Here is a 56,254-nt window from a genome sequence, read left to right as displayed (position 1 = left end):
GTCGGCCTCGACACCAGCGAGCGGCGGCTGACCGCCATCCGCGCCGGGACCGTCGACCTGCTGCCCGCCCAGCACGCCACCCTCGCCTGCGCCGAGGAAACCGGCGACTTCCGCCTCACCTCCGACGCGGACCGGCTGCGCGACGCCGACGCGGTGATCATCTGCGTGCCCACCCCGGTCACCCCGGACCACACGCCCGACCTCACCGCGCTGCGCACCGCGTGCGCGGCCGTCGTCGCACGGGCGGTACCCGGCCAGCTGATCGTGCTGACCTCCACCAGCCATGTCGGCACCACCCGCGAACTCCTCCTGGAACCGCTCGCCGCCCGCGGACTCACGCCCGAGACCGATGTCCTCGTGGCCTTCTCCCCGGAGCGCATCGACCCGGGCAACGAACGGCACCTGCCCGAGCACACCCCCCGGATCGTCGGCGGCGCCGGACCGCTCAGCACGCACGCCGCCGCCTCCCTGCTGCGGCCGACCGCCTCCCGCGTCCACGAGGTCGCCGCCCCCGAGACCGCCGAGATGGCCAAGCTCTGGGAGAACGTCTTCCGGGCCGTGAACATCGCCCTGGCCAACGAGCTGTCCGACGCCTGCCTCGACCTCGGCCTGGCCCCGCTCCCGGTCATCGAGGCGGCGGCGACCAAACCGTACGGCTTCCTGCCCTTCTATCCGGGACCGGGCGCCGGCGGCCACTGCATCCCCTGCGACCCCTACTACCTCCTCGCGCAACTGCCCTCCCGCCGCGGCGCGCCGCTGGTGAGCACCGCCATGGCCGCCCTGAGCGAACGGCCCGCGCGGATCGCCGCACAGGCGGCCCGCCTGCTCGACGCCGACGGCCTCACCCTCACCGGCGCCCGCGTGCTGGTGCTGGGCGTGGCCTACAAGTCCGGCGTGTCGGACGTCCGCGAGAGCCCGGCCCTGCGGCTGATCACCCTGCTCACCGAACAAGGCGCCGACGTCTCCTACAGCGACTGCCAGGTGCCCGCCCTCACCGTCGCCGGCCGGGCCCTGACCTCCGTGCCGCGACCCGAGGACGGCGACTGGGACCTCGTCGTCGTACACACCGCGCACCCCGGCACCCCCCTCGGCTGGCTCGACACCGCGCCACGGGTGCTCGACACCCGGCTGCGCCTGCGCGCACGGGCCGGTGCCCGGTGACCGCGCCCGCCCCCTGCGCGCCGCTCACCGGCACCGCCCCGGCCGGATCCGCCGCCCGCCGGCTGCTCCTCGCCGTGCTGCGCCGGGCACAGCGGCACATCGGCACCGGCGAGCGCGCCGCACTGCTGCGGCTGCTCGGGCTCACCGCCCTGCTGCCCGTGCTGTGCCTGATCGCCGCGCGCGCGGCACAACTGCCCTACCAGACCGGCCTGGTCACGCTGTACGGCATGGCCGTGCTCACCGGCACCGCCTGCCTGCTCCACCTCGCCTACACGCGCTACGACGACCCGGCGGTCCGCACCCTGCGCCGGCGCGCCCGCGGTCACGAGGAGTTCCCGGCGCTAGCCGAACGGCCGAGGGTCAGCTTCCTCCTCGCGGTCAAGGACGAGGCCGCGAACGTCGAAGCATGCGTCCGCTCGATGGCCGCCTCCGACTGGCCCGACCTCCAGATCGTCGTGGCCGACGACGGCTCACGGGACGGCACGGGGGCGATCCTCGACGCCCTGGCGGCCGAACTCGGCATCACCGTCGTGCGGCTGGAGACCAACGCCGGCAAGAAGGCGGCCCTCGTACGGGCCTGCGCGCTCGCCGACGGCGACATCCTGGTCTTCACCGACTCCGACTGCGTCATCGCCCCGGACGCGGTCGGCCGCTGCGTCCGGGCCATGGTCCGCCACCCCGAACTGGGCGCGGTCAGTGGCCACTGCCGGGCGCTCAACGCGCACACCGGACTGCTCACCCGGATCCAGGACGTCTGGTACGAGGGACAGTTCCGCATCGCCAAGGCGGCCGAGTCCGCGTTCGGCGCGGTGGCCTGCGTCTCGGGGCCGCTCGCCGCCTTCCGGCGCGAGGCCGTCTGGAACTATCTGCCCGCCTGGGCGGACGACCGGTTCGCCGGCGCGCCCTTCCGATTCGCCACCGACCGCCAGCTCACCGGTTACGTCCTCGGCCAGGCCTGGCGCGGCAAGGCGCTCAAACGCCGGTACGCCCACTCGCCGTTCGTCGCCGGCCACGACCATCCGGAGCGGCGCTGGCTGGTCGGCTACAGCCGCTCCGCGCGGGTGTGGACGAACGTGCCCGACCGCTGGCGGCCCTTCCTGCACCAGCAGGTGCGCTGGAAGAAGAGCTTCATCCGCAACCTGTTCTTCACCGGCGGCTTCATGTGGCGGCGCGGCCCGGTGCCCGCCCTCCTCTACTACGGGCACGCCCTGTGGGTGCTGGCCGCCCCGGCCCTGGTGTTCTGGCACCTGGTGTGGGCGCCGCTGCACCTCGCGGCCGGACTCACCGTGCTCTACCTGTGCGGTGTGCTGCTCAAGGGATCCCTGTGGGGTCTCGCCTACCGCCTCGACAACCCGGGCGACCGCCGCTGGCGCTACCGCCCGCTGATGAGCCTGCTCTCCTGCTGCGTCCTGGCCTGGCTGCTGCCGTACGCCGCCCTGACCCTGCGCCGCGCGATCTGGACGAGGACCCCCGCATGACCCTGACGACACATCACCGTCCCTGGCCCCTCCCGGAGCGGGCCCGGCGCACCCTGCGCCGGGCCGCCCGGACGGCGGCCTCCCTGCTCTCCGCGCTCGCCGTCGCGGCCCTCTACTGGGTCGTCCTCACCCGCGGCGGCTCCCGATGACGGCCCCGGAGGCGGCCCCGCCGCGCACCGACCGGCCCGGATCGCCGCGCCGGTGGCTGGTGCGCGGCCTCCTCCTCGCGCTCGCCGCCGCCGTGGCGGCCACCCCGTTCGCCGCCGCGTGGCAGTACGAGACCGAGCGGCGCGCGGTCTCCGCCCAGGCGCCCGCCCCCGGCTCCCGCGCGGACGCCCGGCCCCCGGCCACCGCCGCCCGCCACGCGAGCGCGCCGGTCGTCCTCGCCTACCACGACATCCACCCGGAAGCGGCCGGCTCCTACACCCTCACCCCCGAACAGCTGGACGAGCAGCTGGCCGCGCTGGCCGCCGCGGGCTACCGCAGCCTGTCCGCCGAGGAGTTCACCCGCTACCTGGCCACCGGACGGCCCCCGGCCCCGCGCAGCGTCTACCTCACCTTCGACGACGGCACCCGCGGCCTGTGGGCGTACGCCGACCGGATCCTCGCCAAGCACCACATGCGCGCCTCGGCCTACCTGATCACCGGCAGGGTGGGCACCCACCGCCCGTACTACCTGTCCTGGGCCGAGATCGACCGGATGTCCGGCTCCGGGCGCTGGGACTTCCAGGCGCACAGCCACCTCGGTCACTCCAGGGCACCCGTCGAGGCCGGCGGCCGCCAGGGCGCGGTGCTCGCCAACCGGCTGTGGCTGCCCGAGCGCGAACGCCTGGAGACGGAGGCGGAATACCGCGCGCGGGTCACCGACGACCTCGACCGGAACGTGCGGTCCTTCGCCGTCCACGGCCTGCCCGCCCCCGTGCTGTTCGCCTATCCGTTCTCGGAGGCGTCCGCGCCGACGAACCTCACCGGCCGCACCACCTCGATCCTGGAGGGACTGCTGCGGGAACGGTTCGCCGCGACGCTCACCAACACCTCCTCGCGCCCGCTGCCCGCGGGCCCGCGCGCCGCGTCCGCCGGGCTGGTGCAGCGTCTGGAGGTGATGCGGGGGACCACCACCGCCGCGCTGCTGGAGCAGGTGCGGGCCTGGACCTCGCGCTCGCCCGCCGAGGTGCCCGAGCCGCTGCGCCACCCGGGGCAGTGGCGGCTGCGCGACGCCCCGCCGGGAACCGGCCTGACCGCGCTGACCGGCCGCGGCCCGGCGCGGGGCACATATGTGTCGGCCGTCCATCTGCCCATGGCCACCGCCGACTGGACCACCTACCGGGTGGAGGCGACCGCCGGCCGGCTGAGCGGACCGCGCACCGGTGTGTCGGTCGAGGTCGGGCACGGCAGCCTGCACCCGTGCGTGGTGACGGTCTCCGCGGCCGGGCTGCGGGTGACCGAGCGCCCGGCGGGCCGGACACCCCGCGTCACCGTCCGCGCGCTGGACCCGGCCGCCGGGCACCGGATCCTGATCGAGGTGTCCCCGCGGTCCGTCCTGATCACCGTCGACGGCACCACGCTGACGGTACGCGCCGCACAGCGGCCCGAACCGGCCCGCACCAGCGGCGGCATCGCCCTCGCCGTCCGCAACGAGTCCGGGGACGTGGAAACGGCGTGGCCGCGCTTCACCTCGCTGCGCCTCGGCGCGTGAGAAACGCCCGAGGGCGGCACCCCCAGCGAACTGGGGGTGCCGCCCTCGGCGTAGGACGGGTCCGATCCGGGAGGGATCAGAAGTCCATGTCACCGCCCGGCATGCCGCCGCCGGCCGGCGCGGCGGCCTTCTCCGGCTTGTCGGCGATGACGGCCTCGGTGGTGAGGAACAGCGCGGCGATCGACGCGGCGTTCTGGAGCGCGGAGCGCGTCACCTTGGCCGGGTCGATGATGCCTTCCTTGACCAGGTCGACGTACTCGCCGGTCGCGGCGTTCAGGCCGTGGCCCGGGGTCAGGTTGCGCACCTTCTCCACCACGACACCGCCCTCGAGGCCGGCGTTGACGGCGATCTGCTTCAGCGGGGCCTCCAGGGCCAGCTTCACAGCGGCGGCACCGGTGGCCTCGTCGCCCTCGAGCTCCAGCTTCTCGAAGACCTGGGAGGCCTGGAGCAGGGCCACGCCACCACCGGCGACGATGCCCTCCTCGACGGCCGCCTTCGCGTTGCGGACGGCGTCCTCGATGCGGTGCTTGCGCTCCTTGAGCTCGACCTCGGTGGCGGCACCGGCCTTGATGACGGCCACGCCGCCGGCCAGCTTCGCCAGACGCTCCTGGAGCTTCTCGCGGTCGTAGTCCGAGTCGCTGTTCTCGATCTCGGCGCGGATCTGGTTCACGCGGCCCGCGACCTGGTCGGCGGAGCCGGCGCCGTCGACGATGGTGGTCTCGTCCTTGGTGATGACGACCTTGCGGGCGCGGCCCAGGAGGTCCAGGGTCGCGTTCTCCAGCTTGAGGCCGACCTCCTCGGAGATGACCTCGCCGCCCGTGAGGATGGCGATGTCGCCGAGCATGGCCTTGCGGCGGTCACCGAAGCCCGGGGCCTTGACGGCGACGGACTTGAAGGTGCCGCGGATCTTGTTGACGACCAGGGTCGACAGGGCCTCGCCCTCGACGTCCTCGGCGATGATCAGCAGCGGCTTGCCCGACTGCATGACCTTCTCCAGGAGCGGGAGCAGGTCCTTGACGTTGGAGATCTTGGAGTTGGCGATGAGGATGTACGGGTCCTCGAGCACCGCCTCCATGCGCTCCATGTCGGTGGCGAAGTAGGCGGAGATGTAGCCCTTGTCGAAGCGCATGCCCTCGGTGAGCTCGAGCTCCAGACCGAAGGTCTGCGACTCCTCGACGGTGATGACGCCTTCCTTGCCGACCTTGTCCATGGCCTCGGCGATCAGCTCGCCGATCTGGGTGTCGGCGGCGGAGATGGAGGCCGTGGAGGCGATCTGCTCCTTGGTCTCGACCTCCTTGGCCTGGTCGAGCAGCGCACCGGAGACGGCCTCGACGGCCTTCTCGATACCGCGCTTGAGGGCCATCGGGTTGGCGCCGGCGGCTACGTTGCGCAGACCCTCGCGGACGAGCGCCTGGGCGAGAACGGTGGCCGTGGTCGTACCGTCACCGGCGACGTCGTCCGTCTTCTTGGCGACTTCCTTGACCAGCTCGGCGCCGATCTTCTCGTACGGGTCCTCGAGCTCGATCTCCTTGGCGATGGAGACACCATCGTTGGTGATCGTGGGGGCGCCCCACTTCTTCTCGAGGACGACGTTGCGGCCCTTGGGGCCGAGCGTCACCTTCACGGCGTCCGCGAGCTGGTTCATGCCGCGCTCGAGGCCGCGCCGCGCCTCCTCGTCGAACGCGATGATCTTGGCCATGTGAAGTGGTCCCTCCAGGACTGGGGGTGATTCCTTCGGACCGCGCCCGCGCCCGCGACGGACGGCCTGCCTGCCTCGTGGTTCCTTGCCCCACACGGCCTGCGGCCTCACCGACCCGGTCCTTCGTTGTCACTCTCACCTTCAGAGTGCTAACGCAATGATTAGCACTCGCCCCCTTCGAGTGCAAGCGCCTCTCGGGGTACGGAGGCCAGTCAGCGGTGGGCGAACAGCCGCCGGGGGGCCGGCCCGGGACACGCCGAAGGGCTCGCACCGGCGTGCGGTGCGAGCCCTTCGGGCGAAACGAACTGACTGTTCAGGCGGTGACGCGAACCATGTCGGCCTGCGGGCCCTTCTGGCCCTGCGAGATCTCGAACTCGACCCGCTGGCCCTCTTCCAGGGTGCGGTACCCGTCCATCTGGATCGCGCTGTAGTGGACGAAGACGTCCGCACCACCGTCGACCGCGATGAAGCCGTACCCCTTCTCCGCGTTGAACCACTTGACGGTGCCCTGAGCCATGCCTAACTCCCCTATTACTGGCCCTTGCACAGATCCGCACTTCGCGGATCCGGGTCAGACCTCACCCCCCAGTCATTGGGGGCGTGCGCCGGAACGCGTCGACCGCGGCTGAATGTATCTGTCCAACTGCCGTCTGCAACAGGTCAATCGGACGAGAAATCCGGGCAGCATCGATCGCGCATTTACGGAGAATTCACCCGAGCTCTGGGCAATTCGGGCCCGGCAAAAGGAGCGAAAGGCGCAAAAAGGCCGCTGATTTTGGCTGCTTCTCATCGCAGTCACATCGCGGAAAGCAGACCGGGTTCCCCAACTGTACCGCGCTCAATCACACTGAATTGCCCCCTCCGTTTCTCTCACGGAGGGGGCAATCCGAAGAACGGTGTGTGACGTCAGCACCCGCCGGCCACGGCCGGGATGATCGACACGCCCGCGCCGTCCGGCGTGGCGGTCTCCAGGCCCTGCTCGAACCGGACGTCGTCGTCGTTGACGTACACGTTGACGAACCGGCGCAGCTTGCCCTGGTCGTCCAGCACCCGCGCGGCGATGCCGGTGTGGTTCTTCTCCAGGTCCGAGATGACCTCGGCGAGGTTCGCGCCCTCGGCGGAGACCTCGGCGCGGCCACCGGTGTAGGTGCGCAGGATGGTGGGGATGCGGACGGTGACGCTCACGAGAAAACCTCCGGTGGGATGACGTGCCTGGGCGCGGCGGAGCTAGACGAGACCAGCCTCGCGGAAGGACTCGAGGTTCGGGCGGATCGTCGCGGTGAGCCCCGTACCGGCCACCGCGTCGAGGGTCTTGAGCCCGTCGCCGGTGTTGAGCACGACGGTCGTGAGCGAGGGGTCCAGCGCACCGCTCTCGATCAGCTTGCGCGTCACGCCCACCGTCACACCGCCGGCGGTCTCCGCGAAGATGCCCTCCGTGCGCGCCAGCAGTTTGATGGCGTCGACGATCTGCTCGTCGGTGACGTCCTCCACCGCGCCGCCGGTGCGCCGCGCGATGTCCAGCACGTACGGCCCGTCCGCCGGGTTGCCGATGGCCAGCGACTTGGCGATGGTGTCCGGCTTCTGCGGGCGGACGACGTCGTGGCCCGCCTTGAAGGCGGTGGACACCGGGGAGCAGCCCTCGGCCTGGGCGCCGAAGATCTTGTACGGCTTGTCCTCGACGAGCCCGAGCTTGATCAGCTCCTGCAGGCCCTTGTCGATCTTGGTGAGCTGGGAGCCGGAGGCGATCGGCACCACGAGCTGGTCGGGCAGCTTCCAGCCGAGCTGCTCGCAGATCTCGTACGCCAGCGTCTTGGAGCCCTCGGCGTAGTACGGCCGCAGGTTGACGTTGACGAAGCCCCAGCCCTCGCCGGCCGGGTCGCCGATCAGCTCGGAGCAGAAGCGGTTCACATCGTCGTAGTTGCCCTCGATGCCGACCAGCTCGCCGCCGTAGACCGCAGCCATGACGACCTTGCCCTGCTCCAGGTCGTGCGGGATGAACACGCAGGAGCGGAAGCCGGCGCGGGCGGCGGCGGCGCCGACGGCGCCGGCCAGGTTGCCGGTGGAGGAGCAGGAGAGGGTGGTGAAGCCGAAGGCGCGGGCGGCCTCCAGGGCCTGGGCGACCACGCGGTCCTTGAAGGAGTGCGTCGGGTTGCCGGAGTCGTCCTTCACGAACAGCTTGCCGGGCTCGACGCCCAGCTCGCGGGCGAGGTTGTCGGCCTCGACGAGCTTGGTCCAGCCGGGGTTGATGTTCGGCTTGTCGGCCACGTCCGCCGGGACGGGCAGCAGCGGCGCGTACCGCCAGATGTTCGCGGGTCCCGCCTCGATGCGCTTACGCAGTTCCTCGGCGTCGTGGGCCGAGAAGTCGTAGGCGATCTCCAGCGGGCCGAAACACTCCTCGCAGGCGAAGACCGGGCCGAGCGGGACGCGGTGGCCGCACTCGCGGCAGGAGAGCGCCGAGGCCGGGCCGAGGTCTACCGTGGAAGTGGAATTCGTGGTGCTTGCAACAGTCTGCACAGCCATGTGAGGCGAGGCCCTTTCTCCTCATCTTCCTCACGACGCACTTCGCCGTGAGACGGATTTGGCACCTTCCCTAGCCGGGAGCCTCGCGTGATGATCAGCGGTGATCTACGAGACCGGCTGGAGGGTTGCCGGGGCTTCATCGGGCCGTGTCCCTCTGCCCCTCTGGATGAGCTGTATGTGGTTGTGGAACGCGAGCGGCCCCCGACATGCGATGGTCACCAGCGTTGTTCAAGACTGTAACCGAAGGCCAGGACAGTTGAGATAGTCGTCCGAACCGCGAGATGGATCACACGACAGTCCGATCACCACTCGCCGACAGAACGCAGAGGAGCCGCGCACTGTGCTGGAAGAAGTCGAGCGCTGGCTGAGCACCCGCTCCTGGTCCGTGACCGATCGACCGCTGCACAAGATCCTGGCCGCCAGACGCGCCACGGGCCAGACCGTGAGTGTCGTGCTGCCCGCGCTCAACGAGGAGGAGACGGTCGGTGACATCGTCGCCGTGATCCGTCACGACCTCATGCAGCAGGTCCCGCTCGTCGACGAGATCGTCGTCGTCGACTCGGGATCCACCGACCGCACCTCCGAGGTGGCCGCCGCCGCGGGCGCCCGGGTCGTCCACCGCGACGCGATACTGCCGCACCTGCCCGCCGTGCCCGGCAAGGGCGAGGTGCTGTGGCGCTCGCTGCTCGTGACCCGCGGCGACATCGTCTGCTTCATCGACGCGGACCTCAAGGAGTTCTCGTCGGACTTCGTCTCCGGGATCGTCGGCCCGCTGCTGACCGACCCCGACGTGGACCTGGTGAAGGCGATGTACGACCGCCCGCTGGGCGGCGCCGCCGGGCAGGGCGGCCGGGTCACCGAACTGATGGCCCGCCCGCTGCTGAACATGCACTGGCCGCAGCTGGCCGGGTTCGTGCAGCCGCTGGGCGGCGAGTACGCGGCCCGCCGCTCGCTCCTGGAGCAGCTGCCCTTCCCGGTCGGCTACGGCGTGGAGCTGGGCATGCTGGTGGACTCCCTGCACCTGGTCGGCCTGGACGCGCTCGCCCAGGTCGACGTGGGGGTGCGCAAGCATCGGCACCAGGACGGGCAGGCGCTCGGCCGGATGGCCGCGGCGATCTACCGCACCGCCCAGCTGCGGCTGGCCCGCGGCCATCTGATCCGGCCGTCGCTGACCCAGTTCGAGCGGATGGAGGACGGCTTCGAGCCGCGGACGTACTCCGTGGACACCGAGGAGCGTCCGCCGATGGTGGAGATCGCCGAGTACGCGGCACGCAAGGTGGCGTGACGCGCCAGGCCGCCTGTATACGGCCGAACCGTACGTTTGAGCGGTTGGGGGTCGGGCTAGGTTGAGGACCATGGCTTCAACGTTCGGTGCTGCTCAGGTACTGGTGGCCTCCAACCGTGGCCCGGTCTCCTACGAGGTGCGCGACGACGGCTCGCTGCACGCCCGGCGGGGCGGCGGCGGGCTGGTGTCGGGACTCTCGGCGATCGGGCCGGACGCGGACGCGCTGTGGGTGTGCTCCGCGCTCGGCGACGGCGACCGCGAGGCGGTCCGCCGCGGGGTCGGCGAGGACGGCGTGCGGATGCTGGACATCCCGGCGGACGTCCACGCGGACGCGTACAACGGGATCGCGAACTCGGCGCTGTGGTTCGTCCACCACATGCTGTACCAGACGCCGCTGGAGCCGGTCTTCGACGCGGAGTTCCGGCGGCAGTGGGCGTCGTACGAGACGTACAACCGGGCGTTCGCCGAGGCGCTGGCGGCCGAGGCGGCCGAGGGCGCGGCCGTGATCGTGCAGGACTACCACCTGGTGCTGGTCCCCGGCATGCTCCGCGAACTCCGCCCCGACCTCAGGATCGGCCACTTCTCCCACACCCCGTGGGCGCCCCCGGAGTACTTCCGGATGCTGCCCGACGACATCGCGCGGGCGGTGCTGCGGGGCATGCTCGGCGCGGACCGGCTCGGCTTCCTCACCCGGCGCTGGGCGGACGCGTTCGAGGCCTGCTGCGACGCCTTCGCCGGCGGCCTCGGCGGCACCCGGATCGGGGTGCACGGGCTCGGCGCGGACGCGGACTTCCTGCGGCGGCGCTCCCACGAGGCGGACGTCGAGGAACGGATGACCGCGCTGCGGGCGGAGATCGGCGAGGGCCGGCGGACCGTCGTGCGGGTCGACCGCACCGAGCTGTCCAAGAACATCGTGCGCGGACTGCTCGCCTACCGGCAGCTGCTGGCCGACCGCCCCGAGTGGCACGAGCGGGTCGTGCACGTCGCCTTCGCCTACCCCTCCCGGCAGGACCTCGCCGTCTACCGCGACTACACGGCCGAGGTGCAGCGGCTCGCGGCGGAGATCAACGAGCAGTACGGGACGCCGGGCTGGACCCCGGTCGTGCTGCATGTGAAGGACGACTTCGCGCGCTCCCTGGCCGCCTACCGGCTGGCCGACGTGGCCCTGGTCAACCCCATCCGCGACGGCATGAACCTGGTCGCGAAGGAGGTGCCGGTCGTCTCCGACCAGGGCTGCGCGCTGGTGCTGTCGAGGGAGGCCGGGGCGTACGAGGAGCTCGGCGAGGACGCGATCACCGTGAACCCGTACGACATCGTGGGCACGGCGGACGCCCTGCACCGGGCGCTCACCCTGCCGCCCGAGGAGCGGGCGGCGCGGTCCAAGCGGCTCGCCGCCGCGGCCACCGCGCTGCCGCCCGCCCAGTGGTTCCTGGACCAGCTGACCGCGCTGACCGGTCAGGCCAGCTGAGCCGCAAGCGCCGTCAGCAGTCCCACCACGCCCCGCGGTCCGTCCACCACCAGGTCCGCGCGCTCGCGCAGCTCGGTCACCTCGTCACTGCCGCTGCACACGAGGAGACCGGGCACGCCGTCGGCGCGCAGCATGTCGACGGCGGCGTAGGCGGGCAGGTCACCGAGGTCGTCGCCGGCGTAGAGGACCGCGCCGGCGCCGACCTCGCGCAGATACGTGCGCAGCGCCACGCCCTTGTCCATGCCCGGCGGGCGCAGCTCCAGGACCAGACGGCCGGGCTCGACGATCAGTCCGCTGCGGGTGGCGAGGTCGGCGAGCGGGGCGCGCAGCGCGTCGAAGGCGGCCTGCGGGTCGGCGGCGCGGCGGGTGTGCACGGCGACGGCGTGCCCCTTGTCCTCGATCCAGGCGCCCTCGAACCCCTCCAGCAGCCGCGGCAGCGCGGCGCGGACCACGGCGACGCCGGGGTGCGGGTCGGGGGCGGTGATCCTGCCGCTGGCGGCGTCCCAGCGTTCGGCGCCGTAGTGGCCGAGGACGACCAGGCGCTCCAGGCCGGGCACGCCCGCGAAGCCGCCGTAGCGTACGGCGACCTCGGCCGGGCGTCCGGTGACCACCGCGACGGCGGCCACCTTCGGCGCGAGCGCGGTCAGCGCGGCCACCGCGCCGGGGTGCGCGCGGGCCTGCTCGGGGTCGGCGACGATCGGGGCGAGCGTGCCGTCGAAGTCGAGCGCGACCACGGCTCGGCCGGGTTGCGCGAGCAGGGACCGCAGGCCGTCGCGCCCCTGCGGGGTCACGGGTTCGGGAAGGTCCGTCGCAGAGATGTCAGGGCTGCCCATACGGCGAACCTATCCCCACCGGCCCGCGTCGAACCTCCCACCTCACCGCTCGGCCCGCCGCGCCTGGCGCACCCGGCGCAGCCGGTTCACCGTCACCGGGTCGTGCTCCAGTGCTCTCGGGTCGTCGAGCAGGGCGTTGAGCAGCTGGTAGTAGCGCACCGGCGCCAGCCCCAGCTCCTCGCGGATCGCCCGCTCCTTCGCACCGGGCCCCGCGAAACCCCGGCGCTCCAGCGCGAGGATGTCCCGCTCCCGACGTTCCAGCGATCGACGCTCCATACCGGAAACGCTAGCCGCCGGCACCGACAGCGCCTACTGCGAGGCCGCCGCGCTCTCCGCCGTGAGCGCGGTGGCCTCCAGCTTGCCGAGGACGGCGGACGGGCTGCCGCCGGGTGCGACGGCCTGGCCGATGCGCTTCTTCACCTCGGCGCTGACCTGGGCCCAAGAGGTGCGGCCCACCGGGTACAGCTCGGCGAGCGGGAGTTCCTTCAGGAAGGGCTGGAGCTCGCTGTCCTCGGCGGCGGCGGACATGGTCTCGGAGGCGGACGTGGTGACCGGCAGCAGGTCGTACTCGCGGGAGAAGTCGAGGACGTTCTGCTCCCTGTAGACGAAGTCGAGGAACTCGCCGACCTGCTCGTCGTGCCCGTTCTGCCGGAAGGCCAGCATCCAGTCGGCGACGCCCATGGTCGCGTTGGTCTCGCCGTCGACGCCGGGCATCGGCACCATGCCGTACTTCACGCCCTTCTTCGCGGCCATCTTCATCAGCGAGGGGTGGCCGTTGAGCATGCCCACCTGTCCGTCGGCGAACGCGGCGAAGGCGTCGGCGCGGTTCAGTTCGCCCGGTGCGACCGGACCGGTCAGGTCCTTGCCGACGAGTTCGTCGCGCAGCCAGGTGAAGGTCTCGACGTTCTCCGGGGAGTCGATGCCGTAGGTGCCGCTGCTGTCGGTGTAGCCGCCGCCTCCGCTGAGCAGCCACTGCATGGTCTCGGCCTGCGCCTCCTCCTGGCCGAGCGGCAGCGCGTAGGGGTACTTCACGCCCTCGGCCTTGAGCGCCGCGGCGTCGGCGGCCAGCTCGTCCCAGGTGGTGGGCGGGGTGAGGCCGGCCTTCTGGAAGAGGGTCTTGTTGTAGAAGAGCAGGCGGGTGGAGGCGGCGAACGGCATGCCGTACTGCACTCCGTCGATCTGGCCGGCGGTGGCGAGCTGGGAGGCGAAGTCGGCCTGCACGGGGATCGAGAGCAGGTCGTCGGCCGGGTAGAGCAGGCCGTCGGCCGCGTAGTCGGCGTAGGCGCCGATCTGCGCCATGTCGGGGGCGTCGCCGGCCTCGACCATCTCCTTGACCTTGCGGTCGACGTCGTTCCAGGAGTAGACGCTGACCTCGATCCGCACGTCCGGGTGGTCGGCCTCGTACTCCTCGACCAGGTTCGCCCAGTACTTCTTCGAGCTGTTGGCCGCGCTGTCGCCGTAGTCGGCGGCGACCAGCCGCAGGGTGACGTCGTCGGAGCCGCCGGTGATCCCGCAGCCGCCGAGAGCCGCCGTCATGCCCAGTGCGGACATCACCGCGATCATTCCTGCCTTGCGCCGCTGCACCGCTACCCCAACCCCTGTTCCGCTGTCTGCCCAGCCGTCCGTATTCCGGAATAAGGTCTACACCACGCGAGTGGACTAGACCTCTTCCGGGTCCTCGGGCCACACTGTCCCCCGTGAGACACGTCATCGCCCTCGATGTGGGCGGCACCGGGATGAAGGCCGCGCTGGTCGGGGCGGACGGGACACTCCTGCACCAGGCACGCCGGGCGACCGGGCGCGAGCGCGGCCCCGAGGCCGTCGTGGAGTCCGTCCTCGGCTTCGCCGCCGAGCTGCGCGCCCACGGCGCCCGGCACCTCGGCGCCCCCGCGCTCGCCGCCGGCGTCGCCGTCCCCGGCATCGTCGACGACCGGCGCGGCATCGCCGCCTACGCCGCCAACCTCGGCTGGCGCGACGTCCCGCTGCGCGACCTGCTCACCGAGCGGCTGTCCGGCATCCCCGTCGCCCTCGGCCACGACGTCCGCACCGGCGGCCTCGCCGAGGGCCGGATCGGCGCGGGACAAGGCGCCGACCGGTTCCTGTTCGTGCCGCTCGGCACCGGCATCGCCGGCGCCATCGGCATCGACGGCCGGGTGGAGGCGGGCGCGCACGGCACCGCCGGCGAGATCGGCCACATCGTCGTCCGCCCCGGCGGCGCCCCCTGCCCCTGCGGCCAGCGCGGCTGCCTGGAGCGGTACGCCTCGGCGACCGCGGTCGGCCAGGCCTGGGCCGAGGCGAGCGGCGATCCCGGCGCGGACGCCGCCGACTGCGCCAAGGCCGTCGCGTCCGGCGACCCGGACGCCGTCCGGGTGTGGCAGGAGGCCGTCGACGCGCTCGCCGACGGCCTGGTCACCGCCCTCACCCTGCTGGACCCCCGCACGATCGTCATCGGTGGCGGGCTCGCCGAGGCGGGGGAAACCTTGTTCACACCGCTGCGGGACGCCGTCCGGCAGCGCGTGACCTTCCAGAAACTGCCGCCGATCGTCCCGGCGGCCCTGGGCGACACGGCCGGCTGCCTCGGTGCCGGGCTCCTGGCCTGGGATCTCCTCGACCACACCGACCGTACGGAGGTAACGCCCTGATGGCAGCCGACCCAGGGGCGCGATCAGCCTCGGCCATCCCGCAGCCCGCGCCGGACAGCGCCCCGCTGATCCTCGCCGGGGCGAACGTCGTCCTTCCGGGCGGCACGGTGAAGGACGGCCAGGTGATCGTCGACGGCACCCGGATCGCCCCCACCGCACCGGAGAACGCCAAGGTCCTCGACGTCACCGGCCACTGGCTCGTCCCCGGCTTCGTCGACCTCCACAACCACGGCGGCGGCGGCGCCTCCTTCACCTCCGGCACGGTCGACGAGGTCCTGACGGGCATCCACACCCACCGGCTGCACGGCACCACCACCCTGGTCGCCTCCACCGTCACCGGCGACATGCACTTCCTCGCCCAGCGCGCCGGACTCCTCAGCGAACTGGCCGAGCAGGGCGACATCGCCGGCATCCACTTCGAGGGCCCGTTCATCAGCCCGTGCCGCAAGGGCGCCCACTCCGAGGCGCTGCTGCGCGACCCGGAACCGGCGGAGGTCCGCAAACTGATCGACGCGGCCCGCGGCCACGCCAAGATGGTCACCCTCGCCACCGAGCTGCCGGGCGGCCTGGACTCCGTACGGCTGCTCGCCGAGCACGGGGTGATCGCGGCGGTCGGCCACACCGACGCCAGCTACGAGCAGACCGTCGAGGCCATCGACGCCGGTGCCACCGTGGCCACCCACCTCTTCAACGCGATGCCCGCCCTCGGCCACCGCGCCCCCGGCCCGATCGCGGCCCTGCTGGAGGACGAGCGGGTCACCGTCGAGCTGATCAACGACGGCACCCATCTGCACCCGGCCGCCCTGGAACTGGCGTTCCGTCACGCGGGCGCCGACCGGGTCGCCTTCATCACCGACGCGATGGACGCGGCCGGCTTCGGCGACGGCCGCTACATGCTCGGCCCGCTGGAGGTCGAGGTCGCCGACGGCGTCGCCCGGCTGGTGGAGGGCGGCTCCATCGCGGGCTCCACGCTCACTCTTGACCGCGCTTTCAAGCGGGCGGTGACCGTCGACCGGCTGCCGGTCGAGGACGCGGTGGCCGCGCTCTCCGCCAACCCGGCCCGGCTGCTCGGCCTGTCCGACCGCGTCGGCTCCCTGGAGCCCGGCAAGGACGCCGACCTGGTCCTGCTGGACGCGGACTTCGACCTCAAGGGCGTGATGCGCCGGGGTGAATGGGTGGTCGATCCCCAACTGGGGTGATCCGTCCCCGAGTCGAAGGAACGGCGGCCGGTCCCGGGACTGGGCCGACCGCCGTCTCTTTGGCATGATCGAGCCTCCGGAAAACGTCTCGACAAGCGCATTCACTCGGGGGAGGTCGGCCCAGGTGATCCTCACGGTCACACTGAACACCGCTCTCGACCTCACGTATCGCGTCCGGTCCCTGCGGCCCCACACCACCCACCGGGTCACCGACGTCACCGAGCGGCCCGGCGGCAAGGGCGTCAACGTGGCCCGGGTGCTGGCGGCCCTCGGCCACCAGGTGGCCGTCGCCGGCTTCGTGGGCGGCGGCACCGGACGCACCGTGCGGGACCTGCTCACCACCGCACCGGGCGTGACCGACGCGCTCGTCCCGACCGGCGGCGCCACCCGGCGCACCGTCGCCGTCGTCGACGAGCAGACCGGCGACACCACCCAGCTCAACGAACCCGGCCCGGTCATCACCCCGGCCGAGTGGACCGCCTTCCAGGAGGTCTACGAGGATCTGCTGGCGTCCGCCGCCGCGGTGGCCCTGTGCGGCAGCCTCCCGCCGGGCGTCCCCGTGGGCGCCTACGCCGGACTGATCCGCACCGCCCGCGCGGCCGGCGTCCCGGTCCTCCTCGACACCAGCGGCGAGCCCCTGCGCCGCGCGATCGCCGCCCGCCCCGACATCGTCAAGCCGAACGCCGACGAACTGGCCGAACTGACCGGCTCCCACGAACCCCTGCGCGCCACCCAGGACGCCCGCCGGCGCGGGGCCCGTGCCGTGGTGGCCTCGCTCGGCCGGGACGGTCTGCTCGCGGTGACCCCGGAGGGCCGCTGGCGCTCCGCCCCGCCGCGCCGGGCGCACGGCAATCCGACGGGCGCGGGCGACTCGGCGGTCGCGGGCCTGCTGTCGGGCCTGGTGGAACACCTGCCCTGGCCGGACCGCCTGGCCCGCGCGACCGCCCTGTCGGCGGCGACGGTACTGGCCCCGGTGGCCGGGGAGTTCGACCGGCGGACCTACGAGGAACTGCTGGGGCGGGTCGCGGTGACGGCGGACGCCACCGCGGCCTGAACCGCCCCGGGGCCCGCTACTCCACCCAGCCCTTGACCAGCCACAGCTGGTCGAGGTTGGCGTCGCACTGGTTGCCCTGCTGGCAGGAGATCGTGATGGTGTTGGTGCCCTTGTTGAGCTGGACGTAGTTGTACGTCTGCGTCCAGCCCTTCTCGTAGTCGCCCTCGGCCGCCTTCGCCCAGTTCTTCATGTCGACGGGGGTGGAGGCGGGGGTGCCGTTGACCGTGAGGGTGGCGGTGGCGTCCTTGCCGGGCACGCCGTAGCCGGTGTACAGCGTGTACTTGCCGGTCTCCGGGATGCCGTCGACCTTCCAGGTGACGGAGGCGCCGACGGCGTTGAAGCCGGTCACGTAGAAGCCGCCGTCCGCCTTGGCGCCCTTGACGTCGGAGGCGGTGCGGGCACCGCCGCCGAGCTGGAGCGTCTTGGCGTCGATGGCCGGCAGCTCCGCCTCGCTCGCCGCGCTCTCGCTGCCCGACGGGCTGGGCTCGGCGCTCTGCGAGGCGGTGGGGGCCGGGGTGGCGTCGCCGCCCGCGTTGTCGTCCTCGGAGTCGCTGCTGACCATGGCCACGCCGATACCGATGACGACGGCCGCGACGACCGCGATCGCGCCGATCAGCAGCCCTTTGGTGTTGGGCCCGCGGCGTCCGCCGCCGCCCCCGACGCCGGGCATCGGCTGCTGGGTGGTCTGGGCGCCGCCCGGATAGGTCTCGGGCGCGGCGTAGTGCGCGTGCGGACGGCCGGGCTGCTGCTGCGGCATGCCCTGCCCGTACGTGGCCTGCTGACCGTACGGCCGCTCGCCGACCGTGCGCACCCTGCTGACCGAGTTCGGGTAGCCGTAACCGCCGGAGGGCGGCTGGGCGCCGTTGGCCTGACCGTCGGCGTAGAGGTAGCCGAACGGGTCGTCGTCCTCGGGCGTGCTCGCGCCGTTGTTGCCGGGCGTCATCCCTCGTACTCCTCAAGCAGGTGCGGAACGGATGCGGTGCGGTGGTGAGAGGGCGAGCCTACCCGCTCTCACTGCCCCAAACGGGTGACCGGGATCGCATCACTTCGCTGACCTGCGGTTCATCCGGCGCGACGGTGCTGTTTGGGACGAGATCGTTTCTCGACGTACATCCGTTCGTCCGCGGACTTGAGCACTTCGTCCGCGGTCATCCCGCAGTGCGCCCAGCCGATGCCGAAGCTGGCGCCCACCCGGACCGCCCGGCCCTCGGCGCGGATCGGCTGGATGATCTCGTTGCGCAGCCGCACGGCCAGGTCCGCCGCGTCGGCCCGGCCGAGGCCGTCGGCGAGGATCACGAACTCGTCGCCGCCGAGCCGGGCGACGGTGTCGCCGTCCCGGACCCCGTTGCTGAGGCGGCGGGCGACCTCGATGAGGACCGCGTCGCCCGCGTTGTGGCCGAACCGGTCGTTGATCGACTTGAAGCCGTCGAGGTCGCAGAAGAGCACCGCGAGGCCCTTGGTGCCGTCGTCGTGCTCACCCTCGGGGGCGACGGTGTGGATGTGGTGGTCGTAGACGTCGTAGCTCTCGCCGACGCCGGGCGGGAAGTCGAAGGCGTGGCCGGCCTGGTCGTAGCCGGGGTGGCCGTAGGCGGCGTCGTGGGAGTCGTAGGGCCCGGACTGCGGGCGCTGGCACAGGCGGGCGGAGAGCCGCGAGCGCAGCTCGGCGGAGTTCGGCAGTCCGGTGAGCGAGTCGTGGGAGGCGCGGTGGGCGAGCTGGAGCTCGCGGCGCTTGCGCTCCTCGATGTCCTCGACATGGGTCAGCAGGAAGCGCGGGCCGTCCGCGGCGTCCGCGACGACGGAGTTGCGCAGCGACACCCAGACGTAGGTCCCGTCCCGGCGGCCGAGGCGCAGCTCGGCCCGGCCGCCCTCGGCGGAGGTGCGCAGCAGGGTGCCGATGTCCTCGGGGTGGACGAGGTCGGAGAAGGAGTAGCGGCGCATCGCGGAGGCCGGCCGGCCGAGCAGGCGGCACAGGGCGTCGTTGGTGCGCAGGATGCGACCGTGCTGTTCGCCGCCCATCTCGGCGATGGCCATCCCGGAGGGGGCGTACTCGAAGGCCTGGCGGAAGCTCTCCTCGCTGGCCCGCAGCGCCTGCTGCTCGCGTTCCAGCCGGACCAGGGCGCGCTGCATGTTGGAGCGCAGCCGGGCGTTGCTGATGGCGATGGCGGCCTGGAAGGCGTACATCTGGAGGGCCTCGCGGCCCCAGGCGCCGGGCCGCCGCCCGTTGCGCGGCCGGTCCACGGAGAGGACGCCGATCAGTTCGCCGGAGACGGCGCCGCCCTGGGCGCCGGGCGCGTACATCGGCGCGAAGAGGCGGTCGGAGGGGTGCCACTCGTCCTCGAAGCGGGGGGCGGGGCCCTCGGTGTACCACTGCGGGACGTCGTCGTCGTCGAGTATCCAGCCCTCGGTGTGGGGTATGAAGATCAGCTCGCCCCAGGCCTCGCCCATGTTCAGGCGCCGCTCCCAGGACTGGCGGGAGCCGACCCGGCCGGTGATCAGCGCCTCGGCGGCGGGGTTCCCGGAGAAGGCGGCGACGACCAGGTCGCCGTCGGGCCGGACGAGGTTCACGCACGCCAGCTCGTACCCGAGGGCGGTGACGACGCCGTCCGCGACGGTCTGCAGTGTGTCGGCCAGGCTGCGTGCGGTGTTCATGTCCGCCATGACCTGGTGCAGCTGTCGCAGGGACGCAAGACGGACATACGGCTCCGACTCGGTCTCCATGCTCGCCCTCCCCCCGAGACCTCGCAGCGAATCAAGGGTTCTCTTCGGCGCCTTTTCCGGATGGTGCCCTCTTACCTTCCCGCCACTGAATCACAGCGCGCTGCCCACTCGGTACACAGGGTCAACAATTCATGCCCCTTGTGACTCAAGTCACAGTAGAACGTGAACAATTGAGTGGAGTTTCTGCGTTTTTCCCGTGCGTTAAACGAACGCATGGTTTGCGCGGATGTCCGACTCCAGCCCTAGGACCGGCTTCGGGCCGAGGTCCGATGCGAGGCGCCATCACCGGAGACTAGCGTTTCGAACGTGCTGAAGACTCCCCCCTCCGCCCCGACTCCCCCGTCCGCCCCGGCCGTGCCCGTACAGCCCCGCCCCGCCGGGCATGCTGAGGGAGTGAGCAACGACGAGTTCCGCGCCGCCATGGCCCGGCTGGCCGCCGGTGTCGTCCTGGTGACCGCGGTCGAGCCGCCGCTGGACCCAGACGACCCCACGGCACCGGGCGGCGAGGACGTCGGCATGACCGCGACCGCCTTCATGTCCGTCTCCCTCGACCCACCGCTGGTCATGGTCAGCCTGCGCGAGGGCTCCCGCATGGACGACCTGCTCGCCGAGCAGCCGCTGTGGGCGGTCTCCGTCCTCGCCGACAGCCAGCGGCAGATCGCCGGCCGGTTCGCCATGAAGGGCCGCCTCAGCGACCGGCTCCTCTTCGCCGACCTCTCCCACCGCCGCGGCGAGGCCTCCGGCGCGCCCCTGGTGGACGGCGCCCTCGCCACCCTGGAGTGCCGCACCGAACAGCGCGTCACGGCCGGCGACCACACCCTGGTGATCGGCCGGGTGCTGACCGCGCGGGTGCCGAGCGCACAGGGCGGCCCGCTGACGTACTTCCAGGGCCGGTACCGGCAGCTGGGCTGAGCCGGAATCTCCCTCGCCCGCGCGAGACCGACCGGCGTACGGTGCCGGCATGATCCGCCTCGAAGAGCTGACCCCCGGCAATCTCGACGCCGCCACGGGCATCCGGGTGCGCCCCGACCAGGAGCACGCGGTCTCCCCCGTGACGCGGTCCCTGGCCGAGGCGTACGTCCATCCCGCCGGGGTCGCCTGGCCCCGCCTCATCACCGACGAGGGCCGCCCGGTCGGCTTCCTGATGGCCTTCCTCGACATCGACTGGCACGCCGACGGCACCGTCCTGCGGTCCGGCCTGTGGCGCCTGAACATCGCGGCCGAGGAGCAGGGCAAGGGCTACGGCCGCTTCGCCGTGGAGTCCGTGGCCGCGGAGATCCGCCGCCGGGGCGGCAAGGAGCTGTACGTCACCTGGCACCCCGGCCCGGACGGACCCGAGGGGTTCTACCTGGGCCTCGGGTTCCGCACCACCGGGGAGACGAGCGGCGGACAGACGGTGGGCGTGCTCGACCTGGACTGACCCCGCTACGACCAGTCGCCGCCGGAGCGTCCGCGCTTGGTCTGGGAGCGCTGCTTCTTCTCCCGGAGCCGGCGTTCGTTGATGCCGCGCGGGACACGGGTCGGCCGGCGCGGCTTGGGCGGCGGCGCGGTCGCCTCCGCGAGCAGCGCGGCCAGGCGCACGGCGGCGGTCTCGCGGTTGCGCCACTGGGACCGGTGCTCGGAGGCGCGCACCACGACGACCCCGTCGACCAGCCGCCCGGCCAGCCTCTGGAGCGCCCGCTCCTTCCACACCTCGGGCAGCGCCTCGGTGCGGGCGAGGTCGAACCGCAGCTCGACCTGGGAGTCGCTGGTGTTGACGTGCTGCCCGCCCGGACCGGACGACCGCGAGAAACGCCACATGAGCTCGGCCTCGGGAAGCGAGACGGAGCCGCGGATGACGTGAGGACCGGACATGGCGTCCATGTTCCCGCCCGGGTCCGGTCCACGTCACCCGAATAACGCAGGTAAAGAAAGTAAAGGAGCTGGAACCTCGCGTACCCCCCGCGACGTTCATGGGGGTAGCTGTAGCTTTTTGCCGTACGAAAAGTACGAAAACGAGGGAAGGGACTCCCAACAATGGCTGTAAGCCTGTCCAAGGGTGGCAACGTCTCGCTCACCAAGGAGGCTCCGGGCCTGACCGCCGTCACCGTGGGCCTCGGCTGGGACGTCCGGACCACCACCGGCACCGACTTCGACCTCGACGCCTCGGCGATCGCGGTCAACCCCCAGGGCAAGGTCTACTCGGACGCCCACTTCGTGTTCTTCAACAACAAGCAGACCCCGGACCAGACCATCGTCCACACCGGCGACAACCGCACGGGCGAGGGCGCGGGCGACGACGAGGCGATCAACGTCAACCTGGCCGGCCTCCCGGCCGACGTCGACAAGATCGTCTTCCCGGTCTCGATCTACGACGCGGAGTCCCGCTCGCAGAACTTCGGCCAGGTGCGCAACGCCTACATCCGCATCGTCAACCAGGCCGGCGGCACCGAGATCGCCCGCTACGACCTGTCCGAGGACGCGGCGACCGAGACCGCCATGGTCTTCGGCGAGCTGTACCGCAACGGCGCCGAGTGGAAGTTCCGCGCCGTCGGCCAGGGCTACGCCTCGGGCCTCGCGGGCATCGCGCAGGACTTCGGCGTCAACGTCTGATCCCACGGACCGGCAGCCTGAACACCGGGCCTCTCGGCGCCTCGCCGAGGGGCCCGACGGCTTTCCGCCGGCACGGGGCCCGAACCCGAGGACACCCCCTAGGTTGGCCCTGTGATCATCGATGTGCTCGACGTCCCGCCCGACCGTGACATCCCGGCTCCGCTGCTCGCCGAGCTGACCGCGCTGCACGCGGCGAACCGGGAGTTCCAGGCGCTCAGCGGGGACTTCCCGGACCCGGACGACATCCGGCCGGAGCAGGTGGCGGTGGCGCTGGCACAGGAGCTGGCGCAGCCCGGCAGCGAGGTGCTGCTCGCGCGCAGCGAGGGGCGGCTGGTGGGGATGGCGATCACGCTCGCCCGGCATCCCGACCCGGCGGACCCGGATCCGTGGATCGGGCTGCTGATGGTGGATCCGGCCGTGCGGCGGCAGGGGTTCGGGCGCCGGATCGCCGCCTTCGTCGAGGACCGGTTCCGGGCCGCGGGCCGCACCGGGCTGCGGCTCGCCGTCCTCGACAACAACCCCAAGGCGCTGGCCTTCTGGACCTCGCTCGGTTTCGAGATCGTCGCCCACCGCCCCGACCGTGCCCTCGGCCGCCCCTGCGCGGTGCTGTGCAAGCCGCTGCGCACCCCGCGCCGCGCCGCCCGGGTCGCCGTGGTGGACCCGCAGGGCGCGGTGCTGCTCTTCCGGTACGACAACGTGGAGGTCGGCGTCCACTGGGCGCTGCCCGGCGGCGGTCTGGAGGACGGTGAGGGCCCGCGCGAGGGCGCCCTGCGGGAGCTGGCCGAGGAGACCGGCTGGACCGACCTGGAGCCGGGCCCGCTGCTGTGCACCTGGGAGCACGACTTCACCCACTCCGGCGTCCCCGTACGGCAGCACGAGCACGTGTACGTCACCCGCGGCCCGCGCCGGGAGCCCGCCGGCCCCCAGCTCGCCGCCGCGCACGCGGCCGACGGGATCCTCACCTGGCGCTGGTGGACACCGGCGGAACTGACCGAGGAACGGGACCCGGTGTGGCCGCCGGGGCTGGCGGGGCTGCTGGAGGAGTGGGCGGCGGGCGAGCGGAAGACGGGTGCCTGAGCCTCAGGGCCGGTCGGGCCGTCCGTCGCCGTACAGCCAGTCCTCCCAGACGCCGGACAGGTCCTTGTCCGGCGCCCGCTGTTCGACCCAGGCCGTGAAGTCCTCGGTGGAGGCGTTGCCGTGGCGGTGGTCGGCGGCCCAGTCGCGCAGCAGGGCGCGGAAGGCGCTGTCGCCGAGGAGCTGCCGGATCTTGTGCAGGACCATCGCGCCGCGCTGGTAGACGGGGTCGGCGGAGATGTTCTCGGCGCCGTCCGGCCGGGCCGGCGGGAAGGCCCACAGGTCGGGGTGGGTGTCCTCGCCGTGGTCGTAGAGCGCCTCGAAGGTCCGCTGGGCGCTGTCCCCGCCGTGCTCCTCCGCCCACAGCCACTCCGCGTAGGTCGCGAAGCCCTCGCTGAGCCACATGTCCCGCCAGCTCTTCGGGGTGACCGAGTCGCCGTACCACTGGTGGGCCAGTTCGTGGACGAGGAGCGGCAGGTCGGGGGTGCCGGGGAAGACGGGGCGGTTCTGGGTCTCCAGGGCGTACCCGGCGCTGCCGGGCGCGGTGACGATCGCGCCGGTGGAGGAGAACGGGTACGGCCCGAAGGTGTCCCGCGCCCACGCCAGGACCTCGGGCAGGCGGGCCAGCACCGGGCGGCTCGCCGCCGACTCGGCCGGGTCGACGGCGGTGTGCACCGGCAGGCCGTCCGCCGTCCGGCCGCGCCGGATCTCGTACCGCCCGATCACCAGCGTGGCGGCGTGGCTGGGCATCGGCTCGGCGGTGCGCCAGGTGTGGGTGGTCCGCCCGCCCGTGGTGCGCTCGCCGGCCGGCTCCCCGTTCGACACGGCCGCGAGGCCGCGCGGCACGGTCACCGCGATGTCGTACGACGCCTTGTCGGAGGGGTGGTGGCTGCCGGGGAACCACGCCATCGAGCCGACCGGCTGGCCGAGCGCCAGCGCGCCGTCGGCGGTGGGCAGCCAGCCCTCCTCGGAGCCGTCGGGGTCGGTGACGGTGACGGGGGTGCCGGAGTAGCGGACGGCGACCTCGAAGACGGCGTCCTCGCGGAGTTCGTCGCGCGGGCGGACGGTGAGTTCCTGGCCGGCGTGGTTCCAGGCGGCGGTGGTGCCGTCGACGGTGACGGAGCGGACCGTCAGTCCGTCGAGGTCGAGGTTGAGCGCGGACAGCGGCCGGGTGGCGCGGGCGGTGACGACGGCGTGACCGGTGAGGCGGCGGGTGGCGGGGGTGTAGTCGAGGGCCAGGGCGTAGTGGGTGACGTCGTATCCGCCGTTGCCGGCCCTGGGGAAGTACGGGTCGCGCACACCGGAGCCGCCGGGCGTGCCCTCGACGCCGCCGCCGCAGGCGGTCAGGGCGAGGGCCAGGGACGCGGAGACGGCGGCGGGGACAACGGGCGCGAAACGGGACACGTCCGTGATCCTATGGCGGCGGATCCCGGGGCCCTGCGGCCGCGGCGACGTGACACCATCACTCACGTGCTCGACATCGGCTACGCCCTCTCCAACCGTTTCCCGGACCCGCCGCAGACGGACTACCGCCGCGCGGACGTCCACGCCCTGCGGCACGACCTGTTCTGCGGCGACGTCTACCTCGCCGACGCCAAGGCGGACCGGGAGCTGTCCACAGCCTGGGGATGGGTGCCGGTGCTGGACTTCGCCTGGGCCCTGTGCGACATCGTGGAGCAGCTGGACCGCGACCCGGCGGGCTCCCGCGCCTCCCGCCCCCAGCACGCGGAGCTGGACTTCACCGAGTCCACCGACCGCATGCTCTTCGAGCGCCGCTTCGGCTGGGTGGACATCGAGGCCGACTGGATGCCGGCCGAGGAGGCGCCGCTGACCTTCTCCCACTCCGAACTGCGCCGCGAGGCCCGCGACTTCCTCCACGATCTGATCGCCGACCTGTGCGATCTGCACGAGGACCTGGCGGAGAACCCGGCGATCTGGACGCTCCAGGCGCGCTTCCCCCGGCTGCCGTGAGCGGCGCCGGGGTCACACCACGCGCACGCCCAGTGCCGCCGCGAACACCTCGGCCAGATCCACCAGTTGCCCCGGGCTGATCACCGCCCCCGACAGCCGGTCCGGCCCGCCCGCGATCTCCAGCGGTTCCGCGCCGCGCAGATCCACGTCCTTGAGGGTCGCCGCGGTGAAGTCGACGCCCTTCACCGCGCAGTCCACGAACTCCACCCGCTCCAGCCGGGCGCCGCCGAAGTCGGGCTCGACCAGCACGCAGTTCTCGAAGACGACGTCTCTGAGGCGGGCCTTGCGCAGGTTCAGGTAGTCGAGCTTGCCGCCGGTGATCACCACCCGCTCCAGCACCGCGCCGTGCCACTGCACCCCGCCCAGCCGCGGATCGACCAGCCGCACGTCCCGCAGCGAGGAATCGGCCAGGTCGGTGCCCACGCCCTGGATGCCGGTGAGGACGGAGTCGAGGAGGCGGGCGCGGCGCAGCCGGGTCTCGGTCACGGTGCAGCCGGTCAGCGCGCAGTCCATGAAGCGGGCGCCGCCGCCGTCCTGCCCGGTCAGGTCGGCCTCCTGGAAGGCCAGCCCGTCGTAGTCGCCGTCCGGCTCCAGGCGCTGCCCCTCGTACGGCTCCAGCGGTGGCAGCCGCACCTCCGGCCGCCGCGCGCCCTTCACCGTCGTCCCGCCCGCCGCTTCGCTCGTCATGCCCCCCATGGTGCCCGCCCGCACCGACAACGCCTTTGACCTGCGGCACTCCGCGCCATGTCACATTTCCGGGCCCCCGATCCGTCCTCCATGCACGAAGGCGACGCGACCCGAACCCGAGGGAGATCCACCCCATGCACCGCATCACCGTCATCGGCGGCGGCCTCGCCGGTCTCACCGCAGCGATCACCGCCGCCGAAGCGGGCGCCCAGGTCACCGTCCACGAGGCGCACCACACCCTCGGCGGGCGGGCCCGGACCGCCCAGGGGCCGTACCGGACGAACGAGGGCCCGCACGCGCTCTACAACGGCGGCCCGCACTGGGCCTGGCTGCGGCAGCGGGACCTGATCGGTCCGCTCGCCCCCCTCCCGCCGCTGGAGGCCGCCCGGCTGCGGCTGCGCCACCACGGCGTCCTGCGCCGCACCCCGCCCTTCGCCATGCTCAAGCTGCTGCGGCGCGGCGCCCGCCGGGCCCCCGTCGACGTCGACTTCCTGTCCTGGGCGACCGAGCAGGCCGGGGAGGAGGGCGCCCGCGCCGCCGCGCACTACTGCGCCGTCGCGCTCTTCCACCACGACCCCGGCTCGCTGTCCGCCGCGTTCGTGCAGGAGCGGCTGCGCCGGGCCACCAAGCTGCCGCCCGAGGCGCACTACCCGCGCGGCGGCTGGGCGAGCGTGATCGACCGGATGGCGGGGCGAGCCTGGAACCTGGGGGTGCGGATCGAGACGCTGTCCCGGGTCGACGCCCTGCCCACCGACGGGCCCGTCATCGTCGCCACCTCGCTGGACGCCGCCCGCCGGCTGCTCGGGGACGAGACGCTGACCTGGCCGAGCGGCCGTACGGCCCTCATCGACCTCGCGCTGCGCACCCGGCGCGGTGACGCGTTCGCCGTCTCCGACCTGGACGCGCCCGGCTGGATCGAGCGGTTCACCGCGCAGGACCGCACGCTCGCGCCGGCCGGGGAGCAGCTGATCCAGGGGCAGATCCCGATCGGGCCGGACGAGTCGCGGGCCGACGGCGTCGCCCGCGCCGAACAGCTGCTCGACCTCGGCTTCGAGGGCTGGCGCGAGCGGGTCACCTGGCGGCGGGAGGCGACCGCGAACCACCGCACCGGCGCCGTCGACCTGCCCGGCACCACCTGGCGCGACCGTCCGGCCGTCGACCGCGGGGACGGCGTGTACCTGGCGGGCGATCAGGTCGCCGCGCCCGGGGTGCTGTCGGAGGTGTCCTTCAACAGCGCGCTGACCGCGGTGTCGCTGGCGCTCGGCCGGCACGGATCGGAGCGGCTTGACCTCAAGCATGCTTGAGGTCGAAGAGTGGGGCCGTACGACGCCGGACCGTCACCCCTGGGGGGAAAGCCATGCGCGCCATCCGACTCCACGCCTTCGGCCCCGCCGAGAACCTCGTCCTCGAAGAGGTCGAGGACCCCGCCCCCGGCCCCGGACAGCTCCGCATCGCCGTCGCGGCGGCCGGGGTGCACCTGCTGGACACCGCGCTGCGCGAGGGCCTGCGCGGCCCGCTGCCCGCGGTGCCCGAGCTGCCGACCGTCCCCGGCCGTGAGGTCGCCGGTGTCGTCGACGCGCTCGGCGAGGGCGTCGACGGGATCTGGCTCGGCAAGCGGGTCGTCGCCCACCTCGGGTTCGCGCCCGGCGGCTACGCGGCGCTCGCCGTCACCGGCGCCGAACGCGTCCACGAGATCCCGGAGAACCTCGACTTCGCCCAGGCCGTCGCCATGATCGGGACCGGGCGGACGGTGATGGGGATCGTGCAGTTCGCCGAGCCGGGGCCGGACGACGTGGTCGTGGTCCCGGCCGCCGCCGGCGGCATCGGCACCCTGCTGGTGCAGTACGCCAGGAACGCCGGCGCCACCGTCGTCGGCCTGGCGGGCGGCCCCGCGAAGACCGCCAAGGTCCAGGCGAACGGCGCCGACCTCGCCGTCGACTACACGGACCCGAGCTGGCCGGAGAAGGTGCGCGCCTGGCTCGGCGGCCGGGCGGCCACCCTCGTCTTCGACGGCGTCGGCGGCGACGCGGCCCGCGCGTCCGTCGCGCTGCTCGGGCCCGGCGGCCGCCACCTGGTGTTCGGCTGGTCCGGGGAAGGACTGCACGACGGGACGCCGTACCTGGTCGAAGGGGTGTCCGAGCAGGTCCTCGGCCCGGTGATGACCCGGAAGGCCGGCGGCCCCGACCCGATCCGCACCCTGGAGCTGCGCGCCCTCGCCGAGGCCGCCGCGGGCCGCCTCGTCCCCGCCGTCCACCGCTTCCCCCTCGCCGAGGCCGCGGCGGCCCACCGGGCGCTCGAGACGCGCGGGACGACCGGCAAGGTGGTGCTGGAGCCCTGAACGGGACGCCGTGCCGCCCGGGCGGGTGAGCGGAGAGCCGCCCGGGATGCGGGCGGCCCGCGGTCGTGGTCATGTGGCTGAATGAGTGTCCCCCGAGAAGGTGACCCGACCGTTTCCCGGGACGCCGCCGCCCGCCGCCGCTGGTGGGGGCTGGTGGTCATCGCGCTCGCGCAGCTGATGGTCGTCCTGGACGCGACCATCGTGAACATCGCGCTGCCCTCGGCCCAGCGCGACCTCGGCATGTCCGACGGCGACCGGCAGTGGGTGATCACCGCCTACACGCTGGCCTTCGGCGGACTGCTGCTGCTCGGCGGCCGGATCGCCGACCTGGTGGGCCGCAAACGCACCTTCGTGATCGGGCTGGTCGGCTTCGCCGCCGCCTCCGCGTTCGGCGGCGCGGCCACCACCCCCGGCATGCTGTTCGGCGCCCGCGCCCTCCAGGGCGTGTTCGCCGCCGTCCTCGCCCCGTCCGCGCTCAGCCTGCTCACCACGACGTTCACCGACCCCAAGGAGCGCGGCAAGGCCTTCGGCATCTACGGCGCGCTGGCCGGCAGCGGCGCGGCCATCGGCTTCATCGTCGGCGGCCTGCTCACCGAGTACCTGGGCTGGCGCTGGTGCCTGTACGTCAACGTGCCCATCGCCGTCCTCGGCGTGATCGGCGCCTACGTCCTGCTGCACGACCGCCCCGGCCACGCCGAGGTCCGGCTGGACGTGCCGGGCGTCCTGCTCGGCTGCGGCGGCCTGATCGCGATCGTCTACGGCTTCAGCGAGGCGGAGCCGAAGGGCTGGACGGACCCGCTGGTGCTCGGACTGCTCGCGGCCGGCGTGGCCCTCCTCACGGTCTTCGTGTGGTGGCAGGGCCGCGCCCGCACCCCGCTGCTGCCGCTGCACATCCTCAAGGACCGCAACCGGGCGGGCTGCTTCCTGACCATGGGTCTCGCCGTGATCGGCATGTTCGGCCTGTTCCTGTTCATGACGTACTACCTCCAGGTGATCCTGGGCTACTCCCCCGTCATGACGGGCCTGGCCTTCCTGCCGCTCACCGCCTCGATCATCACCGGCTCGACCCAGATCTCCGCCCGGCTGCTGCCGCGCGTGGGCCCGCGTCTGCTGATGGCACCCGGCATGCTGCTGGCCGCCTGTGGAATGCTGATCCTCACCCGGATGACGGTGCACTCGTCCTACGCCACCGACATCCTGCCCGCGCTGATCCTGCTCGGCCTCGGCATGGGCCTGACGTTCATGCCGGTGTTCTCCACCGCCACCGCCGGCGTCGCGCCGCGGGACTCCGGGGTCACCTCGGCCACCGTCAACACCTCGCAGCAGGTCGGCGGCTCCATCGGCACCGCCCTGCTGAACACCATCGCCACCACCAGCAGCACCACCTACATCGCCGCCCACCTGACCGACCCCGCCCAGCGCGACCTCGTCACCCGCGAAGGCATCGTGCACGGCTACACCGTCGCCATCTGGTGGGCCGCCGCGATCATGCTCCTCGCCTCCCTGGTCGCCACCCTGATGGTGACGACGAGACCCCCGAAACGCGGGTCGCCGCAGGAGACACCGGTGCGCCAATCGGTGTCCTGAGACCGGGAACCTCCCGATCCGCGACCCCGGCCGGGCCTAGGGGGTGTCTCCTCGATCAGGCCGGGAGCCCGGCATGATCGGCGAGACACCCCCTAGTGCCGCCCCGCCACCCGGTCCGCCCAGCGGGCCAGGCGGGAGGAGGTGGTGGTGTGGGCGGCGCTCTCGCGGCGGTCGGCGGTGCGGTAGGTGGCGTACATGCCGTGCACGCCGAGCCAGCGCAGCGGCTCCGGCTCCCACTTGCGGACCTTGTGGCCCACCCACGGCAGATCGGTCAGCTCGGTGCGGCCCGCCTGACCGGAGTCCTGCCGGACGAGGTCGCGCAGGGTGCGGGCGGCCAGGTTGGCGGTGGCGACGCCGGAGCCGACGTAGCCGCCCGCCCAGCCGAGGCCGGTCGTGCGGTCCAGGGTGACGGTGGCGCACCAGTCGCGCGGCACCCCCAGCACCCCCGACCAGGCGTGCTCGATCCGCAGTCCGGCGAGGGCGGGGAAGAAGGCGAGCAGGACCTCGCGCAGCGCCTCCACGGTCGCGTCCTGGGTGCGGCCGTCGTTGTCGGTGCGCGAGCCGAAGCGGTACGGCACTCCGCGCCCGCCGAGCGCGATCCGGCCGTCGGCGGTGCGCTGCGCGTACATGTAGGCGTGCGCCATGTCGCCCAGCGTCTCCCGGCCGTCCCAGCCCAGCTCCGCCCACTGCTTCTCGGTCAGCGGCTCGGTCGCGATCATCGAGGAGTTCATGGGCAGCCAGGTGCGCTTCTGGCCCTCCAGGGAGGCGGTGAAGCCCTCGGTGCAGCGCAGGACGTACGGCGCGCGGACGGTGCCGTACGGCGTCACCGCGTGCTTCGGCTCGATCCGCGTGACCGGCGTCGACTCGTGGATGACCACGCCGAGCGCCTCGGCGGCCGCCGCGAGGCCCTTGACCAGCTTCACCGGGTGCAGCCGCGCCCCGTGCGGCGTCCACGTCGAGCCGACCGCGTCCGCGACCCGGATCCGCTCGGCGGTCTCACGGGCGCCGTACAGCTCCCGGTCCTTCTCGCCGAACGCCAGCTCCGCCGCGTGGAAGGCCTTCAGGCGGGCGAGCTGGGCGGGGGTGCGGGCGACCTCCAGGACGCCGCCCTTGTGCAGGTCCGCGTCGATGCCCTCCGCCTCAGCCGTCCGGATCACCTCGTCGACGGTGTCGTTCATGGCCCGCTGGAGGCGTACGGCGGCCTCGTGGCCGTGCAGCTTCGCGTACCGGTCGCGGCCCGCGATGCCGTTGTACAGCCAGCCGCCGTTGCGGCCGGAGGCGCCGTAGCCGCAGAACTTCTGTTCCAGCACGGTGACGCGCAGGAAGGGCGCCGCCTTCTTCAGGTAGTACGCCGTCCACAGGCCCGTGTAGCCGCCGCCCACGATCACCACGTCCGCGGAGGCGTCACCGTCCAGCGGCGGCCGGGCCGCCGGGAAGCCGTCGTCCGCGTACCAGAAGGAGATTCCGCCGTTCACGACACCGCTGCTCATGGACCCGGACGTTAACCCGGCCGGGGCGCCGGTGTCTGCTGCGGAATCCGTGGACTTTGGGGCGGTTACGCCGCGTAGGCTCGGCCGGGTGATCGACGTACCCGAGCAACTGGCCGCCTCACAGGCGAAGTTCAACGGCGACCGGGGCCGCGCGTTCATCGCGCGGCTGCCGGAACTGGCCGCCGGGTTCCTGGACCGCTGGCGACTTCGGCTGGACGGGCCGTCCATGTACGGCTGGACCGCGCTGGTGCTGCCGGTGGTCCGCGCGGACGGCACGGCCGCCGTGCTCAAGCTCCAGCTCCTCGACGACGAGAGCGAGGGCGAGCACCTGGCGCTGCGGGCGTGGGACGGCGACGGCGCGGTCCGGCTCCTCGACCACGACGCCGGCACCGGCACCCTGCTGCTGGAACGCCTCGACCCGGCGCGCTCGCTCGGCCACCTCCCCGACAGCCGCGAGGCCGTGCTGGTCCTCGCCCGGCTGCTCGCCCGCCTCCACCGCCTCCCCGCGCCGCCCGGGATGCGCCGGCTCGCGGACATCGCGCGGGCCATGCTGGAGCGGACGCCCGCGGTGCTGCGGCGGATCCCCGACCCGCGGGACCGGCGCCTGCTCGCCGACTGCTCGGCGGCGCTGCGGGAGGTCGTGGACGAGCCCGGCGACCGGCTCCTGCACTGGGACCTGCACTACGACAACGTCCTCGCCGCCGATCGCGCCGACTGGCTCGCCATCGACCCCAAGCCGCTCGCCGGCGACCCCGCGTTCGATCTGCTCCCGGCGATCGACAACCGCTTCGACCCGGACGAGGTGCGCCCGCGCTTCGACGCCATGACGGACGTCCTGGCCCTGGACCGCGCCCGGGCCCGCGCCTGGTGTCTCGCCCGTGTGCTCCAGAACTGTCTGTGGGAGGTGGAGGAGGGCCGCTCCCTGGAGGAGGAACAGCTGGAGATCGCCCGGCGGCTGCGCACCGCCGGGGGCGGCTGACGCCGGCCGGACGCCCCCTAAGGAGTGTCCGCGCGCAGTCGCTGAAGGCGTTCCTCGAAGAAGGCCAGGGCCCGCAGGTGGTAGCCGCGGGCGGCCCAGCCGAGGCTGATGTTGTGGCCGGCGGCGGGCTGTCGCTCGACGCGGACGACGGGCGCCGAGGTCAGATGGGAGGTCAGTTCCGCCAGGTCCTCGGCGCCGTGCAGCCACCACGCCTCGTGCTCGGCGAAGGTGAGGCGCAGCGGGACGCGGAGGGCGGGCGCCAGTTCCTCGAACATGTCGGGCCACCGGGTCACCTCGGCCGCCTCGCGCGGCGGCATCGGGGCGACCAGCGCGTCGGCCGCGCGGAAGGTGCCCGGCGGATAGAGGTCCAGCGGACCCCAGTTGCGCTCCCAGTGCATCCGGCGGCGCACCCGCGGGATGTCGGCCGGTTCGATGTCGTAGCGGTGGCCGCAGCCGGAGATGTCCAGGGCGAGAAGACCCGGCGTGCGCGCGGCCGTCACCAGGGAGAGCTTGCCGCCGTAGGAGTGGCCGAGCAGGAAGACGCCCGCGCCGGTGGCGTGGCGGGCGCCGAACTCCTCCAGCGCGGCGGACAGCACCGCCGCCTGCTCGGCCAGGGTCTGGCCCTCGGGGAGCGCGGCGGCGGAACCTCCGTAGCCGGGGCGGTCGACGGCCAGCACCGTGAAGCCGAGGCGGGCGCCGAGGGTGAGCAGGGAGAGGTCGGGGTGGGCCTGCCCGTCGAAGTAGCCGGCCCGCATCCCACCGCCGTGCACGGCCACCACGGTGGCCCGCGGCGGCCCCGGGCTCGCCTCGGCGAGCAGACAGGACAGTTCGAGGCCGGCCGCCTCCAGGGTGAGGTGCCGCACCCCCTCGGAGAGGGTCTGCGGCGGCTTCGGCTGCCGCCCCGCCCGGGTCACGGTCACGCGTCGGTCCTTGTCACTCGGTGGACGGTCCGTGGTCAGTGGGTGCGCGCCGCACCGCGGGCCGGGGTCTCCCGTGCGGGGCCCCGGCCCGGTCGCGACCCGCGGCGGCTCAGGCGAGCTGGCGGCGGAAGGTGTCGAGGTCGAAGTAGAGCGTCTCGTCGATGAGGACGTCGCCGTCGAAGTGGAAGAAGACGGCGACGGGGGCGTCGACGCTCTTGCCCCGGTTGGGGATGCCCCGCCAGTCCGCCTTCTGCTCGCCGCGGACCTGGGCCTCCAGGATCACCGCGGTCGGCGTGTGGTGGACGTGGAAGAGGTCGTGGTCCAGCTCCGGGAAGGCGGTCCGCAGTTCGGCGAAGTAGCCCTTCTTGATGGCCTCCTCACCGATCAGCGGCCCCTCCTCGAACGGCATGACGCGGTAGACGCCGCCGCGCGGGAAGGTGGCGAGCACACCGTCGATGTCCCAGACGGTCTCGGCGATGGTGTGCTCCATGACGACCGCCTCGCGCTTCTTGCGCAGCTCCTCGTCGGGGGCCGGCAGATCGGCGCCGGGCAGGTGGAACTCGTGTTCTTCGGTGGCCATGGGATTCCTCCACGCGTCGGCTGGTCCGGTTGTCCGGTCGCCGGCGACGCTAGGCGCGGTACCTCGCCTGTCCCTCGGGCCGGCCTCGCACGCGCCTTAGGCCCGCCTCGCACCGCTCTCGGCCCCGCCTCGTCCCCGCCTCGTCCGTGACTAGCACCTGCCTCGGACCCGCCTCGTGCGCAAGCGCCGCAGGTCAGAGGCGTAACGGAGTGGAATTTTCCGCTCCGGTGGGGCAGAGCGGAACTCTAGGGGCGCTGCACTGGCCAAAGCTAGCTTTCCGGGCACCGAAAGGATGCGGGTGATCTTCCATGGAGCTCCGGATACTGGGATCGATAGAACTGTGGACCGGCAGTGCCGTGGCCGACATCGGGCCCGCCCGCCAACGCGGCATCCTCGGTGCCCTGTTGGTGGATCCCGAACAGCCGGTGCCGCTGGAGTCCCTCGTCGACCGCGTATGGGGCGACCGGCCCCCCGCGGGCGTCCGCAACGTCGTCCACACCTACGTCACCCGGCTGCGCCGCGCGCTGGCCCGGGCCTCCGAGGATCTGCCCGAGCCGATCGGCCTGGTCAGGACGCCGGCGGGCTACCGGGTCGAGGCGGACCCGGGCGCCGTCGACCTGGTGCGCTTCCGGCGGCTGCTCAGAAGCGCCCAGCGCGAGGACGTGGGCGACCGGCAGCGCAGCGCGGTCCTCCAGCAGGCGCTGGCGATGTGGCGCGGGGACGCGCTGGGCGGTATGCACAGCGACTGGGCGGGGCGGGTCCGGCAGACCCTGCGGCAGCTGCGGCACGAGGCGCTGAGCCAGTGGGCCGACACCGAACTGCGGCTGGGCCGGCCGGGCACCGTGCTCGCCGAGCTGCGCGCCGCCCTGCTCACCGACCCGCTCTCCGAACAGCTCGGCGAGCGGCTGATGCGCGCGCTCTATCTGGACGGCCGCAGCGTGGCCGCGCTGGAGCACTACCAGTCGATGCGCCGGCTGATCGCCGAGGAGCTGGGCACGGACCCGTCCCAGCGGGTCCAGCAGCTGTACGAAACGATTCTGCGCGGCGAGTCCATGGAACCGGCGCCACCACCCGAACCCGCTCCGGGACCGCCCGTGCGGCTCACCGCGCCGCCCGCCCCGCGCGCGACGCCCGCCGTCCCGCAGATGCTCCCGCTCGACCTGCCCGACTTCACGGGCCGGGAACGGGAGATCGCGGTCGCCCAGCGCGCGCTGACCGCCCCCGGCGGACCACCGCCGCCCTCGGTGCTGCTGGTGGGCGGCGGCGGCAGCGGCAAGACGGCACTCGCCGTGCACCTCGGCCACCGTATGCAGTCCGCCTTCCCCGACGGCCAGTTGTACGCCGGGCTGCGCGGCAGCGGCGACCACCCGGCCGACCCGTACTCGGTGCTCGGACGGCTGCTGCGGGCCCTCGGCACCGATCCGGCGCGCATCCCACGGGACCCCGACGAACGCGCCGAGGTCTACCGCTCGGCACTGGCCGGCCGCCGGCTGCTGGTCGTCCTGGACGACGCCGCCGACGACGACCAGCTGCAACCGCTGCTGCCGGGCAGCTCCGACACCTCGGTGCTGGTCACCAGCCGCAACCGGCTCGGCACCCCGCCAGGCGCCCGGGTGGTGCAGCTGTCCGAGCTGCCGCAGGGCCACGGCGTGCGGCTGCTGGCCCGGATCGTCGGGGAGGAACGCGTCACCCGCGAGCCGACCGCGGCCGCCGCGATCGTCCGCTACTGCGGCGGACTGCCCCTCGCCCTGCGCGCCGCGGCCGTCCGGCTCAACGCCCGCCCGCACTGGCCGCTGCGCCGCTACGCGGAACGGCTGGCCGACGAGGAACGGCGGCTGGACGAGCTGGCGCACGGCTCGCTCAGCGTGCGGGCCAGCTTCACCGCCTCGTACAACTCGCTGCCCAGCGACGCCAGAGAGGTGCTGCGCTGCCTGGTGGACCTGCCGGTGGCGGAGTTCGACGCGCATCTGGCGTGCCCGGTGCTCGGCAAGGACTTCCGCACCGTCGAGGACGCCTGCGAGCAGCTGGTCGAGGCGCACTTCCTCGGCGTGGTGGACGGCGTCCCCGCCGAACAGCCCACCCGGTACCGGCTCGACGGTCTGTACCGCACCTACGCGCTCGGCCTGACCGAGGCCCGGACCCCCGGCGAAACCCCCGGCCGGGCCCCCGGCCGGACCCCCGCGGCGGAGCCGGTCTAACGCGCTGACCTGGGAGTACACAGCCCGTCAAGAAGCAGTCCAGTCTTTCGCCCACACAGGTGCCCGAGAGTCGAACCGAAGGCCGCCCCACCAGGACAGAGAGGGACCGCGATGGCTCTATCGGACGCTCCCCAGGCCGTGCTGCCCGGCCTGCCGGAGACCGCATTCGAGACCCGGCAGCCGGCGGAACCGGTACGGCAGCCCACCATGGCGGAGCTGACCGACGAGCTGACGGCCCGTCGGGCCCAGGCCCACTTCGGCCGCGACCCCGAGGCCGAGGCCCGGCACCTCGGCAAGGGCAAGCTGCTCGCCCGTCAGCGCATCGAGAAGCTGCTCGACCCGGGCACGTTCACCGAGCTGGGCGTGTTCGCCGAGCACCGGGCGACCGGCTTCGGAATGGAGAACTCGCACCCCGAGGGCGACGGTGTGATCACCGGCTGGGGCGAGGTCGACGGCCGTACGGTCTTCGTCTTCGCCCATGACGCCCGGGTGCGCGGAGGGGCGCTGGGCGCCACCTTCGCCGCCAAGATCCACCAGTTGCTGGACTTCGCCGACTCCGTCGGCGCCCCGGTGATCGGGCTCAACGACGGCGGCGGGGCCCGTATCCAGGAGGGCATCGACGCGCTCGCCGGGTTCGGCAAGCTGTTCGCCCGCAATGTGCGCGCCTCGGGTGTGGTGCCGCAGATCAGCGTGGTGCTCGGCTCGTGCGCGGGCGGCGCGGTCTACTCGCCGGCCCTCACCGACTACACGTTCATGGTCGAGGGCATGGCCAACATGTTCATCACCGGCCCCGACGTGGTGCAGGCGGTGACCGGCGAGCAGGTCAGCCAGGAGGAGCTGGGCGGCGCGCAGACCCACGGCACCCGCACCGGAGTGGCCAGCTTCGTCGCCCCCGACGAGGAGAGCTGCTTCGAGGGGGTGCGGGAGCTGCTGTCGTACCTGCCCGCCAACAACCACGAGCTGGCGCCCGTGGTCACCCCGCACGACGACCCCGACCGGCGCTGCGAGGAGCTGCTGCGGCTGGTGCCGGTCGACGACCGGACGCCGTACGACATCCGCACGGTGATCGGGCACATCGTGGACGACGGCGACTACCTGGAGGTCCAGGAGACCTGGGCGCCGAACATCGTGTGCGCGCTGGCCCGCCTCGACGGGCACACCGTCGGGATCGTCGGCAACCAGCCGGCGGTGCTGGCCGGGGTGCTGGACATCGACGCCTCCGAGAAGGCGGCGCGGTTCGTGCGGACCTGCGACGCGTTCAACATCCCGCTGGTGACGCTGGTCGACGTGCCCGGGTTCATGCCCGGCACCGAGCAGGAGCACAACGCCATCATCCGGCGCGGGGCGAAGCTGCTGTACGCGTACTGCGAGGCGACCGTGCCGCGGGTGCAGGTCATCCTGCGCAAGGCGTTCGGCGGGGCGTACATCGTGATGGACTCCAAGTCGATCGGCTCCGACCTGTCGTTCGCCTGGCCGTCCAACCAGACCGCCGTGATGGGCGCGGAAGGCGCCGCCAACATCATCTTCCGCCGGCAGATCAAGGCCTCGCCGGAGCCGGAGGAGCTGCGCAAGGCGCTCGTCGCCGACTACACCGAGCAGCTGATGAACCCGTTCGTGGCCGCCAGGCGCGGTCATGTCGACGACGTGATCGACCCGGCCGACACCCGGCGGGTGCTGATCAAGTCCCTGGAGATGCTGCGCACCAAGCGATCCCGGCAGCCGGTGCGCAAGCACGGCAACGAGCCGCTGTGAGCACGCCGGCCGCCGCCTCGCTGGTCGTCCTGCGCGGCGACCCCACCCCGGAGGAGCTGGCCGCGCTGGTGGCCGTCCTCGCGGCGGTGCGCCCCGCCCCCGAGCCACCGGGCCCGCGTCCGGCCGGCGGCGGCTGGCGAGCACCGGGCCGGTGGCGCGAGCCGGTCCCGGCCACCGCCGCCCCGGATCCGGCGGGCTGGCGCCGCACCGACGCCCCGCACCGCGGAAGGAGCCTGTGATGACCGCGCGGACCGCCTCCGGCGACCACGCCGCCGGCCCCGGACACCCCGCCCGGCTCTCCCGCCGCCCCACCGCCCGCCCCGGCCCGTCCGGCCCCGCCGGACCCACCGGACCCGCAGGACCCACCGGCCCCAACGGACCCACCGGCCCGCGGGCTTCGGCCCGGCCGGCCGGGACCAGACGACCCACCGGAAGCACCCGGAGCACCCGAAGCACCAGGACGACCCGCCACACCGGATTCACCAGGAGGACGTGATGACCGCAACGACCGGCCCCGGCGGTCACGGGGAGATGAGCGGCTGTCTGGCCATGTTCCCCGGCCAGGGCTCGCAGCGGCCCGGCATGGCGGCGCACCTGCTGGCGGAGTACCCGGCGGCGCGGCGGATGTTCGCGCGGGCCGACGAGATCCTGGGGCTGCCGCTGTCGGAGATCTGCGTCACCGGCACCGAGGAGGAGCTGGCCCGCACGGAGGTCACCCAGCCCGCCATCGCCGCGACCAGTCTCGCGGTGTGGGAGCTGCTGCGGGACGCCGGCTACGAGCCCGCCGCGATCGCCGGGCACAGCCTCGGCGAGTATCCGGCGCTGGTGGCGGGCGGGGTGCTGAGCCTCGGTTCCGCGCTGGAGCTGGTGCGGCTGCGCGGACGGCTGATGGCCGAGGTGTCCCGTGAGGTGCCCGGCGCGATGGCGGCCGTGCTCGGCCTGCCCGCCGAGCGGGTGCTGGCCGTCTGCGGCACCGCCTCCGGCGCCGGCCTGGTGGAGGTCGCCAACTACAACGAGCCCCTCCAGACGGTGATCTCCGGGCACGCCTCGGCGGTCGAGGAGGCCGGCCGGGTCGCGCTGGACGCGGGCGCCGAGAAGGTCGTACCGCTGAAGGTGAGCGCGCCCTTCCACTGCTCGCTGATGAGCGCGGTGGAGGAGGAGTTCACCCAGGCCCTGGCGGCCCACCCGTTCGCCGACCCGGTGCTGCCCGTCATCAGCTCCGTCACCGGCGACTACGTCCGCTCCGGCGCCGAGGCGCGGGACCTGCTGCGCCGCCAGCTGACCGGGCCGGTGCGCTGGGTGGAGGTGCTGCGCACGGCCGCGGACCACCCGGTGACGGCGTACACCGAGATCGGGCCCGGCCGGGTGCTGAGCGGGCTGGCCCGCCGCACCCTCGACGAGGTCCGCACCCGCTCCACCGGCGACCCGCGCCGCCTGACGGCCCTCTACGGCGCGCTCGCGCCCGGCGGGTGGCGGGAAGCGGAGGCACTGGCGTCCTGACACCCCGCCTCCCGGCGCCCCATGAACCGCCGGCGGACGGCCGGCCGCACCACCCCACCGACCACCACGAGCCATCCGTTCACGCATCCGTTCACGGAAACCGTTCACGAAGGGTAAGGACACATGTCGTACGAGGGGAAAGACTTCAGCACCATCGTCCGGGAGGCCGTCGCCGACGCGCTGGGCCTCGATGTGGAGGAGGTCGTGCCGGAGGCCACCCTCCTGGGCGACCTGGACGCCGAGTCCATCGACCTGCTCGACATCCTCTTCCGCATCGAGCGGGCCTCGGACGTGAAGATCAAGGTCGCCGACATCGCCGAACTGCTCCAGGGCGGCATCCCGGACGAGGAGTTCGCCGACGAGAACGACATCATCAACGAGGTCGGTCTGGCCCAGCTGAAGAAGTCGCTGCCGCAGATCGACGTGGCGGAGCTGGCGGGCAAGCTCACGGCGGACGAGGTGCTGACCCTGTTCACCGTGCAGAACCTGACGGACCTGGTGACCGAGCGTGCCGCCCTCGCCGCAGCCGCTGCGTGAGCCGGGTGCGGGGCGGTCTCCGGACCGCCCCGCGCCACCGCGGGTGCGGATCGGCACGGACCTGGCCGAGGTGGCCCGCATCGAGGAGCTGATGGCCTCTCAGCCAGGGCTCCAGGAGACGGTGTTCACGGCGCGCGAACTGGCGTACTGCCATCGCCGCCGCCGGGCGGGCGAGCATCTCGCCGTCCGCTGGGCCGCCAAGGAGGCCGTCCTCAAGACCCTCGGCACCGGCATGGGCCCGCGCATGGAGTGGACGGACATCGAGGTCGTCAACGAGCGCGGCGGACGGCCGCAGGTGAGGTTGTACGGCGAGGTCGAGGCCGTCGCCAGGGGGCTCGGCATGCACCACATCGAGATCTCCCTGACGCACAGCGGCGGTCTCGCGGTGGCCCACGCCGTCCTCGTGTGCGTGCCCGAGCCGAACGAGGCGCCGCTCCACGCGACCGGAGCCGCCGACACGGCCGGCTCGACCCACGCAACAGACGCAACTGACGCTTCAGAGGGAGGCGAACGCAATGAGGCTTGACGGCCGGGCCGTACTGGTCACCGGCGGCTCGCGCGGCATCGGGCGGGCGATCGCGACCCGGCTGGCGGCCGAGGGCGCCGCCGTCGCGGTCAACTACCGCAGCCGGGCCGCCGACGCGGCGGAGGTGGTCGACGAGATCACCGCGAACGGCGGACGCGCGGTGGCGCTGCCCGCCGACGTGTCCGAGGCCAAGGAGGCCCGCGAGCTGGTGCGGCGCACCATCGAGGAGCTGGGCGACCTGCACACCCTGGTGAACAACGCCGGGGTGGTCTCCAACGGGCTGATCTACGACCAGGACCCGGACGACTGGTGGCAGGTGTTCCGCACCAACGTCCTCGGGGTCTTCAACTGCACCCAGGCCGCCGCCGAGCACCTGATGGGCCGGCGCACCGGCTCCATCGTGAACATCTCGTCGGTGATGGGCGAGCAGGGCTGGGTCGGCCAGTCCAACTACGCCGCCTCCAAGGGCGCGGTGAACGCCTTCACCCGGGCCAGCGCCACCGAGTTCTCACGCTTCGGCGTGCGGGTCAACGCGGTGCTGCCGGGCTGGACGCCGACCGGGCTGCTCGGCTCGCTGCTCGACAAGGAGCGCGGGCGCAACATCCGGCGGCAGCTGCCGCTGCGCGACTTCGCGACCGCGGAGCAGGTGGCCGCCGCGACCGCGTTCCTCGCCAGCGACGACGCCGCGTACACCACGGGCGAACTCCTCCACGTCGACGGCGGCTGGACCGCGCAGCTCGGCCTGGGGCGGCCCAAGACCGAGGGAGGGCGATGATGCGGTTCCATCTGATCGACCGCGTCGACAGCTGGGAGCCGGGCCGACGGCTCACCGGCCGCAAGGCCACCGCACCGGACGAGACGTACTGGGCGGCGTCCGGACACGGCCCGGTGATGCCGGGCGGACTGGTGCTGGAGGCGCTGGCGCAGGCCGGGACCTGGCTGCTGCTGATGAGCACCGACTACCGGCGGCGGGCCGCGCTCGGCAGTGTCGCCAAGGCCGCCTGGCACCGCGACGTGGTGCCAGGCGACATCCTGGAGATGGACGTCACCCTGCTCTCGCACGACGACACCGCCGCGGTCCTGGACGGCACCGTCCGGGTGGGCGGCGAGACCGTGCTGAAGGCCGACGGCGTGATGTGCGCGGTCGTCGACAGCGCGCTGCTGGAGGACCCCGCGGACACCGCGCGGATGGGCCGGCAGCTGCTCGGGGCGGAGGCGCTGCGATGAACCGCAGGGTGGTCGTCACCGGCATGGGCGCCGTCACCCCGCTCGGCAACGACGCGGGCCGCACCTGGCAGGGGCTGACCGAGGGCCGCAGCGGCGTCGGCCGGCTGACCTCGATCGACACCACGGGCTTCGACGTCACCATCGCCGGTGAGGTGAAGGACTTCAAGGTCACCGACTTCGTGCCGCGCTCGGTCGGACTGCGGCACCTGTCCCGGCCCGGCGAGTTCGGGGTGGCCGCCGCCGCGGAGGCGCTGCGCGACGCGGGCGTGGACAGGACGACGTACGACAGCGGCGACATGGGCGTGTCCATCGGCGCCAGCGTCGACCGGCCCGATCTCCAGTGGCTGGTGGACGTGGGCGCGCTGCGCGACGAGACCGGCCGCGACGACGCGTTCATCCCGTACGCGCCGTCCGACGCGCTCGCCTACAGCCAGAACATCGGCGCCGCCGCGATGGCCCGGATGCTGGAGGCGACCGGCCCGATGCTGGGCCTGTCCACCGCCTGCTCGGGCTCCGGGCACGCCATCGGCGAGGCGTTCCGCGCCGTCCAGGAGGGCGACGCGACGCTGATGCTGGCGGGCGGCTACGACTCGCTGACGTCCTGGCTCGACCTGGTCGGCTTCAGCCTGCTGGGCGCGCTGACCAAGGACTTCAACGACGACCCCGAGCGCGCCAGCCGCCCCTTCGACGCCGGGCGGACCGGCTTCGTGCTGGGCGAGGGCTCGGTGGTGTTCGTCCTGGAGGAGCTGGAGGCGGCGCGGGCGCGCGGCGCGACCATCCACGCCGAGGTGCTGGGCTACGGCACCAGCCTGAACGCCTGGCGGATCACCGACTCCCCGCCGGACGGCAGCGGTGCCATCGAGTCCATGCAGGGCGCGATCGCCGACGCCGGGCTGGGCACCGAGGACATCGACTACGTCGTCGCGCACGGCACCAGCACCCACGGCAACGACCTGTCGGAGACGACCGCGATCAAGAAGGTGTTCGGCGACCGCGCCGGCGAACTGGTGGTCAGCTCGCCGAAGTCGATGACGGGCCACCTCACCTCGGCGGGCGCCTCGCTGAGCGTGTTCACCGCGATCGGCGCGATCAACCACGGTGTGGTCCCGCCGACCATCAACCAGGAGACCCCCGACCGCAAGCTCGGCCTGGACTTCGTGCCGAACACCGCCCGCGAGCGCGAGGTGCGGCACGCGCTGATCAACGCGTTCGCGTTCGGCGGCACCAACATCGGCCTCGTCGTGGGCCGGTTCGAGGAGGAGCGATGACGACCGCGCCGACCCGCGTGCCGGCCGAGGCGCCGGACCACCTCACCGACATCGTCGTGGTGCCCGGCGAGCGCGCCGAGGCGGCCCGCAACGTGCCGAACACCATGGCCCTGTTCGCCACCCACTTCCCGCGCTTCCCCATCCTGCCGGGCGTCCTCGTCCTCCAGGCCGCGGCCGACGTCGCCGCGCTCGCCGCCCCGGAGTTTCCGTGGGGCTGGCGGCTGGCGGAGGCGGCCCGGGTGCGCTGGCGGCAGCCGGTGCGGCCCGGCGACCGGATGCTGATCCGGGCCGAGGTCGTCGCCGAGGAGGGCGACGCACTGCACTGCAAGGCGCTCGTCGAGGTCGCCAGCCGCACCGTCGCCGATGTGCGCCGACTCACCCTCGTCCGCCGCGGCCTGCCGGCGGCGGACACGGCCCCCAAGGAGTACCGATGAGCGGCACCGAACGCCAGGTCGTGATCAGCGGCATCGGGCTGCTGACCGCGCTCGGCGAAGGGACCGAGACGAACTGGAAGGCGCTGGTGGCCGGCGAGTCCGGGGTCGGCCCGATCACGGCGTACGACCCGTCGCCGCTCCAGACCCGGCTGGGCGCGGAGATCCCCGGCTTCGACGCCACCCGGTTCGCCACCCGGCGCCAGCTGCGCACCATCAACCGCGGCGACCGCCTCGCGCTGGCCGCCGCCCGGCTGGCCCTCGACGACGCGGGCCTGCCGCACAACCAGGCGGGCGGCGACGAACTCGGCCACCGCACCGGCCTCTACCTCGGCGGCAACAAGTCGATCGGCCGCATGGAACAGCTGATCGACGAGCTGAAGGTGATCCGCCGCCCGGACGGCACGGCCGACCTGGCGAGACTCGGCCGCGAGGCCGATGTGATCATGCCGCCGCTGTTCTTCGTCGAGGGCCTCCAGCCCGGCGCCGTCTTCAACATCTCGCAGACGTACGGCATCCGCGGCGCCAGCGCCTTCTTCGCGGGCACCGCCGACGCCGGCGCGAGCGCGATCGGCCGGGCGCTGCGCGCCATCCGGCGCGGCGACGCCGATGTGGCGATCGCCGGCGGCTACGACGACGCCACCAGCTGGTGGTCGATGTCGCTGCTGGACCGGCTGGGCGTGCTGACCACCCGCAACGACTGGGGCAAGGAGGCGTTCCGCCCCTACGACCGGGACCGCAGCGGCGCGGTCGCGGGCGAGGGCGCGGCCCTGCTGGTGCTGGAGGAGAAGCAGGCCGCGCTGCGCCGCGGGGCCCGGATCTACGCCGAGCTGACCGGGTACGGCGCCGGCCACGACTGCCGTACGCCGCCCGCGCCGGACGCGCAGGGCCGGGGACTGGTGGTGGCGATGCGGCGGGCCCTGAAGGACGCCCGGCTGGCCGCCGGCCACCTCGGCTACGTCGCCTCGCACGGGGCGGCGACCCGGCTCGGGGACGCCAGCGAGAACGCCGCGCTGCGCACCGCGCTGGGTTCGGCCGCCACCTCGGTGCCGGTCAGCTCGGTGAAGCCGCAGTTCGGTCATCTGATCGGCGGCGCCGGGGCGTTGAACGCCGCGGTGTGCGCGCTGGCGCTGCACAACGGAGCGGTGCCCGCCAACCTCAACCTCGACAGCCCCGACCCGGTGTGCGACCTGGACTACGTCCGCGGCGCCGCCCGGGAGTCCGCGCCCAAGCACGCGCTGGCGCTCGCCCGGGGCATCGAGGGGCAGGCCGTGGCCCTGGCCCTGTCCAAGGCCGCGTGAGACCCCGGTCCGCGTGCGGCCCCTGCCCGCGCGGTCCGAACGAAGTCCAGAAAGGAAAGCAGACGCATGGATGACGTTCCTTCCGGGACCGTCGGCGTGGTGATCGCCTCGGTCGGCGCCATCACCTCGCAGGGCGGCACCGCGGACGCTCTGTGGGAGGGGGTCCGCGAGGGCCGGGTGGCCATCCAGCCCGTACGCGGCCTGCCCATGGACGGATACCAGACCACGGTGGGCGGCGAGGTCACCGAACCCCGCTTCCCCGGCTACGACTACGCGCCGGGCAGCGACGCCCGCGAACCCTCCGTCGACTTCGCCCTGGCCGCCGCCGAGGAGGCGATGGCCGGCGCGGGCCTGACGGTGGGCACCGACATCCCGGCGGAACGCTGGGGTGTGGCCTACGGCACCTGCAACGGCGGCTGGCGCAGTGCCGAGCTGGCGCTGCGCGAGGCGGCGGACGGGCAGACGCCCGACTGGCGCCGCTACACCTTCGTACCGCCGCAGGCCGCGGCGGAGGCGCTGAGCGCGGCGTTCGGGCTGAAGGGCCCGGTGCTGAGCGTCAACACGGCCTGCGCGTCCAGCGCGCACGCCCTCGCCCACGCCCTGGAGGCGATCCGGTCCGGGCGGGCGGACGCGATGCTGGTCGGCGGCAGCGACGCGTTCACCGAGTCGGCGTTCGCCGGGTTCTCGAGCCTCGAGTCCCTGTCGGACCGCCCGGCCGCCCCCTACTCCAAGGACCGCTCGGGCCTGTCGCTGGGCGAGGGCGGCGGCATGTTCGTGCTGCTGTCGAAGGAGGCCGCCGAGCGGCTGGGCGCGCCGGTGGTCGCCGAGGTGCTGGGCTACGGCCTGTCCGCCGACGGCTACCACCCGACCGCCCCGCATCCGGAGGGCGAGGGCGCGGCCCGCGCCATCCGCGGCGCGCTGGCCACCTCCGGGCTCACCCCGGACGACATCCGGTACGTCAACGGGCACGGCACCGGCACCCCGAAGAACGACTCGGCGGAGTCCAACGCGGTGCGTGCCGCGCTCGGCCCGGCCGCCGAGAAGACCGCGCTGTCCAGCACCAAGTCGATGGTCGGCCATCTGCTGGGCGCGGCCGGCGCGGTGGAGGGCATCGTGACGGTGCTCGCGCTGCGCGACCAGATCGCGCCGCCCACCGCGGGCTTCGCCGAGCTGGACCCGCAGTGCGGTCTCGACCCGGTCGCGGGCACCGGTCGGCCGATGGTGCTGGACGTGGCGCTGTCCAACAACTTCGCGTTCGCCGGCGCCAACGCCACGGTCGCCTTCGCCCGGCCGGGCGCGGTGTCCGGGCCGGTCGCGCCCGCCGGCCGCGACGAGGTCGTGGTCACCGGGTTCGGTGTGCTGAGCGCGGCCGGCGAGGGTGCCGGGGCGCTGTGGGAGGCGTACGCGCGGGGCCGGGCGCAGGGCGTCGAGGAGGACGGACTGCGTGTCGCGCGGGTCGAGTTCGACCGGTCGGCCGCCGGGTCGCCGAAGGAGCGGCGGCGCATGGACCGGCTGTCGCAGCTGGCGGTCGCCGCGTCCCGGGCCGCCCTGGACCACGCGGGGCTGAGCGGTGACGCCGAGGCGGTGGCCGCGACCGGTGTGGTGGTGGGCACCGGCATCGGCCCGATGGAGAGCAGCGAGCGGTTCACCGTGCCGGTGCTGACCACGGGCGCGCAGGCCGCGAACCCGGCGGTCTTCCCGAACACGGTCTACAACGGCGCCGCCGGCCAGGTCGCGATGGCGCTGGGCACCAAGGGCCCGACGTCGACGCTGACCTCGGGGCACGCGGCGGGCGCCGCCGCGCTGGGCGTGGCGTACGACCTGCTGCGCGCCGGGCGGGCCGAGCGGCTGCTGGTGCCGGCGGTGGACGCGTTCTCGCCGGGCGCGCTGGACGCCTACCGCGGCATCCCGCTGTTCGGTTCGGCGTCCGGGCGGCGCTACACGCTCGCCGAGGCGGGCATCGCGCTGGTGCTGGAGCGCCGGGACGCCGCCGAGCGGCGCGGCGCGACGATCCTCGCCGTGGTCGGCGGGCACGCCACCGCCTCGGACGCCGTCGGCATCGGCCGCTGGGACCCGGCGGGCACCGGCGTGGAGCGGGCCATGCGGGAGGCGCTGCGCGGGGCCGGTCTACGGCCCGCGGAGGTGGCCGCCGTCTGGGCCAACGCGGCCGGCCTGGCCGCCGCCGACCGTCCCGAGCGGGCCGCGCTGACGCGGGTGTTCGGCGCGGACGGGGTGCGGCTGGAGACCCCGAAGCGGCTGCTGGGCGAGCCGGTCGGGGCGGGCGCGCAGCTGTCCGCGGTGCTCGCCGTCCGGTCCTGGCACGAGACCGGCCCGTCGGGTCCGGTCCTGGTCAACAGCTCGTCCCTGGGCGGCACGCACACCTCGCTGGTGCTGTCCCCCGTCCCCTCGTCCCCTTCCGGAACGGAGTCCGGCCGATGAGCACCGCGTACGACGTGAAGATCCTGTCCACCGGCGGGTACGTGCCCGGCGATCCGCTCGACAACGCGACGCTGGAGAAGTGGGTCGGTCCGCTGCCGGACGACGTCCTGGAGGGCATCCAGGTCAGGACCCGCCACTGGATGATCGACCCGGCCACCGGCAGGCACCTGGTCAACAACAGCCGGATGGCCGAGCGGGCCGCCCGGCAGGCCCTGGAGCGGGCCGGCGTCGAGGTGGACGAGGTCGACCTGATCGTGGTGTGCACGGCGACGCCGGAGTACACCCTGCCGAACGTGGCGACCACCCTCCAGCACTACCTCGGCCTGGAGAGCGTCGGCGCGATCGAGATCCGCGGCGCCTGCGCGGGCTGGGTGCAGGCACTCGACCTGGCCCGCCGCCAGCTCGCCGACGGCAGCGCGCGCACCGCGCTGGTGGTGGGCAGCGAGTCCATCTCGCCGCTGATGGCGCCGATGTTCCTGGACCGGGACCCGCAGAGCGTGCGGATGCGGGACCGGCTGACGCTGTACACCTTCGGCGACGGGGCGGGCGCGGTGGTGCTGCGCGCCGAGCCGGCCGAGGAGGGTGCCGTCTCGGAGGACTTCGCGTACATCAACGCCTGCGCGGGCGGGCTGCGCAAGCCCGGCATGGAGATCGTCGGCGGTGGTACGGACGTGCCGCAGGCGGAGCAGGTGCGGCGGCGGCAGCTGATCCAGATGAAGATCGACGTGCCCGGCACCTCCACCTTCGGGCCGCAGGTCTTCGTGCGGGCGATCCAGGAGATGGCGCGGGCCACCGGCCGGAAGCTGGACGAGTTCGACGCGATCGTGCTGCCGGAGGGCAACGCGGACTACTTTGCCAGCGAGTACGAGGCGGCGGGTCTTTCGGCGGAGGACAACAAGGCGCTGTCCGGGCGGATCGTGGAGAACCTGGCGGACGTGGGCGCCACCGGTTCGGCGGCGGTGCCGCTGTCGCTGGACGCCGGCTGGACCTCGGGCCGGATCCGTCCCGGCGACCGGATCGTGCTGCTGGGCATCGAGGCCAGCCGGTACGTCTACACCGGTCTTTCGGTGACCTGGCAGGCACCGCTGCCCGGTTGAGGGCGGCGGTGCCGGACCGCGGCGGCCGCCCGGCCGCCCTCGCTCACGCGGGGAACCGGGCGGCCACGCCGCCGAAGGTGTCGACGAGGGCGTCCAGGCGCTCCTCCTCCAGGCCAGGCCGGAGCCGTTCGCCCCAGGTGAGGTTGGCCAGGCCGTGCCAGGAGCTCCACAGCACCTCGGTGAGGAGCTCCGGGTCGCGGTCGCCGGCCACCGGCTCGACCGCCCGCATGATCTCGAAGAAGGCGTCGACCAGCGGCTGGGGGGTCTGCTCCCGGGCGAAGACCAGACCGACGTCGAGGGTGAACATCGCCTGGTAGAGGGTCGGGTTGGCGGCGGCGAAGCCCAGGTAGGCGCGGGCCACCGCGCGCAGCCGGTCCTGGGGGTCGTCGTGGGCGGCGCGGACGGCACCCATGGCGGCGGCGAGTTCGGCGAAGCCGTCGAGGGCGACGGCCCGGACGATGGCGTCCTTGTTCTTGAAGTGCTGGTAGAGGACCGGCTGGCTGTACTCGATGCGGTCGGCGAGGCGGCGGGTGGTGACGGAGTCCCAGCCCTCTGCCTCGGCCATCTCCCGCGCCGTGGCCAGGATCAGCTGCCGGCGGTCGGCCTGTTCGCGCTGACGGCGCTCACGAGAAGTCATATGTCAACGCTAGCAGTTCTAGCGTCGACAGAATAGCTATCACTGACAGAAACCTAGCACTGACAGAAATCCTGTCCACGACAACCACCGCGACGACCAACGCAACGACCAACGCGACAACCAACGCGACAACCACCGTGACGACCAACGCACTTCGGAGGCTCCACATGACTGTCCACCGCCGAAAGCTCGGCCCCTTCGGCCTCGACGTCCCCGCCGAGGGCCTGGGCTGCATGGGCATGACCTTCGGCTACGGCGACGCCGACGCCGCCGAGGCCATCGCCACCATCCACCGGGCGCTCGAACTGGGCGTCAACCTCCTCGACACCGCCGACATGTACGGCCCGCACACCAACGAGGAACTGATCGGCCGGGCCATCGCCGGCCGCCGCGACCAGGTCGTGCTCGCCTCCAAGTTCGGCAACGAGGTCGTCGACGGCGCCCTCACCGGCCGCGTCAACGGCAGCCCCGCCTACGTCCGGCAGGCCGTCGAGGGCAGCCTGCGCCGGCTCGGCACCGACCACCTCGACCTCTACTACCTGCACCGCGTCGACCCCGACATCCCCGTCGAGGAGACCTTCGGCGCCCTCGCCGACCTCGTCGAGGCCGGCCTCGTCCGCCACCTCGGCATCTCCGAGGCCGCGCCCGACACCATCCGCCGCGCCCACGCCGTCCACCCGCTGACCGCCGTACAGACCGAGTACTCGCTGTTCACCAGGGACGTCGAGGTCAACGGAGTCCTCGACACCGTGCGCGAACTCGGCATCGGCTTCGTCGCCTACAGCCCGCTCGGCCGCGGCTTCCTCACCGGCACCATCCGCAGCACCGACGACATTCCGCAGGGACTCGACTTCCGCCGGATCGCGCCGCGATTCGAGGAGGACAACCTGAGGAGGAACCTGCCCGTCGTCGACCAGCTCTCCGACCTCGCCGCGGTGGCCGGCACCACCGTCACCCGGCTCGCCCTGGCCTGGGTGCTCTCCCGCGGCCAGGACGTCGTCGCCATCCCCGGCACCAAGCGCCGCGGCTACCTGGAGGAGAACGTCGCCGCCACCGACGTCCGCCTCTCCAGCGACGTCCTCGCCGCGATCGACGCCATCGCCCCGCACGGCATCACCGCGGGCGAGCGCTACCCCGTCCGCGAGATGGCCCAACTGAACCGCTGACCGAACCGCTGCACAGGGAGAAGGCCATGACCGCACAGGCACGCCCGATCCGCCGGGTCCTCATCTCCGGCGGAGGCATCGGTGGCATCGCCACCGCACTGGCCCTGCAACAGCAGGGCATCGACTCCGTCGTCTTCGAACGCGCTCCCCAACTGCGCGACGGCGGCGCCGGACTGCACATCTGGACCAACGGCATGCTGGCCCTGGACCACCTCGGCCTCGCCGACCAGGTCGCGAAGATCGCCCCGGCGCAGGACGTCTGCCACTTCGCCACCTCCACCGGCCGGATCATCGGCGACTGGCCCGTCGGCCAGTTCGTCGAGCGCTACGGCCGGCCCACCGTCGCCATCGGCCGCTCCGACCTGCACGGCATCCTGCGCGACGCGGTCACCGCGCCGATCGTCACCGGCGCCCAGGTCACCGGCTACACCGAGGACGAGGACGGCGTCACCGTCCACTTCGCCGACGGCGGCAGCGAACGCGGCGACCTGCTGATCGGCGCCGACGGCGTGCACTCCGCCGTCCGCGCCCAGCTGCTCGGCCCGCAGCCGCCCGACTACACCGGCTACATCGCCTGGCGCGGCCACGCCCGCCTCGGCCCCGAGGAGTTCCCGCCCGGCACCTTCCGCGCCCTCTTCGGCCCCGGCACCCGCTTCACCTACTACGACATCGCACCCGGCGTCGTGCACTGGATGAGCGTCGCCAACGGCCCCGCCGGCGGCCGCGACCGCGGCACCCCCGAGCAGACCCTCGACATGCTGCGCGCCCGGCACGCCGGCTGGACCGACCCCGTCCGGCGTATCCTCGACGCCACCGACCCGGGCAGCATCCTGCGCGGCGACGTCGTCGACCGGAAGCCCGACAAGGTCTGGGGCCGCGGCCGGGTCACCCTGCTCGGCGACGCCGCGCACGCCGTCAGCTTCAACATCGGCCAGGGCGCCTGCCTCGCCGTCGAGGACGCCCTGGTCCTCGCCGGCCACCTGGCCGCCCCCGGCGCCGACGTCACCGCCGCGCTGCGCGCCTACGAGGCCGAACGGCAGGAACGCACCAAGCCCATGCAGGAACTCGCCCACCGCATCGGCGTCATCGGCGCCCTGGAGAACCCGGTCGCGATCTGGCTGCGTGACCGGCTGCTCAAGCTCGGCTGGAGCCGCGCCTTCCACGCCGCGGAGCACGAACACGTCGCCTACGGCACGCGGTGGAAGTCCGCCGCGAGCGCCGTCTGAGCGGCCGGACGAGAGGACGAGAGGAACCGCTGTGACCACCGCGACCACCACCGCGACCACCACCGCGCCGACCGGGACCGCCGTCTCCGCCGAGGAGCGGAACAAGGCCACCATCCGGCGCGTCTTCGCCGAGTTCGTCAACCAGGGCGACTTCTCCCTCGTCGACGAGCTGTACCGGCCGGACATCGTCGACCACGAGGGGCTGCCCGGCGCGCCCGAGGGCGCCGAGGGCGTCAAGTACACCATCGCCGGACTGCGCGAGGCCTTCCCCGACTTCCACGTCACCATCGAGGACATCAGCGCCCACGACGACATGGTCGTCATCCACAACACCTGGCGCGGCACCCACCTCGGCGACCTGCTCGGCGTGGCGCCCACCGGGAAGCCGTTCGTCTCCAAGGGCATCGTGCTGTGGCGGTTCGACGAGGACGGCAGGATCGCCGAACGCTGGGCCCACGGCGTGGCGTCCAACATGTTCGCCCAGCTCGGCATGCGGATGCTGGCCCCCCGCAAGGGCGGGCGGCGCGCCGCCGACGGCTCCACCTCCGTGGTGCGGACCGTGCCGCTGCTCAGCGGCAAGCCGATGGCCTGGCACCGCCTCAACAGCGAGCTCCAGGGGCCCCGGCGCCGCGAGTACGCGGCGTCCCGGCGCCGGCTCGGCATCACCCACGAGGTGTTCCGCATCGACCCGCGGCCCACCGGCGACCACGTCGTCGTCTACTACGAGACCGCCGACCCCGAGCGCACCCGCAAGCGCTGGGCCGCCTCCGCCGACCCCTTCGACCAGTGGCTGCGTGAGCGGATCCTCGACATCCACGGCGAGGACCCCTGGGCCGCCCCCGCCGACACCGTCGGCCACACCTGGACGGCCCCGCCCCGCCTGACCGAGCGCACCTCCTGACGGCCCCCACCCGGGCCCGCCCCCCACGCGGGCCCGGCCCGGTGCGCCCGCTTCACCTGCGGGCAGCCGTCGTTCGAGTTCCGTTCGAGGCCCCGTCGGAAGACTGACGTCGTGAGCCGTCACGGCTAGGACCGCCCACAGAGAGGGCCACCCCATGCAGACCCGACCACCCACGGAGGAACTGCTCGACCTGACCGCGGACATCATGGGCTGCGACCGGCACACGCTGCGGGTAGGGGCGGCGGGCTCCCCCTTCGTCACCCTGGGCGGCAGCCTGGCCCAGGCCATGCGCCTCCAGGCACGCGCCGACGAGCAGCTGGGCCTCGCCGTGGACCTGGCGTGGCTGATGGGCCCCGCCCCGCTGGAGGAGGCGCTCGCGCGGGCCGTGCCCGCCACCGCCACCACCCTGCGCACCGGCCCCGGCCGCGCGGTCCGCGAGCCGCTGCCCGAGCAGCGGGCACTGCTCACCGCCGAGGAGTACACCGGCGGCGCCGCCGTGCACCGCGTCCTCAGCGCCGAGCTGACCGGCCCGCTGGACTCCGCCGCGCTGCGCCGCGCGCTGCGCGCCCTGGTGTCCCGGCACGACGGTCTGCGGACCGTCTTCGTCTGGTCCCCCAAGGGCCCGGTGCGCCGGGTGCCGGTGCGCGGCGAGGCCCATCTGACCGTCGAGGAGGCCCCGCCGGCGACCGGTGACCCGGTGGCGGCGGCGCACGCCCGGATCGGCGAGTCCGCCGACCGGCTGCTCGGCAGCCCGGACCGGCCGCCGTTCGCGTTCGTCCTGACCCGCCTCGGCGACGACCGGCACCTGCTGTCGTTCGTCTTCCACGACGCCGTCGCCGACGCCTGGTCGGCCGCCCTGGTGTGGCGGGAACTGCTCACCGACTACGAGCGCGCCCGCACCGGCCGGCCGGTCACCGAGAGCCCTTCGCCGAGCCCGGACGCCGCGCTGGACCGCAGCGTCGAACTCGCCGCCTCCGGCACCGTGCTGACCCTCGCCACCCGCCGTATCGCGCAGCTGCGCGAGTATCCGACGGTGGTCCGGCTGCCCGCCGCCGCGCCCCGGCCCGGCACCTTCGACTTCCGCGGCGCCCGGCTGCTCTTCGACCTGGAGCCCGGCGTGCGCGAGCGCGTCGAGGCGGTGGCCGCCCGGGCCGGTGTACCGCACGCGGTGGTCCTGCTGGCCGCCTGGGCGCTCACCGCCGGCCGCGCGGCCGGCCTCGACCGGCTGCTGGTGGGCACCGAGGTGCCGCGCCGGCCGACCGGCGCGCTGATGCGCACGGTGGCGCCGTGCTCGGCGACCGTGCCGGTGCGCTGCGAACTGCACGGCCCGGTCGACTACTTCCTGCGCGGCATGGCGTGCGCGTTCAGCGAGGCGCTGGAGTACGCCGACGTCGCCCCGCGCGCCCTGTCCCAGGGCCTCGGCATCCGTCCCGACCGCTCCCGCACCCCGCTGACGCAGATCACCTTCGCCGCCCACGACGAACTGCTGCCCGAGGTGATCGAGGCGGGCGGCCTCACCGCGCGCTTCCACCCCGGGCACTGCGGCGGCGCCGGCGCGGACGCCGGGCTCAGCGTGCTGCGCTGGGGCGAACGGCCGCTGCTGGGCCTGGAGTACGCCTCGTCGGTGTTCACCGAGGAGGAGGCGGCGACGCTGGCCCGGCGGCTGCGGCGGACGCTGGACGCGCTGCTGGCGGCGGACCCGGAGACGTTCGTGGAGGACACCACGGCGCAGGACACCGCCCGCGCGGTGCCGGCACCCCTCACCTGACCGACCGGGAGGCACGGAGAAAGGGGAAGGGCACGAGCTCTCCGGCTCGTGCCCTTCCCCTTGTGTACGTCCGTCCCCTTGTGTACGTCCGTCCCCTTGTGTACGTCCGTCCCGGCACCCTCCGGGAGGTCAGCGCACCAGCGCCTCCAGCCGGGGCACCAGGTCACCCGGCGGGGTCAGCTCCGCGACGGTACGGCTCAGCGCGGTCGCCGTCGGCAGCGCCCGCCCGCCGTGCACCAGCTCCGCGACATGGAAACGCAGCCGCAGCGCGCTGGGGTCGCCCGCCATCTCCTCCTCGGCCAGACAGCGCCCGATGCCGACCCGCTCGATCCGCTCCGCGACCCGCCGCTCCGCCTCCCCGGCGGGCAGCACCAGCTGGGGCACGCCGAAGCGCGCGGCCGCGTACACGGTGCCCTCGTCACCGGCGTGCACCACGGCCGCGCAGCCCGGCAGCAGCCGGCTCCACGGCTGGTCGCGGCCGGCCAGCACCAGCAGCTCCAGGCCGAGGCTGTCCGCGCCCTCGGCGGCCCGCCGGAACAGCTCCGCCCGTTGCCGGTCCTCGGGCGTACTGCCGTACGCGGCGTCCCCGACGACGCACACCCGCGGCCGCAGCGGCGGACCGGCCAGCCACCGCGGCGCCTCGCCGGGCAGCTCGTACGCGTCGCAGCGCACCGCCCAGGCGTCCGGCCGCGGACGCTCGCGCAGCGGCGGCGGGCAGTCGTCGATCCACACCGTCGGCCGGGGCGGCAGCGGCGGGTGCGCGTACGGCAGATAGCCGACCGTGGGCGCGCCCGACTCGGCGGCCATGGTGGTGGAGTCCGGGCACAGCGGATCGTGCACCACCAGCTCGGGCCGCCACGCCCGGCTGAACTGCGACGGTGTGGCCAGCACCGGGACGAGCCCGGCACGGGCCACCCGGTGCCGGGCCCGTGCCGGGCAGCAGAAGCGGACCTCGTGGCCGGCAGCGAGCAGCGCCTGCGCGAGCGGCACCATCCGCAGCAGCGCCGGCATGCCGAGGCCCGCCGAGAACAGGACGCGCACGCCGTCCCCCTTTCCCGCTCCGGCCGTCACCCGGCGAACAGGTCGAGGACCCGCCCGGTGCCCGAGTCGGTCTCCGTGTCCAGCACCGGGTCGCTGCCCAGCACCGCCCGCTGGAGCCGCTGGAGCCGCTGCGACGGCTCGATGCCCAGTTCCTCCACCAGGTGGGTGCGCAGGTTCTGGAAGACGTCCAGGGCCGCGGAGGGCCGTCCGGCGCGGTAGAACGCCACCATCGACTGCGCGTGCAGCCCCTCGTGCAGCGGGTTGCGGGCCGTCAGTTCGGTCAGTTCGGTGAGCAGTTCGGCGTGGTGGCCGAGCCGCAGTTCGACGTCGATGCGCCGCTCCAGCAGACCCAGCCGGCTCTCCTCCAGCCGCATGGTCTCGATCTCCAGCAGCGGCCCGGTGCGGACGTCCACCAGGGCGGGCCCCCGCCACAGCGCGAGCGCCTCACGGAACCGGCTCGCCGCCTCCTCGTCCTCGCGGCGCTCGAAGGCCCGCTGGCCGAGGGCGGCCAGCCGGTCGTACTCGTGGACGTCGACGCTGCCGGTCGGCGCGTGGAGCAGATAGCCCCCGTGCCGGGTCAGCAGCAGGTCCTTCGAACCGCCGTCCCCGTCCAGCGCCCGCTCCATGCAACGGCGGAGCTGGAGGATGTACGTCTGCAGCGTGGTCAGCGCACTGCGCGGCGGCACGTCGCCCCAGATCTCCTCCATGAGCGCGGAGACGGGCAGGACCTGATTGGCGTGGATCGCGAGCAACGCGAGGATCTGCCGGGGCTTTCCGGCGGTCGGAAGGATCGAGACTCCCCGCAGCTCGGCGTCGAAAGATCCCAGAACCTGGATCTGCATTCGGCACCCCCAGTCTCATTCGTAGGAGCACGAACGTCCCACGCGGCCCGGTACGGCGGACAGTGCGTCACTCCCCCTTCCGCCCCTGTCTCCCTCCCGCCCGGAACATGACCGATTCACGCGTACCGGCACAGCGAGCATGGACAACGGCTCGACTCCCACCGGAGCGCACTCCCCTGACGGTGACAACACGAACAAGCGTCCACATGAGGAATTCACACACCGGGTCCGGCAGGCGCGCGAAGGACCTCCGGGGCGGGCCGGAACGGAGGCTGGGAGGAGCTCCGGCAGAACGGGGACGGGGCCCGGGGAGGGGGCACGGACGGGCCTCGACGGGTCCGGAAGACACTACGGACCGAGGCCACCGGCGAGCGCCGGAAGCGACTACGGCGGGACCTGGCCCCGGCCCGGGAGCGGCCACGGGCA

Annotated in this window: 53 protein-coding genes and 1 riboswitch (1 of these 54 only partly in view); of the genes, 35 read left to right on the top strand and 18 right to left on the bottom strand. The window is 73.4% G+C overall.

Translation table 11 applies throughout. The annotated features are described in order from the left end of the window. The 4 genes in view from ABT232_RS24650 to ABT232_RS24635 are tightly spaced (each overlapping or abutting the next) and all read left to right on the top strand, a layout consistent with a single transcriptional unit that may run on beyond the window. On the top strand, positions 1-1,161 hold the 3' portion of the coding sequence (locus ABT232_RS24650; protein ID WP_351843433.1) for a nucleotide sugar dehydrogenase. It extends 87 nt beyond the left edge of the window; only the last 1,161 of its 1,248 coding nucleotides appear in the window; its start codon lies off the left edge, out of view; it ends in the stop codon at positions 1,159-1,161. Beyond that, the gene (locus ABT232_RS24645) at positions 1,158-2,639 is read left to right on the top strand and encodes a glycosyltransferase family 2 protein (RefSeq protein ID WP_450871937.1); all 1,482 of its coding nucleotides are present in this window, start codon (positions 1,158-1,160) and stop codon (positions 2,637-2,639) included. Before ABT232_RS24650 ends, ABT232_RS24645 begins: the two co-directional genes overlap by 4 nt. Beyond that, the gene (locus tag ABT232_RS24640; protein ID WP_351843431.1) at positions 2,636-2,788 is read left to right on the top strand and encodes a hypothetical protein; all 153 of its coding nucleotides are present in this window, start codon (positions 2,636-2,638) and stop codon (positions 2,786-2,788) included. The genes ABT232_RS24645 and ABT232_RS24640 overlap by 4 nt, the downstream gene beginning before the upstream one ends. Further along, a complete protein-coding gene (locus tag ABT232_RS24635) occupies positions 2,785-4,335 on the top strand; it encodes a polysaccharide deacetylase family protein (RefSeq protein WP_351843429.1) in 1,551 nt (516 codons plus the stop codon). The genes ABT232_RS24640 and ABT232_RS24635 overlap by 4 nt, the downstream gene beginning before the upstream one ends. 76 nt (positions 4,336-4,411) lie before the next feature. Here the strand turns inward: ABT232_RS24635 and groL are convergent, their stop codons facing one another. From groL to thrC, 4 genes are all read right to left on the bottom strand, one after another. Continuing rightward, positions 4,412-6,034, bottom strand: a complete 1,623-nt coding sequence (groL, locus tag ABT232_RS24630; protein WP_351843427.1) for a chaperonin GroEL — start codon at positions 6,032-6,034, stop codon at positions 4,412-4,414. Between the two features lie 313 nt (positions 6,035-6,347). Further along, entirely contained in the window at positions 6,348-6,551 is a 204-nt protein-coding gene (locus ABT232_RS24625) for a cold-shock protein (protein WP_004986573.1), read from the bottom strand. A gap of 389 nt (positions 6,552-6,940) precedes the next feature. After that, positions 6,941-7,219 carry a MoaD/ThiS family protein gene (locus ABT232_RS24620; RefSeq protein WP_351843425.1) on the bottom strand — a complete coding sequence of 93 codons (279 nt, stop codon included), beginning with the start codon at positions 7,217-7,219 and terminating at the stop codon, positions 6,941-6,943. 42 nt (positions 7,220-7,261) lie between these two features. Continuing rightward, entirely contained in the window at positions 7,262-8,554 is a 1,293-nt protein-coding gene (gene thrC / locus ABT232_RS24615) for a threonine synthase (RefSeq protein ID WP_351843423.1), read from the bottom strand. Positions 8,555-8,572: 18 nt separating this feature from the next. Further along, positions 8,573-8,727: riboswitch (SAM riboswitch) on the bottom strand. A gap of 167 nt (positions 8,728-8,894) precedes the next feature. Between thrC and ABT232_RS24610 the strand changes: the two genes are divergently transcribed. Both ABT232_RS24610 and ABT232_RS24605 read left to right on the top strand, forming a co-directional pair. Further along, on the top strand, positions 8,895-9,839 hold the full coding sequence (locus tag ABT232_RS24610; protein ID WP_351843421.1) for a glucosyl-3-phosphoglycerate synthase: 945 nt from the start codon (positions 8,895-8,897) through the stop codon (positions 9,837-9,839). Between the two features lie 70 nt (positions 9,840-9,909). Continuing rightward, positions 9,910-11,307: an alpha,alpha-trehalose-phosphate synthase (UDP-forming) gene (locus tag ABT232_RS24605; RefSeq protein ID WP_351843419.1), complete on the top strand. Its 1,398-nt coding sequence runs from the start codon at positions 9,910-9,912 to the stop codon at positions 11,305-11,307. Here ABT232_RS24605 and otsB read toward each other — a convergent pair. The 3 genes from otsB to ABT232_RS24590 are packed head-to-tail and all read right to left on the bottom strand — an operon-like array spanning position 11,295 to position 13,691. Then, positions 11,295-12,140, bottom strand: coding sequence for a trehalose-phosphatase (gene otsB, locus ABT232_RS24600; protein WP_351843417.1), 846 nt, complete (start codon positions 12,138-12,140; stop codon positions 11,295-11,297). The two genes, ABT232_RS24605 and otsB, sit on opposite strands and share 13 nt — an antisense overlap. A gap of 42 nt (positions 12,141-12,182) precedes the next feature. Next, on the bottom strand, positions 12,183-12,416 hold the full coding sequence (locus ABT232_RS24595; protein WP_351843414.1) for a DUF3263 domain-containing protein: 234 nt from the start codon (positions 12,414-12,416) through the stop codon (positions 12,183-12,185). 33 nt (positions 12,417-12,449) lie between these two features. Then, the gene (locus tag ABT232_RS24590; RefSeq protein WP_351843412.1) at positions 12,450-13,691 is read right to left on the bottom strand and encodes an extracellular solute-binding protein; all 1,242 of its coding nucleotides are present in this window, start codon (positions 13,689-13,691) and stop codon (positions 12,450-12,452) included. Positions 13,692-13,837: 146 nt separating this feature from the next. Between ABT232_RS24590 and ABT232_RS24585 the strand changes: the two genes are divergently transcribed. The 3 genes from ABT232_RS24585 to ABT232_RS24575 all read left to right on the top strand — a co-directional run bounded on the left by ABT232_RS24585 (position 13,838) and on the right by ABT232_RS24575 (position 17,035). Further along, complete coding sequence (locus ABT232_RS24585; RefSeq protein ID WP_351843410.1) at positions 13,838-14,782, top strand: ROK family protein; 945 nt, start codon at positions 13,838-13,840, stop codon at positions 14,780-14,782. A gap of 68 nt (positions 14,783-14,850) precedes the next feature. After that, positions 14,851-15,981, top strand: coding sequence for an N-acetylglucosamine-6-phosphate deacetylase (nagA, locus tag ABT232_RS24580; RefSeq protein WP_502975464.1), 1,131 nt, complete (start codon positions 14,851-14,853; stop codon positions 15,979-15,981). 124 nt (positions 15,982-16,105) lie between these two features. Continuing rightward, complete coding sequence (locus ABT232_RS24575) at positions 16,106-17,035, top strand: 1-phosphofructokinase family hexose kinase (protein WP_351843406.1); 930 nt, start codon at positions 16,106-16,108, stop codon at positions 17,033-17,035. A 16-nt stretch (positions 17,036-17,051) separates the two neighbouring features. Here ABT232_RS24575 and ABT232_RS24570 read toward each other — a convergent pair whose 3' ends face one another. Further along, positions 17,052-17,978 (bottom strand): carbohydrate-binding protein, encoded by a 927-nt coding sequence (locus ABT232_RS24570; RefSeq protein WP_351843404.1) that lies wholly within the window; start codon positions 17,976-17,978, stop codon positions 17,052-17,054. A gap of 119 nt (positions 17,979-18,097) precedes the next feature. After that, positions 18,098-19,753: a diguanylate cyclase CdgB gene (gene cdgB / locus ABT232_RS24565; RefSeq protein WP_351843402.1), complete on the bottom strand. Its 1,656-nt coding sequence runs from the start codon at positions 19,751-19,753 to the stop codon at positions 18,098-18,100. A 306-nt stretch (positions 19,754-20,059) separates the two neighbouring features. Here cdgB and ABT232_RS24560 point away from each other — a divergent pair, with 306 nt between their 5' ends. Both ABT232_RS24560 and ABT232_RS24555 read left to right on the top strand, forming a co-directional pair. Continuing rightward, the gene (locus tag ABT232_RS24560) at positions 20,060-20,665 is read left to right on the top strand and encodes a flavin reductase family protein (protein ID WP_351843400.1); all 606 of its coding nucleotides are present in this window, start codon (positions 20,060-20,062) and stop codon (positions 20,663-20,665) included. A 49-nt stretch (positions 20,666-20,714) separates the two neighbouring features. Beyond that, positions 20,715-21,173 carry a GNAT family N-acetyltransferase gene (locus ABT232_RS24555; RefSeq protein WP_351843398.1) on the top strand — a complete coding sequence of 153 codons (459 nt, stop codon included), beginning with the start codon at positions 20,715-20,717 and terminating at the stop codon, positions 21,171-21,173. Between the two features lie 5 nt (positions 21,174-21,178). Here ABT232_RS24555 and arfB read toward each other — a convergent pair whose 3' ends face one another. Then, complete coding sequence (gene arfB / locus ABT232_RS24550) at positions 21,179-21,616, bottom strand: alternative ribosome rescue aminoacyl-tRNA hydrolase ArfB (RefSeq protein WP_351843396.1); 438 nt, start codon at positions 21,614-21,616, stop codon at positions 21,179-21,181. Positions 21,617-21,769: 153 nt separating this feature from the next. Here arfB and ABT232_RS24545 point away from each other — a divergent pair, with 153 nt between their 5' ends. Further along, on the top strand, positions 21,770-22,345 hold the full coding sequence (locus ABT232_RS24545) for a TerD family protein (RefSeq protein ID WP_351843394.1): 576 nt from the start codon (positions 21,770-21,772) through the stop codon (positions 22,343-22,345). Positions 22,346-22,456: 111 nt separating this feature from the next. Continuing rightward, positions 22,457-23,422, top strand: a complete 966-nt coding sequence (locus ABT232_RS24540; RefSeq protein ID WP_351843392.1) for a bifunctional GNAT family N-acetyltransferase/NUDIX hydrolase — start codon at positions 22,457-22,459, stop codon at positions 23,420-23,422. Between the two features lie 3 nt (positions 23,423-23,425). Here the strand turns inward: ABT232_RS24540 and ABT232_RS24535 are convergent, their stop codons facing one another. Continuing rightward, a complete protein-coding gene (locus tag ABT232_RS24535) occupies positions 23,426-24,823 on the bottom strand; it encodes a M1 family metallopeptidase (RefSeq protein ID WP_351843390.1) in 1,398 nt (465 codons plus the stop codon). Positions 24,824-24,889: 66 nt separating this feature from the next. Between ABT232_RS24535 and ABT232_RS24530 the strand changes: the two genes are divergently transcribed. Beyond that, on the top strand, positions 24,890-25,390 hold the full coding sequence (locus tag ABT232_RS24530) for a hypothetical protein (RefSeq protein ID WP_351843388.1): 501 nt from the start codon (positions 24,890-24,892) through the stop codon (positions 25,388-25,390). A 12-nt stretch (positions 25,391-25,402) separates the two neighbouring features. Here the strand turns inward: ABT232_RS24530 and ABT232_RS24525 are convergent, their stop codons facing one another. After that, a complete protein-coding gene (locus tag ABT232_RS24525) occupies positions 25,403-26,077 on the bottom strand; it encodes a pentapeptide repeat-containing protein (RefSeq protein ID WP_351843387.1) in 675 nt (224 codons plus the stop codon). Positions 26,078-26,211: 134 nt separating this feature from the next. Between ABT232_RS24525 and ABT232_RS24520 the strand changes: the two genes are divergently transcribed. From ABT232_RS24520 to ABT232_RS24510, 3 genes are all read left to right on the top strand, one after another. Further along, on the top strand, positions 26,212-27,381 hold the full coding sequence (locus ABT232_RS24520) for an NAD(P)-binding protein (protein ID WP_351843385.1): 1,170 nt from the start codon (positions 26,212-26,214) through the stop codon (positions 27,379-27,381). A 53-nt stretch (positions 27,382-27,434) separates the two neighbouring features. After that, the gene (locus ABT232_RS24515; protein WP_351843383.1) at positions 27,435-28,415 is read left to right on the top strand and encodes a zinc-binding dehydrogenase; all 981 of its coding nucleotides are present in this window, start codon (positions 27,435-27,437) and stop codon (positions 28,413-28,415) included. 81 nt (positions 28,416-28,496) lie between these two features. Continuing rightward, positions 28,497-30,002: an MFS transporter gene (locus ABT232_RS24510; RefSeq protein ID WP_351843381.1), complete on the top strand. Its 1,506-nt coding sequence runs from the start codon at positions 28,497-28,499 to the stop codon at positions 30,000-30,002. Between the two features lie 92 nt (positions 30,003-30,094). On the opposite strand, the gene ABT232_RS24505 is transcribed toward ABT232_RS24510, so the two are convergent. Next, positions 30,095-31,492: an NAD(P)/FAD-dependent oxidoreductase gene (locus ABT232_RS24505; protein ID WP_351843379.1), complete on the bottom strand. Its 1,398-nt coding sequence runs from the start codon at positions 31,490-31,492 to the stop codon at positions 30,095-30,097. Positions 31,493-31,580: 88 nt separating this feature from the next. Here ABT232_RS24505 and ABT232_RS24500 point away from each other — a divergent pair, with 88 nt between their 5' ends. Further along, positions 31,581-32,471 (top strand): aminoglycoside phosphotransferase family protein, encoded by an 891-nt coding sequence (locus ABT232_RS24500; protein ID WP_351843377.1) that lies wholly within the window; start codon positions 31,581-31,583, stop codon positions 32,469-32,471. A 17-nt stretch (positions 32,472-32,488) separates the two neighbouring features. Here ABT232_RS24500 and ABT232_RS24495 read toward each other — a convergent pair whose 3' ends face one another. Together ABT232_RS24495 and ABT232_RS24490 are read right to left on the bottom strand one after the other, a co-directional pair. Beyond that, positions 32,489-33,391 (bottom strand): alpha/beta hydrolase, encoded by a 903-nt coding sequence (locus tag ABT232_RS24495; protein ID WP_351843375.1) that lies wholly within the window; start codon positions 33,389-33,391, stop codon positions 32,489-32,491. 109 nt (positions 33,392-33,500) lie between these two features. After that, positions 33,501-33,971 (bottom strand): ester cyclase, encoded by a 471-nt coding sequence (locus ABT232_RS24490; RefSeq protein WP_351843373.1) that lies wholly within the window; start codon positions 33,969-33,971, stop codon positions 33,501-33,503. A gap of 308 nt (positions 33,972-34,279) precedes the next feature. Between ABT232_RS24490 and ABT232_RS24485 the strand changes: the two genes are divergently transcribed. The 13 genes from ABT232_RS24485 to ABT232_RS24425 all read left to right on the top strand — a co-directional run bounded on the left by ABT232_RS24485 (position 34,280) and on the right by ABT232_RS24425 (position 48,247). Further along, positions 34,280-36,169, top strand: a complete 1,890-nt coding sequence (locus tag ABT232_RS24485) for an AfsR/SARP family transcriptional regulator (RefSeq protein WP_351843371.1) — start codon at positions 34,280-34,282, stop codon at positions 36,167-36,169. A gap of 207 nt (positions 36,170-36,376) precedes the next feature. Continuing rightward, on the top strand, positions 36,377-37,921 hold the full coding sequence (locus ABT232_RS24480; protein WP_450871938.1) for an acyl-CoA carboxylase subunit beta: 1,545 nt from the start codon (positions 36,377-36,379) through the stop codon (positions 37,919-37,921). Continuing rightward, entirely contained in the window at positions 37,918-38,160 is a 243-nt protein-coding gene (locus ABT232_RS24475; protein ID WP_351843367.1) for an acyl-CoA carboxylase epsilon subunit, read from the top strand. Before ABT232_RS24480 ends, ABT232_RS24475 begins: the two co-directional genes overlap by 4 nt. Before the next feature lie 256 nt (positions 38,161-38,416). After that, entirely contained in the window at positions 38,417-39,421 is a 1,005-nt protein-coding gene (gene fabD / locus ABT232_RS24470) for an ACP S-malonyltransferase (protein WP_351843365.1), read from the top strand. Positions 39,422-39,544: 123 nt separating this feature from the next. Further along, a complete protein-coding gene (locus tag ABT232_RS24465; protein WP_351843363.1) occupies positions 39,545-39,958 on the top strand; it encodes an acyl carrier protein in 414 nt (137 codons plus the stop codon). A 43-nt stretch (positions 39,959-40,001) separates the two neighbouring features. Further along, a complete protein-coding gene (gene acpS, locus ABT232_RS24460) occupies positions 40,002-40,484 on the top strand; it encodes a holo-ACP synthase (protein WP_351843362.1) in 483 nt (160 codons plus the stop codon). Next, a complete protein-coding gene (locus ABT232_RS24455; protein ID WP_351843360.1) occupies positions 40,474-41,259 on the top strand; it encodes an SDR family NAD(P)-dependent oxidoreductase in 786 nt (261 codons plus the stop codon). Before acpS ends, ABT232_RS24455 begins: the two co-directional genes overlap by 11 nt. Continuing rightward, entirely contained in the window at positions 41,256-41,711 is a 456-nt protein-coding gene (locus tag ABT232_RS24450) for a 3-hydroxyacyl-ACP dehydratase FabZ family protein (RefSeq protein ID WP_351843358.1), read from the top strand. The genes ABT232_RS24455 and ABT232_RS24450 overlap by 4 nt, the downstream gene beginning before the upstream one ends. Next, positions 41,708-42,979, top strand: coding sequence for a beta-ketoacyl-[acyl-carrier-protein] synthase family protein (locus ABT232_RS24445; RefSeq protein ID WP_351843356.1), 1,272 nt, complete (start codon positions 41,708-41,710; stop codon positions 42,977-42,979). Before ABT232_RS24450 ends, ABT232_RS24445 begins: the two co-directional genes overlap by 4 nt. Next, entirely contained in the window at positions 42,976-43,413 is a 438-nt protein-coding gene (locus ABT232_RS24440) for an ApeI family dehydratase (protein ID WP_351843354.1), read from the top strand. Before ABT232_RS24445 ends, ABT232_RS24440 begins: the two co-directional genes overlap by 4 nt. Beyond that, a complete protein-coding gene (locus ABT232_RS24435; protein ID WP_351843352.1) occupies positions 43,410-44,711 on the top strand; it encodes a beta-ketoacyl-[acyl-carrier-protein] synthase family protein in 1,302 nt (433 codons plus the stop codon). The genes ABT232_RS24440 and ABT232_RS24435 overlap by 4 nt, the downstream gene beginning before the upstream one ends. Before the next feature lie 66 nt (positions 44,712-44,777). Continuing rightward, positions 44,778-47,150 carry a beta-ketoacyl synthase N-terminal-like domain-containing protein gene (locus ABT232_RS24430; RefSeq protein ID WP_351843350.1) on the top strand — a complete coding sequence of 791 codons (2,373 nt, stop codon included), beginning with the start codon at positions 44,778-44,780 and terminating at the stop codon, positions 47,148-47,150. Beyond that, on the top strand, positions 47,147-48,247 hold the full coding sequence (locus tag ABT232_RS24425) for a 3-oxoacyl-ACP synthase III family protein (protein ID WP_351843348.1): 1,101 nt from the start codon (positions 47,147-47,149) through the stop codon (positions 48,245-48,247). Before ABT232_RS24430 ends, ABT232_RS24425 begins: the two co-directional genes overlap by 4 nt. Before the next feature lie 43 nt (positions 48,248-48,290). On the opposite strand, the gene ABT232_RS24420 is transcribed toward ABT232_RS24425, so the two are convergent. Continuing rightward, positions 48,291-48,884, bottom strand: a complete 594-nt coding sequence (locus tag ABT232_RS24420; RefSeq protein WP_351843346.1) for a TetR/AcrR family transcriptional regulator — start codon at positions 48,882-48,884, stop codon at positions 48,291-48,293. A 167-nt stretch (positions 48,885-49,051) separates the two neighbouring features. Here ABT232_RS24420 and ABT232_RS24415 point away from each other — a divergent pair, with 167 nt between their 5' ends. The 4 genes from ABT232_RS24415 (at position 49,052) to ABT232_RS24400 (ending at position 53,945) form a co-directional block, all read left to right on the top strand. Further along, positions 49,052-50,050 carry an aldo/keto reductase gene (locus tag ABT232_RS24415; protein ID WP_351843344.1) on the top strand — a complete coding sequence of 333 codons (999 nt, stop codon included), beginning with the start codon at positions 49,052-49,054 and terminating at the stop codon, positions 50,048-50,050. 26 nt (positions 50,051-50,076) lie between these two features. Then, the gene (locus ABT232_RS24410) at positions 50,077-51,276 is read left to right on the top strand and encodes an FAD-dependent monooxygenase (RefSeq protein WP_351843342.1); all 1,200 of its coding nucleotides are present in this window, start codon (positions 50,077-50,079) and stop codon (positions 51,274-51,276) included. 31 nt (positions 51,277-51,307) lie between these two features. Beyond that, positions 51,308-52,177: an ester cyclase gene (locus tag ABT232_RS24405; protein WP_351843340.1), complete on the top strand. Its 870-nt coding sequence runs from the start codon at positions 51,308-51,310 to the stop codon at positions 52,175-52,177. Positions 52,178-52,331: 154 nt separating this feature from the next. Beyond that, positions 52,332-53,945 carry a condensation domain-containing protein gene (locus tag ABT232_RS24400; protein WP_351843338.1) on the top strand — a complete coding sequence of 538 codons (1,614 nt, stop codon included), beginning with the start codon at positions 52,332-52,334 and terminating at the stop codon, positions 53,943-53,945. Between the two features lie 129 nt (positions 53,946-54,074). Here ABT232_RS24400 and ABT232_RS24395 read toward each other — a convergent pair whose 3' ends face one another. Both ABT232_RS24395 and ABT232_RS24390 read right to left on the bottom strand, forming a co-directional pair. Beyond that, positions 54,075-54,986, bottom strand: a complete 912-nt coding sequence (locus ABT232_RS24395) for a glycosyltransferase (RefSeq protein WP_351843336.1) — start codon at positions 54,984-54,986, stop codon at positions 54,075-54,077. A gap of 26 nt (positions 54,987-55,012) precedes the next feature. Beyond that, positions 55,013-55,828, bottom strand: coding sequence for an AfsR/SARP family transcriptional regulator (locus ABT232_RS24390; protein ID WP_351843334.1), 816 nt, complete (start codon positions 55,826-55,828; stop codon positions 55,013-55,015). Between the last annotated feature and the right edge of the window lie 426 nt (positions 55,829-56,254).

This window comes from Streptomyces sp. NPDC001532 (genome assembly GCF_040298625.1).
Taxonomy (GTDB): Bacteria; Actinomycetota; Actinomycetes; order Streptomycetales; family Streptomycetaceae; genus Streptomyces.
This window is presented reverse-complemented; position numbering and strand designations above follow the sequence as displayed.

Coding starts and splice junctions, on each gene's coding strand:
- ABT232_RS24490 (WP_351843373.1), bottom strand. CDS start 33,971: ATGGCCACCGAAGAACACGAGTTCCACCTGCCCGGCGCCGATCTGCCG.
- ABT232_RS24510 (WP_351843381.1), top strand. CDS start 28,497: ATGAGTGTCCCCCGAGAAGGTGACCCGACCGTTTCCCGGGACGCCGCC.
- ABT232_RS24595 (WP_351843414.1), bottom strand. CDS start 12,416: ATGGAGCGTCGATCGCTGGAACGTCGGGAGCGGGACATCCTCGCGCTG.
- ABT232_RS24525 (WP_351843387.1), bottom strand. CDS start 26,077: ATGACGAGCGAAGCGGCGGGCGGGACGACGGTGAAGGGCGCGCGGCGG.
- ABT232_RS24605 (WP_351843419.1), top strand. CDS start 9,910: ATGGCTTCAACGTTCGGTGCTGCTCAGGTACTGGTGGCCTCCAACCGT.
- thrC (WP_351843423.1), bottom strand. CDS start 8,554: ATGGCTGTGCAGACTGTTGCAAGCACCACGAATTCCACTTCCACGGTA.
- ABT232_RS24635 (WP_351843429.1), top strand. CDS start 2,785: ATGACGGCCCCGGAGGCGGCCCCGCCGCGCACCGACCGGCCCGGATCG.
- ABT232_RS24455 (WP_351843360.1), top strand. CDS start 40,474: ATGAGGCTTGACGGCCGGGCCGTACTGGTCACCGGCGGCTCGCGCGGC.
- ABT232_RS24505 (WP_351843379.1), bottom strand. CDS start 31,492: ATGAGCAGCGGTGTCGTGAACGGCGGAATCTCCTTCTGGTACGCGGAC.
- ABT232_RS24545 (WP_351843394.1), top strand. CDS start 21,770: ATGGCTGTAAGCCTGTCCAAGGGTGGCAACGTCTCGCTCACCAAGGAG.
- ABT232_RS24445 (WP_351843356.1), top strand. CDS start 41,708: ATGAACCGCAGGGTGGTCGTCACCGGCATGGGCGCCGTCACCCCGCTC.
- fabD (WP_351843365.1), top strand. CDS start 38,417: ATGACCGCAACGACCGGCCCCGGCGGTCACGGGGAGATGAGCGGCTGT.
- ABT232_RS24430 (WP_351843350.1), top strand. CDS start 44,778: ATGGATGACGTTCCTTCCGGGACCGTCGGCGTGGTGATCGCCTCGGTC.
- ABT232_RS24515 (WP_351843383.1), top strand. CDS start 27,435: ATGCGCGCCATCCGACTCCACGCCTTCGGCCCCGCCGAGAACCTCGTC.
- arfB (WP_351843396.1), bottom strand. CDS start 21,616: ATGGACGCCATGTCCGGTCCTCACGTCATCCGCGGCTCCGTCTCGCTT.
- ABT232_RS24640 (WP_351843431.1), top strand. CDS start 2,636: ATGACCCTGACGACACATCACCGTCCCTGGCCCCTCCCGGAGCGGGCC.
- ABT232_RS24390 (WP_351843334.1), bottom strand. CDS start 55,828: ATGCAGATCCAGGTTCTGGGATCTTTCGACGCCGAGCTGCGGGGAGTC.
- ABT232_RS24420 (WP_351843346.1), bottom strand. CDS start 48,884: ATGACTTCTCGTGAGCGCCGTCAGCGCGAACAGGCCGACCGCCGGCAG.
- ABT232_RS24410 (WP_351843342.1), top strand. CDS start 50,077: ATGACCGCACAGGCACGCCCGATCCGCCGGGTCCTCATCTCCGGCGGA.
- ABT232_RS24440 (WP_351843354.1), top strand. CDS start 42,976: ATGACGACCGCGCCGACCCGCGTGCCGGCCGAGGCGCCGGACCACCTC.
- otsB (WP_351843417.1), bottom strand. CDS start 12,140: ATGGGCAGCCCTGACATCTCTGCGACGGACCTTCCCGAACCCGTGACC.
- ABT232_RS24435 (WP_351843352.1), top strand. CDS start 43,410: ATGAGCGGCACCGAACGCCAGGTCGTGATCAGCGGCATCGGGCTGCTG.
- ABT232_RS24555 (WP_351843398.1), top strand. CDS start 20,715: ATGATCCGCCTCGAAGAGCTGACCCCCGGCAATCTCGACGCCGCCACG.
- ABT232_RS24625 (WP_004986573.1), bottom strand. CDS start 6,551: ATGGCTCAGGGCACCGTCAAGTGGTTCAACGCGGAGAAGGGGTACGGC.
- ABT232_RS24415 (WP_351843344.1), top strand. CDS start 49,052: ATGACTGTCCACCGCCGAAAGCTCGGCCCCTTCGGCCTCGACGTCCCC.
- ABT232_RS24400 (WP_351843338.1), top strand. CDS start 52,332: ATGCAGACCCGACCACCCACGGAGGAACTGCTCGACCTGACCGCGGAC.
- ABT232_RS24425 (WP_351843348.1), top strand. CDS start 47,147: ATGAGCACCGCGTACGACGTGAAGATCCTGTCCACCGGCGGGTACGTG.
- ABT232_RS24485 (WP_351843371.1), top strand. CDS start 34,280: ATGGAGCTCCGGATACTGGGATCGATAGAACTGTGGACCGGCAGTGCC.
- cdgB (WP_351843402.1), bottom strand. CDS start 19,753: ATGGAGACCGAGTCGGAGCCGTATGTCCGTCTTGCGTCCCTGCGACAG.
- ABT232_RS24480 (WP_450871938.1), top strand. CDS start 36,377: ATGGCGGAGCTGACCGACGAGCTGACGGCCCGTCGGGCCCAGGCCCAC.
- groL (WP_351843427.1), bottom strand. CDS start 6,034: ATGGCCAAGATCATCGCGTTCGACGAGGAGGCGCGGCGCGGCCTCGAG.
- ABT232_RS24450 (WP_351843358.1), top strand. CDS start 41,256: ATGATGCGGTTCCATCTGATCGACCGCGTCGACAGCTGGGAGCCGGGC.
- ABT232_RS24520 (WP_351843385.1), top strand. CDS start 26,212: ATGCACCGCATCACCGTCATCGGCGGCGGCCTCGCCGGTCTCACCGCA.
- ABT232_RS24570 (WP_351843404.1), bottom strand. CDS start 17,978: ATGACGCCCGGCAACAACGGCGCGAGCACGCCCGAGGACGACGACCCG.
- ABT232_RS24465 (WP_351843363.1), top strand. CDS start 39,545: ATGTCGTACGAGGGGAAAGACTTCAGCACCATCGTCCGGGAGGCCGTC.
- ABT232_RS24590 (WP_351843412.1), bottom strand. CDS start 13,691: ATGTCCGCACTGGGCATGACGGCGGCTCTCGGCGGCTGCGGGATCACC.